General features: G+C 42.1%; 42 protein-coding genes and 3 pseudogenes (1 of these 45 running past the window's edge). 25 read left to right on the top strand and 20 right to left on the bottom strand.

All coding sequences use genetic code 11. The features are described 5' to 3' along the window. Positions 1–57 precede the first annotated feature (57 nt). The gene (locus CDG79_RS00005) at positions 58–951 is read left to right on the top strand and encodes a LysM peptidoglycan-binding domain-containing M23 family metallopeptidase (protein ID WP_094339579.1); all 894 of its coding nucleotides are present in this window, start codon (positions 58–60) and stop codon (positions 949–951) included. 95 nt (positions 952–1,046) lie between these two features. Here CDG79_RS00005 and CDG79_RS00010 read toward each other — a convergent pair whose 3' ends face one another. Both CDG79_RS00010 and CDG79_RS00020 read right to left on the bottom strand, forming a co-directional pair. After that, on the bottom strand, positions 1,047–2,084 hold the full coding sequence (locus CDG79_RS00010; protein WP_094339580.1) for an isochorismatase: 1,038 nt from the start codon (positions 2,082–2,084) through the stop codon (positions 1,047–1,049). A 341-nt stretch (positions 2,085–2,425) separates the two neighbouring features. Continuing rightward, on the bottom strand, positions 2,426–2,635 hold the full coding sequence (locus CDG79_RS00020; protein WP_094339581.1) for a hypothetical protein: 210 nt from the start codon (positions 2,633–2,635) through the stop codon (positions 2,426–2,428). 214 nt (positions 2,636–2,849) lie between these two features. Between CDG79_RS00020 and CDG79_RS00025 the strand changes: the two genes are divergently transcribed. Continuing rightward, on the top strand, positions 2,850–3,428 hold the full coding sequence (locus tag CDG79_RS00025; RefSeq protein WP_094339582.1) for an SMI1/KNR4 family protein: 579 nt from the start codon (positions 2,850–2,852) through the stop codon (positions 3,426–3,428). A 221-nt stretch (positions 3,429–3,649) separates the two neighbouring features. Here the strand turns inward: CDG79_RS00025 and CDG79_RS00030 are convergent, their stop codons facing one another. The 3 genes from CDG79_RS00030 to CDG79_RS42020 are packed head-to-tail and all read right to left on the bottom strand — an operon-like array spanning position 3,650 to position 4,320. After that, positions 3,650–3,910, bottom strand: coding sequence for a type II toxin-antitoxin system RelE family toxin (locus CDG79_RS00030; protein WP_094339583.1), 261 nt, complete (start codon positions 3,908–3,910; stop codon positions 3,650–3,652). Continuing rightward, entirely contained in the window at positions 3,907–4,104 is a 198-nt protein-coding gene (locus tag CDG79_RS00035) for a DUF2281 domain-containing protein (protein WP_094339584.1), read from the bottom strand. The genes CDG79_RS00030 and CDG79_RS00035 overlap by 4 nt, the downstream gene beginning before the upstream one ends. 42 nt (positions 4,105–4,146) lie before the next feature. Beyond that, positions 4,147–4,320 carry a hypothetical protein gene (locus CDG79_RS42020; RefSeq protein WP_189524834.1) on the bottom strand — a complete coding sequence of 58 codons (174 nt, stop codon included), beginning with the start codon at positions 4,318–4,320 and terminating at the stop codon, positions 4,147–4,149. A 45-nt stretch (positions 4,321–4,365) separates the two neighbouring features. On the opposite strand from CDG79_RS42020, the gene CDG79_RS00040 reads away from it, so the two are divergent. Both CDG79_RS00040 and CDG79_RS00045 read left to right on the top strand, forming a co-directional pair. Then, the gene (locus CDG79_RS00040) at positions 4,366–4,611 is read left to right on the top strand and encodes an AbrB/MazE/SpoVT family DNA-binding domain-containing protein (protein ID WP_094339585.1); all 246 of its coding nucleotides are present in this window, start codon (positions 4,366–4,368) and stop codon (positions 4,609–4,611) included. Then, a complete protein-coding gene (locus tag CDG79_RS00045) occupies positions 4,598–4,987 on the top strand; it encodes a PIN domain-containing protein (RefSeq protein WP_094339586.1) in 390 nt (129 codons plus the stop codon). Before CDG79_RS00040 ends, CDG79_RS00045 begins: the two co-directional genes overlap by 14 nt. 204 nt (positions 4,988–5,191) lie before the next feature. On the opposite strand, the gene CDG79_RS00050 is transcribed toward CDG79_RS00045, so the two are convergent. Continuing rightward, entirely contained in the window at positions 5,192–8,581 is a 3,390-nt protein-coding gene (locus tag CDG79_RS00050; RefSeq protein ID WP_094339587.1) for an FG-GAP-like repeat-containing protein, read from the bottom strand. 852 nt (positions 8,582–9,433) lie between these two features. Here CDG79_RS00050 and ispG point away from each other — a divergent pair. Both ispG and ctpC read left to right on the top strand, forming a co-directional pair. Then, positions 9,434–10,660, top strand: coding sequence for a (E)-4-hydroxy-3-methylbut-2-enyl-diphosphate synthase (gene ispG, locus CDG79_RS00055; protein WP_094339588.1), 1,227 nt, complete (start codon positions 9,434–9,436; stop codon positions 10,658–10,660). A gap of 250 nt (positions 10,661–10,910) precedes the next feature. Beyond that, positions 10,911–12,194, top strand: a complete 1,284-nt coding sequence (gene ctpC, locus CDG79_RS00060) for a carboxyl-terminal processing protease CtpC (protein WP_094339589.1) — start codon at positions 10,911–10,913, stop codon at positions 12,192–12,194. A gap of 57 nt (positions 12,195–12,251) precedes the next feature. Here ctpC and CDG79_RS00065 read toward each other — a convergent pair whose 3' ends face one another. Next, a complete protein-coding gene (locus tag CDG79_RS00065; protein WP_094339590.1) occupies positions 12,252–12,446 on the bottom strand; it encodes a DDE transposase family protein in 195 nt (64 codons plus the stop codon). Between the two features lie 319 nt (positions 12,447–12,765). On the opposite strand from CDG79_RS00065, the gene CDG79_RS00070 reads away from it, so the two are divergent. After that, entirely contained in the window at positions 12,766–13,605 is an 840-nt protein-coding gene (locus tag CDG79_RS00070) for a DNA/RNA non-specific endonuclease (RefSeq protein WP_094339591.1), read from the top strand. A gap of 80 nt (positions 13,606–13,685) precedes the next feature. On the opposite strand, the gene CDG79_RS00075 is transcribed toward CDG79_RS00070, so the two are convergent. The 3 genes from CDG79_RS00075 to glyA all read right to left on the bottom strand — a co-directional run bounded on the left by CDG79_RS00075 (position 13,686) and on the right by glyA (position 17,174). After that, complete coding sequence (locus tag CDG79_RS00075; RefSeq protein ID WP_189524835.1) at positions 13,686–14,078, bottom strand: nuclease A inhibitor family protein; 393 nt, start codon at positions 14,076–14,078, stop codon at positions 13,686–13,688. Between the two features lie 379 nt (positions 14,079–14,457). After that, positions 14,458–15,708, bottom strand: coding sequence for a competence/damage-inducible protein A (locus CDG79_RS00080; RefSeq protein ID WP_094339593.1), 1,251 nt, complete (start codon positions 15,706–15,708; stop codon positions 14,458–14,460). A gap of 182 nt (positions 15,709–15,890) precedes the next feature. After that, complete coding sequence (glyA, locus tag CDG79_RS00085) at positions 15,891–17,174, bottom strand: serine hydroxymethyltransferase (protein WP_094339594.1); 1,284 nt, start codon at positions 17,172–17,174, stop codon at positions 15,891–15,893. Positions 17,175–17,519: 345 nt separating this feature from the next. Between glyA and CDG79_RS00090 the strand changes: the two genes are divergently transcribed. Beyond that, on the top strand, positions 17,520–18,266 hold the full coding sequence (locus CDG79_RS00090; RefSeq protein WP_094339595.1) for a hypothetical protein: 747 nt from the start codon (positions 17,520–17,522) through the stop codon (positions 18,264–18,266). 9 nt (positions 18,267–18,275) lie between these two features. Then, complete coding sequence (locus tag CDG79_RS00095; RefSeq protein WP_094339596.1) at positions 18,276–18,893, top strand: DUF4231 domain-containing protein; 618 nt, start codon at positions 18,276–18,278, stop codon at positions 18,891–18,893. Positions 18,894–18,996: 103 nt separating this feature from the next. On the opposite strand, the gene CDG79_RS00100 is transcribed toward CDG79_RS00095, so the two are convergent. Beyond that, complete coding sequence (locus CDG79_RS00100; protein WP_094339737.1) at positions 18,997–21,777, bottom strand: M16 family metallopeptidase; 2,781 nt, start codon at positions 21,775–21,777, stop codon at positions 18,997–18,999. Positions 21,778–22,421: 644 nt separating this feature from the next. Between CDG79_RS00100 and CDG79_RS00105 the strand changes: the two genes are divergently transcribed. The 3 genes from CDG79_RS00105 (at position 22,422) to CDG79_RS00115 (ending at position 23,800) form a co-directional block, all read left to right on the top strand. After that, complete coding sequence (locus tag CDG79_RS00105) at positions 22,422–22,904, top strand: hypothetical protein (RefSeq protein ID WP_223277959.1); 483 nt, start codon at positions 22,422–22,424, stop codon at positions 22,902–22,904. Positions 22,905–23,007: 103 nt separating this feature from the next. Then, positions 23,008–23,475 (top strand): VOC family protein, encoded by a 468-nt coding sequence (locus CDG79_RS00110; protein WP_094339597.1) that lies wholly within the window; start codon positions 23,008–23,010, stop codon positions 23,473–23,475. A gap of 28 nt (positions 23,476–23,503) precedes the next feature. Beyond that, positions 23,504–23,800, top strand: a complete 297-nt coding sequence (locus CDG79_RS00115) for a hypothetical protein (RefSeq protein WP_094339598.1) — start codon at positions 23,504–23,506, stop codon at positions 23,798–23,800. Positions 23,801–24,206: 406 nt separating this feature from the next. On the opposite strand, the gene CDG79_RS40595 is transcribed toward CDG79_RS00115, so the two are convergent. Both CDG79_RS40595 and CDG79_RS00120 read right to left on the bottom strand, forming a co-directional pair. Further along, positions 24,207–24,365 (bottom strand): hypothetical protein, encoded by a 159-nt coding sequence (locus CDG79_RS40595; RefSeq protein ID WP_317616563.1) that lies wholly within the window; start codon positions 24,363–24,365, stop codon positions 24,207–24,209. A gap of 28 nt (positions 24,366–24,393) precedes the next feature. Beyond that, positions 24,394–25,176 carry a class I SAM-dependent methyltransferase gene (locus CDG79_RS00120; RefSeq protein ID WP_094339599.1) on the bottom strand — a complete coding sequence of 261 codons (783 nt, stop codon included), beginning with the start codon at positions 25,174–25,176 and terminating at the stop codon, positions 24,394–24,396. 156 nt (positions 25,177–25,332) lie between these two features. Here CDG79_RS00120 and CDG79_RS00125 point away from each other — a divergent pair, with 156 nt between their 5' ends. The 6 genes from CDG79_RS00125 (at position 25,333) to fabD (ending at position 33,231) form a co-directional block, all read left to right on the top strand. Then, on the top strand, positions 25,333–27,594 hold the full coding sequence (locus tag CDG79_RS00125; protein ID WP_094339600.1) for a cation:proton antiporter domain-containing protein: 2,262 nt from the start codon (positions 25,333–25,335) through the stop codon (positions 27,592–27,594). Between the two features lie 208 nt (positions 27,595–27,802). Further along, positions 27,803–28,072, top strand: coding sequence for a DUF3146 family protein (locus tag CDG79_RS00130; RefSeq protein WP_372726526.1), 270 nt, complete (start codon positions 27,803–27,805; stop codon positions 28,070–28,072). Between the two features lie 223 nt (positions 28,073–28,295). Further along, positions 28,296–29,777, top strand: a complete 1,482-nt coding sequence (locus CDG79_RS00135) for a leucyl aminopeptidase (protein WP_094339601.1) — start codon at positions 28,296–28,298, stop codon at positions 29,775–29,777. Between the two features lie 307 nt (positions 29,778–30,084). Next, complete coding sequence (plsX, locus tag CDG79_RS00140; RefSeq protein WP_094339602.1) at positions 30,085–31,107, top strand: phosphate acyltransferase PlsX; 1,023 nt, start codon at positions 30,085–30,087, stop codon at positions 31,105–31,107. 133 nt (positions 31,108–31,240) lie between these two features. Then, entirely contained in the window at positions 31,241–32,233 is a 993-nt protein-coding gene (locus tag CDG79_RS00145; protein WP_094339603.1) for a beta-ketoacyl-ACP synthase 3, read from the top strand. 116 nt (positions 32,234–32,349) lie between these two features. Continuing rightward, entirely contained in the window at positions 32,350–33,231 is an 882-nt protein-coding gene (gene fabD / locus CDG79_RS00150) for an ACP S-malonyltransferase (RefSeq protein ID WP_094339604.1), read from the top strand. Between the two features lie 5 nt (positions 33,232–33,236). On the opposite strand, the gene CDG79_RS40600 is transcribed toward fabD, so the two are convergent. The 5 genes from CDG79_RS40600 to CDG79_RS00170 form a co-directional block, all read right to left on the bottom strand. Continuing rightward, the gene (locus CDG79_RS40600; RefSeq protein ID WP_189524836.1) at positions 33,237–33,407 is read right to left on the bottom strand and encodes an ATP-binding protein; all 171 of its coding nucleotides are present in this window, start codon (positions 33,405–33,407) and stop codon (positions 33,237–33,239) included. Between the two features lie 269 nt (positions 33,408–33,676). After that, positions 33,677–35,512 (bottom strand): ATP-binding protein, encoded by a 1,836-nt coding sequence (locus CDG79_RS00155; protein ID WP_094339605.1) that lies wholly within the window; start codon positions 35,510–35,512, stop codon positions 33,677–33,679. A 120-nt stretch (positions 35,513–35,632) separates the two neighbouring features. Next, positions 35,633–35,947 (bottom strand): hypothetical protein, encoded by a 315-nt coding sequence (locus tag CDG79_RS00160; RefSeq protein ID WP_143855383.1) that lies wholly within the window; start codon positions 35,945–35,947, stop codon positions 35,633–35,635. Positions 35,948–36,004: 57 nt separating this feature from the next. Further along, the gene (locus CDG79_RS00165; protein ID WP_094339607.1) at positions 36,005–41,854 is read right to left on the bottom strand and encodes an AAA family ATPase; all 5,850 of its coding nucleotides are present in this window, start codon (positions 41,852–41,854) and stop codon (positions 36,005–36,007) included. Positions 41,855–41,931: 77 nt separating this feature from the next. After that, entirely contained in the window at positions 41,932–47,292 is a 5,361-nt protein-coding gene (locus CDG79_RS00170; RefSeq protein WP_094339608.1) for a trifunctional serine/threonine-protein kinase/ATP-binding protein/sensor histidine kinase, read from the bottom strand. 134 nt (positions 47,293–47,426) lie between these two features. Here CDG79_RS00170 and CDG79_RS00175 point away from each other — a divergent pair, with 134 nt between their 5' ends. The 6 genes and pseudogenes from CDG79_RS00175 (at position 47,427) to CDG79_RS00200 (ending at position 53,001) form a co-directional block, all read left to right on the top strand. Beyond that, entirely contained in the window at positions 47,427–48,065 is a 639-nt protein-coding gene (locus tag CDG79_RS00175; protein ID WP_094339609.1) for a lysophospholipid acyltransferase family protein, read from the top strand. A gap of 279 nt (positions 48,066–48,344) precedes the next feature. Further along, positions 48,345–49,085, top strand: a pseudogene (locus CDG79_RS00180) (AI-2E family transporter); the annotation flags it as partial. Positions 49,086–49,213: 128 nt separating this feature from the next. After that, a pseudogene (locus CDG79_RS00185) lies at positions 49,214–49,510 on the top strand (AI-2E family transporter); the annotation flags it as partial. A 77-nt stretch (positions 49,511–49,587) separates the two neighbouring features. Further along, positions 49,588–49,884, top strand: coding sequence for a DUF2288 domain-containing protein (locus tag CDG79_RS00190; protein WP_094339610.1), 297 nt, complete (start codon positions 49,588–49,590; stop codon positions 49,882–49,884). Positions 49,885–50,070: 186 nt separating this feature from the next. After that, entirely contained in the window at positions 50,071–52,530 is a 2,460-nt protein-coding gene (locus CDG79_RS00195) for an endonuclease MutS2 (protein ID WP_094339611.1), read from the top strand. 261 nt (positions 52,531–52,791) lie between these two features. Further along, a pseudogene (locus CDG79_RS00200) lies at positions 52,792–53,001 on the top strand (type II toxin-antitoxin system HicA family toxin). Here the strand turns inward: CDG79_RS00200 and CDG79_RS00205 are convergent. Together CDG79_RS00205 and CDG79_RS00210 are read right to left on the bottom strand one after the other, a co-directional pair. Further along, positions 52,998–53,720, bottom strand: coding sequence for a hypothetical protein (locus CDG79_RS00205; RefSeq protein ID WP_094339612.1), 723 nt, complete (start codon positions 53,718–53,720; stop codon positions 52,998–53,000). The pseudogene CDG79_RS00200 and the gene CDG79_RS00205 sit on opposite strands and share 4 nt — an antisense overlap. 149 nt (positions 53,721–53,869) lie before the next feature. Beyond that, positions 53,870–54,592: a Uma2 family endonuclease gene (locus tag CDG79_RS00210; RefSeq protein ID WP_094339613.1), complete on the bottom strand. Its 723-nt coding sequence runs from the start codon at positions 54,590–54,592 to the stop codon at positions 53,870–53,872. Positions 54,593–55,087: 495 nt separating this feature from the next. Between CDG79_RS00210 and CDG79_RS00215 the strand changes: the two genes are divergently transcribed. Then, positions 55,088–57,671, top strand: partial view of an ATP-binding protein gene (locus tag CDG79_RS00215; RefSeq protein WP_094339614.1) — the 5' portion only. 17 nt of this gene lie beyond the right edge of the window; only the first 2,584 of its 2,601 coding nucleotides appear in the window; it begins with the start codon at positions 55,088–55,090; the stop codon falls past the right edge of the window.

The raw sequence follows: 57,671 nt of genomic DNA on the forward strand, positions 1-57,671 counted from the left end.
CCACTTCTCGCACTCTCCATCTAAAATCTAAAGTTAATGCGCTATTGACTTGTATACATGACTTTACCCTTTCGTCAACTTTTTCTCTGTAGCTTAGTTAGCGCCTTGGGCCTAGTAAGCATACTGCCAAACTTGAACAGTGCTAATGCTGCTGTAGGTGGTTGCCCGATTCCAGCCCTATCTCGCTTCCAACGCCATAAAGTTGTCCGTGGCGAAACTTTGGAGAGTATAGCGCAGCGCTACAATCTCATTCCTACAACTATTATTGGCATGAATCCAGCTTTGCAGAACGGTGCAATCGCAGCCGTTGGTAGTGTGCTTCAAATTTCTCCCTACAATGGGATTGTAGTTGAAGTACCTCGTGGTGAAACTTGGCGACAAGTGGCAGCACAATACAAAGTTCGTGCTGATAGCCTTTTTGAGGTGAATGGCTGCCAACAAAACCCCAGAATTGTGTTTGTTCCGGGGGTAAATTGGTCGCCCAATGGTGTTATAACTAAAGCCCCTTTACTCAATGATGCCAGTACGCCAAACCGTGCATCTCTGTCTGGATATCCTTTAGCACAAGTAGCAACTCTGGGATTAGCTTACGGGTGGCAAATTAATCCTGCGACAGGTGAAGTTTTCTTCCATAGCGGTGTTGACTTATTAGCACCAGTTGGTAGCAATGTGTTAGCGATCGCACCTGGAACCGTAGCCTTTGCCAGCGATCAAGGTTCTTATGGCAAGTTGGTCATTATTAACCACAGTGGCGGACTCCAAAGCCGCTACGCCCAGCTTGACAGTATCAAAGTTACTGTCGGTCAACAAGTGAAAAAAGGAGACTTACTAGGAACAGTAGGCACTAGTGGAAAACCAACATCCACTCAACCGCATCTCCATTTTGAAGTGCGTTCTAGCTCATCTCTGGGTTGGGTAGCAGAAGATCCAAAGGGTTATTTGAAGAAATGAGGTTTGTTTTGAAACGCAGAGGAACGCAAAGGTTTCGCAGAGGAACGCAAAGGAAATCTCTGTGTTCCTCTGCGAAACCTTTGCGATCCTTTGCGTTAAATAAAGGATGCTATATTTTCGCTAGATTTTACGATGTGCATTCCTGCCTCTGCAAACCTTGCAAATGCTGCATCTGCCTGTTCTGTGTAGTCCACAACACCGGGGACAACAACGGGGGAAGTGGAATCTTCTAGCAGATAGATTTTTTTGGCAAGGGTAGCATCTACCTGTTTAATTTCTGTTAATAAATCGTCAATTGTCCAAGCGACGCAGTGACTTTTAGCTTGACCACCAATAATTACTGCATCATATTCTAAAAGTTGTTTAATTAGGCGCGTGTTCTTTTGAGCAAGTGGACGTTGTTCAAAATCTTCTAACACTTCTGGACGTAAGATGGAATAGTTTTCTGTTAAAGGATTTTCGCCTTTAATTTCAAATTGCGTCTGACTCTGACGCGCAATCCCGTGGAAAAATATCGCTTCCTCAACCGATGAAACTAAAGCATGGCCGATACCACCCAACATAGAATGATAAGGCCAAACAGTGAGGGGATATTTACCGTCTTGACTAAGTTGCTTAATGTAATGGTAAGCGTGTTTTTCTAATAATTCATAATCCCCATTCGTAACACTGTCAGCAACTGCTGGGTTGACTTTCCAAATACCTTGTTGAATATCTGCTGGTGTGATGCTAGTCGCTGCTGGAGTTGGATGTTCCCCCGCAGCATTCACCCAAAAGATCGGATGGAAAATTTGCGTTGCTGTGTGGGTGTCCAGTGTGGGTACAATTTTTGTAATTACTCCCAAGTTACGATAAATAAACTCACATAACCTGACGTTATCATCCACCGCCGCATTACCGGATTTTCCACCTACAAATAATTCAAATCCGGGGATGCAGAATGTGTTCTGGACATCAATTAATAGTAAGCAAATGCTGGTTTGATCTACAGATGCAGGTTTGATATCGTGTTGTTTTGCCCAGATTTCAGCTTCGGCGGCACGTTCTTGGTAAGGTAGGCGCGAAACTTCGCCGACCTTATCGGGGTTAAAGTGCGGGGGAATGGGGAGTTGGGTTGTTATTTGGGTGTTCATCTAAAATCTGTACTTATTTTCTAATTATTAAGCTTGCCTTAGTCAAAAATAATGCTGAATTTAGTAAACGTCATCGTGGGAACCTAAACTTAGCAACAAAATTTCTTCCTCTTCTGATTCAGGATTTGTAACAAATTTAAATAAAATCCGATTCCGATAATCAATTGAACATGAGTATCTACCCAATGAATCACTTTTTAGCTTGTGACCACGTAAACTGACTTGAAATGGATCTTCAGCTATTTATTGTAATACTTGTTCAATTTGAGAACGTAACTCAGGATTTTTCTTGACTACACGCTTAAAAGCACGAACAAAAGTTGGACTCCAAACCAAATTTTTCACTCGTCTAACTCCGCCATCAAATCTGCAACAGAACCACGCCGGACATTACCTTGAGCATAATCACTCTCTGCTTGCGCGACTTCTTTTAATAAGTCATCCCGTCGCTGTTGTTTAAGGCGCTTTTGGATAATATCTACAAGAATAGCCTGAGCTTCTGGATCTAATGCTTCTGCTGCTTTCTGGAATGTAGATGTTTTTTCTAGCATGAGCGTCAAAGAATTTGGTGATAAGTCTAATTTAGCTAGTGCTAGGAGCGATCGCTCCTCATTTTCGTTCCTTAATAGTATATTTGTATTATGAAAACATAAATTTAGCGATCGCTCTCATCCAAACTTCGCAACATCGCCAACCATCGATCTAAGCACTCATCTGTAAACCAACCATAAGGCAAAATATTTTTAATCCGAGGCAGCTACAAGTATGCAGGAAATTTGGACAAGAATAGAATTCTGGCTCAAAGCTAATACTCCACAAGTTCTTGATACATTGAACCCTGGAGCATCAGAGAACCAGATAAAGGCAGTAGAAGACGCTCTGCTGATACAGTTTCCTGATGATGTCAAGAGTTCTTACCGTATCCATAATGGACAATCAGGCTACGATTATGGGCTGATTAATGGACGAGAATTTCTATCTCTTGAACGTATTCAAGATGAATGGCAAGTTTGGAAGGAACTTCTAGATGGAGGTAATTTCGATGATTGTGAAAGTCAGTCAGAACCAGGAATAGGGATTTGTACAGATTGGTGGAGTCCGTTATGGATACCACTAACCTATGCCGGTGCTGGCGATCATGATTGTCTAGACTTAGCTCCTGCTAAAGGTGGCAAGGTTGGACAAATTATTCAGATGTGGCACGATGACGGCAAGAGAAAACTCGTCGCTTCAAGTTTTCAGAACTGGCTAGAGGAATATGCCACTGGTTTAGAATCTGGTCAATATGTTTTCTCGCATAAATACGGAGATATAGTCAAAGCGGATAGTATCTGGTGTCTGTAAATCTAGGAGCAACGCAACTTAGTCTGGTTAAAGCGATCGCACTCTGGGTAGTTACAAAAGCGATCGCTCTCTACCATTCACAATAAAAAAGCGATCGCACTCTGGGTAGTTACAAAGGCGATGCCTGTGGCGGGCTGCGCCAACGCACTTGCATAATGTATGAGAATGCGAAAGCGGTAAGGCGTTTTTGCACATTTGGGATGCTCTCGATTTTTAGTTGTTCACAATCTATAAACATCACTACGATGCTTTACTTTGACCACCGTGACTAATAAGAAACCATCTTGTATTTCGTAAATAATTCGATATTTTCCCAATCTGACTCTATATAAATTATCAGAACCTTCTAATTTTTTCACACCATCATGACGAGGCTCAAAAGCAAGTTGTTCCAATTTAGCAACCACTTTTTGTTGAACATCATAGGGTAATTTTTTTATCTGTCTTTTTGCAGCCGGAGCAATTTCTACTTCGTAACTCACAAACCTAATTCCCTTTTGAGTTCACCCAAAGAAATCGTACCAACCTCTTCTGCTTCTTTTAATGCAGCTTTTGCATCTTCTAAATCTTCTTTATCTTCTTTGGCTTTCAAAAAAAGTAAAAAGTCCAGAACCTCGCATACAATTTCTTCTGGTACATTTTCTATCTCTTCAATTATTTTCTGTTTGGCATTCATAAATTCCGCTTTATGCTGGTTGACTCTATTATAAGATGATGGTTATTGAAGTCTTGCTAACTCAAGTAAGAAATTGCGATCGCACTGTGAGTAGTGAGAAAGGCTTACGCAGTTGATCGTGTATGAGAATGGGAAAGCGATCGCACTCTGGGTAGTTACAAAGGCGATCGCTCTTTCATCCACAACCTCAAAAAAGCGTAGACGCTTGATTGACAATCGACTGTATAATTAAGTAAGGAGTAAATGTAAGGATTTTGAGTAATGGCTAGTGCAACCATCACAACAAAAGGACAAGTAACTATCCCTAAAGAAATTAGAGATTACCTCAATTTAGACACAGGTAGCAAGGTTGATTTTGTGATTGATGAAAATGGGATAGTTACACTTATTCCCTTGAATATCCCTGTTCAAAGCTTATCAGGGAGCTTATATCGTCTAGGGATGAAAAGCGCAACTTTAGAGGAAATGGAAACAGCAATTAGAGAAGGTTCAAGTGATTGGAGTTGATACGAATATTTTAGTGCGCTACCTGACAAAAGATGATGAGCAACAATGGGAGCAAGCTGTTGAGATTATCGAAGGGGGAGAGCCGTGTTTTGTTGCGAATATAGTTCTGTGTGAATTAGTTTGGGTTTTGCGCGGTAAGCCTTATGAATTTAGTAGGCTAGAAATCAGTAAGACTATAGAGATGATGTTGCAATGTGCAGTTTTTGAGTTAGAAAATCCCTCTGTAGTTTATCAAGCATTGCAGCGTTTTAAGCAGGGAAGCGCAGATTTTTCTGACTATTTGATTGGGGCGATCGCTCAACAATCTGGTTGTACGACAACAGCAACATTTGACAGAAAGTTGAGAGCCGACAAAGGATTTAATTTGTTGGAGTGATAACAAAGCGATCGCTCTCTATCATTCACAATAAAAAAGCGATCGTACTCTGGGTAGTCACAAAGGCAACAAGAGAAAAGCGATCGCACTCTGGGTAGTTACAAAGGCGATCGCTCTCTACCATTCACAATAGGAAAGCCAAATCTTGAATCAAGAGAAAAGCTATCACATTTATTTTTCAGTTGTGATTGCCCAACAAAATGTTTAAGCGGCGAAAACACCTAACCACTGACTAACTGCATTTGCAACATTGCGCGTATATGAAGAACGATAGCCTGCATCTCCTGCGTTGTATATCCCTGCGGCACTTTCATAATCTCCTCTCTCAATATAAGAAATCATGTCGGTCATTTTGTAAAAGGCTGCCTTGGCAATCAAAGAATTTCTTGGGTCGAACATATACTCAGGATGTCCTACAAAGTCGATTCCTGTTAATTTTGATATCTGACTGTAGTTTCCAGGAGTTGTAATTTGAGCTAGCCCTTTACCTGACCAAGAAGTTCCAGCATACCTATCTGTTGTATTTTCAGCTTGAGGATTCCAACTGGATTCAAAACAAATAGTTGAAGCAGCGTATGCTAATGCTTTGACACTCGTAATCCCTTGACTTGCGAATGCTTCAATTAATGTTGGAATATAAGGACTTGCTGCGTTGCTCCAAGTTGATGGAATTACACTGGCGTTATACTTGATCGAGTTGTTAGAGCCAGTCGTTAAGCTGTCTTTTTGATCACCGTCAATAATATGTAGCAACACACATTTTCCATTGGGGGCGACTGAACTCCCAACCCCCATCCGCCAATCACAAATTCCATCTGTGGTATTGCTTCCAACTTTTCCATTACCTAGATATAGTGCAACGTGATCCATACTTGGTCCGCCATCCCATGAGTAGGCAATAACGTCTCCTACCTGAATGTCATTGATTGAGCTAACTTCTCTAGCCAAATGCTGCCCTACTAGATAATTTTTGAGTTCGTCTGCCCCAATATGGATTGTAGGTAATTCATGACCTTGAATTAAGCACTGTGAAACAAAATTAGCGCAGTTTCCACCCACATTGGAAAAATCTTTGTAGGCGGGATTTCTCCCATTTGCCCACTTGCGTGCATAGTCTGCTGCTGCTTGGCGATCATAGGAACCAGATGATGACTGCTGAACCTTTTCCCAAGACAGGTCAAGATTAGCACCTTGGTCAACATCGAAGTAGTGGAAGTGAAGGTCATAGCGCCCAGCATCCAATTTTACTTTATACTCAGCGAACCCATTGTAAGATTCCTGCCATTGTTTTTCTGGAGTAATCCAAGTCCATTGACCGTTGTCTTGGCGTTTTGCCAAAATTTGGAAACCATCATCACCCTTAACGCGGAAGGTGTACTCACCACCATCAAAATTAGCAGTAGTATATGAGCGAAGTACAAAATAATCGGATGGTAATTGAGTACCATTCTTTAGTGAACCATTTCCGATATCGAACTTAATCCCTTGCTTGCCATCACTTCGGATATTAGAACCGAGATTGATTTGCCCAACAGCATTATGGTTAGACATACCTCCTTCCCAGAAATCAGCAGGCGGCTTTCCTAGTCCAGATTTCCAACGAAAAACTGTTGTACTCCACTCAATACTACTATTGCTAGTCTCTTGAGGTTTTGGCAAACCTTTCATCAACCATTCATCGGTGTTACCATCCTTATTTCGCCAGAGGATATCTGCCGCTCCATCATTGTTAAAATCACCGATTCCGCTAAACTGCCAACCCAATGCTGGCTCAACTGCCTGAGACCATGACTGAGATGCTACCTTCAGCCCGTCCATTTGCCAAATTGCAGTTTGACCAAAATTGTCTTGCCAGAAAATATCAGCCTTACCATCGCCGTTAAAATCACCAACCCCTTTCACTTGCCATCCCAAGAGTGGATCAACAAACTGGGTTGTACCTTGTCGCTCTGGGGAGACTTTGAACCCATCATCCATGAACCAAATGGTATTGTTACCTACCTGGTCTCGCCATAAGACATCAGCTTTACCATCACCATTAAAGTCACCAACACCCTTAATCTCATAGCCCGATTTGGGGTCAACAAATTGGGTAAAACCCTGTTTGGCAATTTTTAGCCCATCCATCAACCAAACAGCATTGTTACCCTGATTGTCTCGCCATAAGACATCATCTTTACCATCCCCATTAAAGTCCCCAATCCCCTTGACTTCAAAGCCAGATTTGGGGTCAATGGACTGTGAATATGCTTGGTTGGCAATTTTCAGACCATCCATCAACCAAATTGCTGTTTTTCCCTGGCTATCTTTCCATAGAACGTCAGCCTTACCATCACCATTGAAGTCACCAATTCCTTGTACCTGGAATCCAGATTTAGGATCAACAGACTGTGAATATGCTTGGTTAAGAATTTTTAGCCCATCCATCAACCAAATTGCTGTTTTTCCCTGGCTATCTTTCCACAGAATGTCAGCCTTACCATCCCCGTTGAAGTCACCAACTCCTTGTACCTGTAATCCAGATTTAGGGTCAACAATCTGAGACACTACACCCTGCGCTGCAATACTACTAGAGTCGCTTCTTAGTTTATCGTTGTCTGCGATGTTGACTGTGGCAGTTTTAACCGTACCCAAGTTGTAATTTGTAGCAGTTGCCAAGGTGAGAATAACTGTCTCATTTCCCTCAAATTCTCCATCATCAATGGGATTAATATTAATTAATGCTGTGGAAGAGCCAGCCGCAAAGGATACACTATTGGTTAATTTGTTGTAATCTGTACCATTAATTGCTGTCCCCCCCATTGTGTAATTCACTGTCAGTGCTGAAGCAATACTTCCTGTGCGTGTCAGGGTAAATTGACCGGGGTTTGTAGGTTGTCCAGCTAAAGTTTCTCCAGCATTTGCATCTGTGGCGCTGATGGTAATTGTGGGTACTGGGCTTGACTGTTCAACTCCCAATTTTTGTCCATTAACAACAATGGTTGCTGAATCATCTTCAGCACGAATCCTAGTAATCTGATCTGCGCTTAGTTGATCACCTAAAATCAAATCCGCTAACATCTCACCTTCATCGCCGGGGGAGTCAACAGGACTAGCGTAAACATCTAGGAAGTGTCCTGACTCTTCAACGAGAACTTTGCCTATAGCAGTTGGGTTAGCTGAATTCTGCGTCAGAAAAGCACTGTTAAGGTAGATTGTGTTGTTACTTTTGGCGTATGCACCGAAAGCACCATTCATCTGAGTATTAGAGAGAAATTGTACATCTGGCAAGACACCATAGTTTCCACTCAAGATATCAGCACCTAATGCTTCTGCTTTGTTAACATTAAAGGCTTCTCCAAAGGCAATGTGAGCATTAGCAGCAAAGTTACTCTTAAAAATACTCCCAGCAGCATAAACTATGGCTAGGGTTGGGTTAGTTTGGTTCTGCCATGCGTGGATGAGAGTCTCACCTGCCAAGCTCAAAAGTTTCTGTGAACCAAATCCTTTCCCATCGGGTTGTAAAGAATTTAGCGAATTATTATCTAGAGAGCTTGATGCATTATTCAATTGGGCGAGAGAGGAATCGATGCGAAGTTCAGGATTGTCAAACATAGTTAAATTGGTTCCAAATATTGAAAGTAAACATAATCTCTCTCTGAAAAAGTAACTAGTCCTGGATGTAAAGATGTTGCGTTTGGAAGATGTTTTAAATGCTTTACACAAAAATCATATTGGTTTAAATTCCAATACAAGCAAAGTAATATCGTGCCTATTACTTATAAATTAAACGCCTTGTCCACTTACTAAAAAGTGAACTAACTACAGAATCAAAAAGTATTAATTAAAATTTAATTGCCCATTCATGGACTTATCTAGATAAGTCCATGAATGGGCAATCACATACTTCATACTGAGCGCCTTCATCTGGTTTGAGCATGATTCAGCAGAGCTTAATATGCAATTCAATTTGCTTAAATACTGATTAAATACATCATGACAACTTAGGTTTGACCGCAGCTATAGCATGATTACCTAAATTTTCATGAATTTAATGTGAGTTCCAGGAGGTTGAAAAAGTACAAAATGATGATAAAGCTGAAATTAGATGAAAAATATACAAAAAACCGCTTCGGGAATATCAAAAAGTAAATCCAAATTGCTCGATATATTCTACGAACTCTTGGGACACCAATCTAAGTCCTAAAGGAAGCCATCACCTCATCTTGACGCTGCATATCATATCTGACTGTTGAATGAATAACAGGTATTGACCGTTGGTTCATAAAATCATTGGCATTGCTGATAATATGTATAACTCAGCGATCGCTCTTTATCTGTTGTCCTGTGTTATTGTCTGATTTTTTTCTATCTAATCACCCAAAGAGCCACCACCTGTGGCAATCTGGGAAACAGAGATTTATTAAATCTGATATTTGAGCTACAGCAAATTTACCTAATCAGGTTATGCAAACTCTGCCCACAGTAAACACTTCAAGCATCACACCCAGTCAAGCCACCTTTGATACAACTATCAAGCGGCGTAAAACCCGTCCTGTAAAGGTAGGAAATGTCACCATTGGCGGTGGCTATCCCGTTGTAGTGCAGTCAATGATTAACGAAGACACCCTTGATATTGATGGTTCCGTGGCTGGTATTCGTCGTCTGCACGAAATTGGCTGCGAAATTGTCCGCGTCACAGTGCCGAGTATGGCTCATGCTAAAGCTTTAGCAGAAATTAAACAAAAATTAATAAAAACTTACCAAGACGTGCCAGTTGTGGCTGATGTCCATCATAATGGGCTAAAAATCGCCCTGGAAGTCTCCAAGCACATCGAAAAAGTGCGGATTAATCCAGGGTTGTATGTCTTTGAAAAGCCCAACGTCAATCGAACCGAGTATACTAAATCAGAATTTGACGAAATTGGCGAAAAAATCCGCGAAACTCTAGAACCTCTAGTAGTTTCTTTGCGAGATCAAGGTAAATCAATGCGAATTGGGGTAAATCACGGTTCCCTCGCCGAGAGGATGCTATTTACCTACGGTGACACCCCAGAAGGCATGGTGGAATCTGCCATAGAATTCATTCGCATCTGTGAATCCTTGGATTTCCGCAACTTGGTAATTTCGATGAAAGCTTCACGAGTACCTGTGATGCTAGCCGCCTATCGCCTTATCGCCAAGCGAATGGATGAACTAGGTATGGATTATCCGCTACATTTAGGCGTTACCGAAGCCGGTGATGGCGAATACGGGCGAATTAAATCTACGGCTGGTATTGCTACCTTACTTGCTGATGGCATTGGCGATACAATTCGCGTCTCACTAACAGAAGCACCAGAAAAAGAGATTCCCGTCTGCTACAGCATTCTTCAAGCTTTGGGATTGCGAAAAACGATGGTGGAATACGTCGCTTGTCCTTCTTGTGGACGCACTTTGTTTAACCTAGAAGAAGTGCTGCACAAAGTCCGGGAAGCCACTAAACATCTAACTGGGTTGGACATCGCAGTTATGGGTTGTATTGTCAACGGCCCCGGTGAAATGGCAGATGCCGACTATGGTTATGTTGGCAAAACACCTGGTTACATTTCCTTGTATCGTGGTCGAGAAGAAATTAAAAAAGTCCCAGAAGACAGAGGTGTGGAGGAATTAATTAACCTCATTAAGGCAGATGAACGCTGGGTAGAACCTTAAGGGGAGCAGGGGGCAGGGAGAGAAAGAATAACTAAATTAATACCCAATCCCCATTACCCCTTATCCCTAGAGGGGGCCCCACCTTCCCCAATCCCCAATTCTTAAAACTTTTGTGTTGATTAACAACTAATGTCGCCAGATTGTCAAGTATTTTGTTTAAATTAAGAATGCATACTCGGTCTGTACAGTAGTAGCCTGTGTTAGATTGAGCATACTGACTATATATTTTCCCTCTGACGCAGCTGTCATTATGGTGATTACAAAAAGTAGGCTTGTTTTGGGTGCTACGGCAGTGACACTCTCCACGATCGCAGTTACTAGCCTTGGCATTCACTCGCGAGGTCAGGCTTTATTTAAAGCAAGTCCCAAAGAATTAGTAGATGAAGTTTGGCAAATTGTTCAACGCCAATATGTAGACGGTACTTTTAATCAGGTAGATTGGCAGGCTGTTCGTAAGGAGTATTTAAGCAAGTCTTACAGTAATCAGCAGGAAGCATATAAGTCCATTCGGGAAATGCTGAAAAAGCTACAAGATCCATACACCCGATTTATGGATCCAGAGGAATTTAAGAGTATGCAAGTGGATACCTCTGGAGAACTTACAGGGATCGGGATCACGATTAGTCAGGATGAAAAAACCAAGCAACTGGTTGTAATTGCGCCAATCGAAGATACACCAGCATTTAAAGCTGGTGTTTTGGCAAAAGATGTCATCCTCAAAATCAACGACAAAAGTACCAAGGGGATGGATACGAATCAAGCAGTATCCCTAATTCGAGGTGAAGCAGGAACGCAAGTCAGCCTAACAATTCAGCGCGACGGTCAGACGAAAGAATTTAATATCAAACGGGCGCGGATTGAAATTCATCCAGTTAAATATTCCCAAAAGTCAACTCCAGCAGGTAATCTTGGCTACATTCGCTTGAACCAGTTCAGCGCTAATGCTGGTAAAGAAATGCAAATTGCTATCAAGGATTTAGAAAGTAAAAAGGTAGCTGGATATATTCTGGATCTCCGTGGTAATCCGGGTGGCTTACTGTTCTCCAGTGTAGATATTGCCCGAATGTGGATAAATAAAGGTAAGATTGTTTCTACCGTTGAACGCCAAGGAGAGGCAGAAAAAGAAGAGGCAAATGGACGCGCCTTGACGAATAAACCTTTGGTGGTGCTGGTAGATAAAGGTTCAGCCAGTGCGAGCGAAATCCTTTCAGGGGCTTTGAAGGATAACAAGCGTGCTACTTTGGTTGGAACTCAAACCTTTGGTAAGGGACTAGTACAATCGGTACGTCCCTTGGAAGATGGCTCAGGATTGGCGGTAACAATTGCTCATTACTATACCCCCAACGGTACAGATATTAATCATAAAGGTATTAATCCAGATGTGAAGGTAGAGTTGACCAAAGAGCAGATGCAGGAATTATGGCTGCATGGGCGCGACAAACTCGCTACCCTAGCAGACCCACAATTCGCTAAAGCAGTGGAAGTAATAGGTAAAAAGATTGCTGCTAACGGCACAGCCACAGCAGAAAAATGAAAAGTTAAGAATAAATGTAGGAGTAGAGACACGATTAATCGCGTCTCTACTCCTACCTTAAACTGGTTGGCACTTTCCAGCCCTAATAAGTCCGACACGCCGAGCGATCGCTTCTCCTTCTGAAGTAAAAGGCCCCCACTGTTCTATACTTTCTAGAATCTCTAGATTATCGTCCGCAACTTTATCGCTGGGGACGATTTTGCAATTACCAGCAGAATGTTTGACAATATACCAAGTTTGTGATTCATTCATGCTTGAAATAAAAAATTTGTTTTTTACAGTAAAAATTTTACGACATAGAGAAAAGATTTTTGCACCTAGGCGATCGCACCAAAGTTAATTGCTAAGGTAAGTTGGATAAGATGTTTGAATCTTGGTGTAGAGATGTAAAATTTCAAGCCATCGCGCATCAAAAAAGTAGATTTTTGATTCGTAACTCTTGCTAAATAAAGATTTCTGGTATTCTGTCACAACAGACTTACATTAAAAAATCTTTATTTTTGTATCACTGAATGCTTGATATTGAAACGAAGAACTTGGACACTGCTTTTGTAATCAAAAGTACAAAAACGTGAAAAAAACCAAGATTTTCAAGTTTCTACTGCCATTTGTGACGGTGGTTTTATTTATAATTGGGCTGGCACAGATTGTACCAGCCCAGTCATCAGTAAGCGTTCACCTAACTCTTGGCAACCCTAGCAATGCTGGAACTTCTAGCCAAAATAACTATTTGTTGGTAAAACCACAATATGTAATTGGTTACAACTGCGGAATCGGTAGACCAAATTGGGTGTCTTGGCAGTTGAATAGTAGTTGGTTAGGTAGTACACCAAGACAAGATACTTTTCGGGCTGATACAACACTTCCTTCTGGGTGTTATCAAGTTCAATCTACCGATTTTAGTGGAAGTGGGTTCGATCGCGGTCACATGACACCTAGTGCCGATCGGACTAATAGTGTTACAAATAATTCTGCCACCTTTTTAATGAGCAATATGATTGCTCAAGCCCCAGATAACAATCAGGGAATTTGGGCAAACCTAGAGGATTATGCCAGAACTTTAGTAGGACAGGGTAAAGAACTCTATATCATTTCCGGTGGATATGGAATGGGCGGTACTGGTTCTAATGGAACGTTCTATACAATAGCTAATGGAAAGGTTCAAGTGCCTAACAGAACCTGGAAAATTATTGTTGTATTAGATACTCCAGGTTCTGGTCTTGCTGGAGTGACAACCAGCACGAGAGTCATTGCTGTCAATATTCCCAACACCCAAGGGGTACGAACAGCGAATTGGAGAAACTATCGGGTTAGCGTTGACTCATTAGAATCCCTAACTGGATACAATTTTCTCTCACAAGTTTCAACATCTATTCAGTCTGTAATAGAAGCACGAGTCGATAATTTATAAGTTGGATAATTTAAAAAATGAGAAAGCCTAGTGGCATAGATGACTAGGCTTTTATTTTCAATAAATTCTCAATGCGCTTACTAGGTTTCAACCAGTTTTGTTACTACTCCAGCTAAGTCACCGTCTTTAGTTTCTCCTATGATATAAGCGTCAATATTTATTTGTCCAACACGATAAACGCTGATGTTACTAAGATTATCTTTAAGCGTTTGGACAAGTGTTTGAAATTTTTTAACATCTTTTTTCTGTAATTCATTGTGCCACTCTTGCTCAAATGCACAATTACGAAAGAGATAATCTAAGTCTACTACTTCTACTGGCAAGTCTTGAGAGCCTGTTAGCTGTAATATCTTCTCCTGTGTTGCAGGTGCAGCACCTTCCCACTGAACAACCTCGAAAGGGTAATCCGACTCGCTCATCATTAACAAGCCAGTACTAGCTTCCTTCAGTTTTTCGCCAATCTCACCGCTCATAGTCATCAGTTTCTAGCAACGCTCATACTGTATCATTCAGCCAGTAGCAAAGTGGGAAGCCGAAAGAGAGATAGGAATCCGGTTTGATTTCTGAAAAGATACGTAGGCGAGCAAGTCGTGTGGGTGGGTTTCCCGACTTGAGGGGTAGCGACTGTGCGTAGCGTCACTGGCGTTGTGTTATCAACAGCGTAACGCACTAAATCCTTGAGAATGGTGCGTTACGAACTTCGTTCTAACACACCCTACAATACTTGTAAGTCCTGAATCTTTTCAGGCAGAGATCGTTGAAGCAGGAATCACGCGACTTTGAGTCGTGTGAGGTTCAATCGCATAGTTATGCTCTCTTGTCATACAATCGTATGACAAGCTAACATATATCCTACCTCGTCAACAACTTCCGGCGCAGATTATCCAACGCTGCATTCGCACTCACATGACGAATTAAAGCCCGACCTCGCACTGTACCAAATTGATACTCAAAACTTGTCACTTCATCCTTTGGCCCAGCTAAACCAACATAAACTAAACCCACCGGCTTGGTATCTGTTCCTCCAGTTGGGCCAGCAATACCAGTGATACTCAATCCCCAAGTTGTTCCAAGGCGCGTTTTTACCCCAATTGCCATTTGCTCTGCGACGATCGCACTTACCGCCCCAAATTTATCTAAATCTTCCTGGTTAACCCCCAGCAGTCCAACCTTCACCGAATTGTCATAAGAAATTACTCCACCCCAAAAGTAATCAGAACTTCCAGAAATCTCAGTCAACATTTGCCCTAAACCGCCACCAGTGCAAGATTCTGCCACTGAAAGCGTTTCTTTTGATGCCCGCAACAACTGACCGACTACGGAAGCAGGAGTATCATTATTAACGCCGTAAAAATCTAGTCCGGCAATTTCTTTAAGTTGTTTCTCAATGGGCGCAATTAGTTCTTCTGCGGCTGCTTCTGAAGTTGCTTTAGCAGAAACTCGCAATCTTACTTCCCCCTTACCTGCATAAGGGGCTACTGTGGGATTTGGTAACTTCAAATAGGAAGCAACTTTTTCCGCCAAAGCAGATTCACCAATCCCCCAAAACTTTAAACTCCGGCTGTAAATAATGTCTTTACCCCAACCTTGACTTTTAAGAAATGGGACGGCTGTTTCTTCCCACATCGGGTACATTTCACTGGGAACACCAGGAAAGGTAAAAATCGTGATTTCAGGACGGGGTTGCCAAATGATACCGGGTGCTGTTCCAGTGGGGTTGGGGAGAATTTCTGCACCTTGGGGAATCAAAGCCTGTTTGCGGTTACTTGGTGACATAACCCGATCGCGTTGGGCGAATTTCTGGGTTATGTCTTCGATGATGTCAGAACGTTCTACCAAGGGAACTTTAAAAAAATCGGCGATGGTTTCGCAGGTGAGGTCATCTGGTGTCGGGCCGAGTCCACCAGTGAAAATAAGAATTTGCGCTCTAGAAATAGCAATTTCTATAACTTGCTTCAACCGTTCTGGATTATCTCCAACCACTGTTTGATAGTAGTGGGGAATACCTAGCTGCGCTAATTGTTGCGCCAAAAATTGAGCATTGCCGTTGAGGATATCTCCTAACAGCAGTTCAGTACCAACACAAATAATTTCTGCACTCATTGGAAGGAATAATTAAAAGTTAGGAGTTAGGAGTTGGGAGTTAGAAGTTAGGAGTTCAAAACTTAAAATTCATCACTCTTAACTCCTAATTATCATCTCAGGCTAAGGCTAGTAGAAGTTAGGAATTAAAAATTTAAAACTCATCACTCCTAACTCATCATTCTTAACTCCTAACTATCATGTCAGGCTAGCGCGGGTACAGGAATTTCCAGGTGAGGATATAGGGGGAAGCGATCGCACAATGCTGCTACCCGTTGCCGACAATCTTGGGTTACTACGTCGGAATCTGGAGAAAGCAGGCGATCGCTAATAATATTTGCAATCTCGGTAAATTCTGCTACTCCCAAGCCCCGCGTGGTCATTGCTGGCGAACCTAACCTCAAACCACTGGTAACAAATGGTGATTGCGGATCGAAGGGAATAGTATTTTTGTTAGCAGTAATATTCACAGTACTGACTAGCCGATCCGCTTGCTTGCCAGTTAGATTGACAGAACGTAAATCCACGAGGATTAAATGGTTATCAGTGCCATTTGACACTAATTTTAAACCCCGATTTTGTAGTTGTTCTGCCAAAGCACGAGCGTTTTCAATCACTTGGGCAGAATAGGTTTTAAACTCAGGCTTTAGGGCTTCTCCAAAAGCCACTGCTTTGCCAGCAATGACGTGTTCCAATGGCCCGCCCTGACTGCCAGGAAAAACTGATTTATCTAGCTTTTTACCTAGTTCTGCGTCGCTGGTCAAAATTAAACCACCTCTAGGGCCGCGGAGAGTCTTATGGGTAGTTGTTGTGACTACATGACAATGAGGAATGGGATCGGGATGAAGACCACTAGCAACTAAACCAGCGATATGAGCAATATCGGCAAGTAAGTAAGCGCCGATTTCATCCGCAATACTACGGAACTTTTCAAAATCAATTATCCGGGGATAAGCTGAATAACCACAAATTAAGAGCTTAGGACGCTCCCTCAGCGCCAGCTCTCGAATTCGATCGTAGTCAAGTTGTTCTGTTTGTTGACTAACACCGTAGTGGCTAACTTGAAACCACTTACCTGAGAAATTTACAGGTGAACCGTGGGTGAGGTGTCCACCATGAGACAAATCCATCCCCATAATTTTGTCCCCTGGTTGCAGTAACGACAGGAACACGGCAAAATTGGCTTGTGCGCCAGAATGGGGTTGGACATTCGCATGAGCAGCACCAAATATCTGTTTGGCGCGATCGATCGCTAGTTGCTCGATTTTGTCGATAAACTCACAACCGCCATAGTAGCGTTTACCAGGTAATCCCTCGGCATATTTATTTGTTAATACTGTACCTTGAGCCGCCAGTACCGCCGCAGAGGTAAAGTTTTCACTAGCAATCAACTCTAAGTGATCTCGCTGACGCTGTAGTTCGTCGTTGATTAACTCCGCGATCGCTGGATCGGTGGAGGAAAGAAAGTCTGAGTTAGTCTTAGTCACTTCAATTATCCTTATGGAAATTTGTACAACGGCTGATTTTGTTTAGGCGCAGCACCTAACAGTTCTACAGAGGCGATTAATCGTCTCCGTATTCTAGAGGTTTTTTTGTGCCAACTTATTTATTATTAGGCGCAAGCTTGATTAATGCATTAATTATAATAACGTTGCTTTTTGAAGCTGCGCTAAATAAAGCTGCTTGCGTAGGCGTAGCCCGTCGGAGACATCGCTCTTCTGTCGGATAAAAAGCTGAACGCTTCGGTAATTTACTGTGCGTAATACAACCCTTGCGGAACATGACTGCGAAGTTCTACCCTGGAAAACTTAACCAGTCAGGATTTTTGACAAATGAAAAATTGTTTGGAACTTACCTTTGACAGTGGACAAACAGCATTAGCGATTCGAGCCGATCGACAAGCCGAATTACCAGATGCACTTAAGCAAATAGGGCTTGGTGGTTCGCGTTCTGTTTTAGTAGTGGTGGGAGGTGCAAGTAACATCAGTGAAGCCGACCTTCTCCGCATTCAACGTTTATTTACGGAAGTTTTAGCCCCGATCGCCGAAAATTTGGGGGCTTATGTTGTGGATGGAGGTACGAATGTGGGAGTCATGCAACTAATGGGTGAGGCTCGTACCCAGATAGGTGGTAAGTTTGCTTTGATTGGTGTAGCACCCAAAAACAAAGTGGCTTTACCTAATCAAAAAGAACCTGCTGCTGATTTGACATTATTAGAGCCAAACCATACTCATTTTGTACTGGTTCCTGGCGATAATTGGGGCGACGAGTCTCCTTGGATATCTGACGTTGCAACTGTGCTAGCTAATAACGCACCTTCGCTGACTATACTTTTAAATGGTGGTGAGATTACCTTTGAGGATGCGTTTTCTAGCATTAATACTGGAAGGTTAGTTGTTGCGATCGCTGGTAGTGGTAGAACCGCAGATATCCTTGCAGATGCCTTGCGTGGAGAGGCTACTGATGAACGAGCCAAAAAGTTAGCTAAATCTGGTATATTACAATACGTCAACTTAATCGATATAGAGAAGGGAGTTGAAAATCTAGGCAAAATAATTAAAGATTTGCTTTCTAATTAGGAGTAAATAATGGCAAAAGAAAATAGTTATCAAGAATTTTTAAAGGCAGATTTTAACAAGTTATTTGAAGGGATGAACTTAGGCGATGGGCAAAGACATTTTTTGCGATCGCGCTGGTTAGACCAAGTACTCTGGATGGAAGGTAAGGCAATTTTATCGCGCGATCGCCATTATTTATTGCGGATAACAACTATTGTTGGTGGTGTAATTCTCCCGGCATTGGTCAGTCTAAACATTACCACTACTCAACCATTTAACGATAGAGTCAAGAATGTCATTATCTGGTCAACTTTTGGTTTGAGTCAAGTAGTTGCTATTAGTGCTGCCATTGAAGAGTTTTTTCATTATGGAGAACGTTGGCGACACTATCGCCGGACAGTTGAATCTTTGAAAACCCAAGGGTGGCAATTCTCGCAGTTAACAGGCCCTTATCGGAATTATACAACTCACGAACAGGCGTTTTATGTTTTTGCAGGTCATGTAGAAGATATTATTCAACGAGATGTGGAAATATATGCCACTCAAGTTGTGCAAGAAAAGAAAGAAGAACAACAAAGTCAGGAAAATTATATCTTGATGCAAAATACAAAGATAACTAATATGGAAGAAAAGAAAGAAGAAAAATAAAATTGGCAAAACAAGATATAGGAAGAGTCATTAAACTTTTAATTTTAGATTTTGGATTGAAGGAAAAATCCCAAATCCAAAATCTAAAAATTAGCTGAGGTAATTAACCACCCTTGGGTGCGGCATCTCCAGGCCCTGCGGTGACAATTACTAGATTTTCTGGCTTAATTAAATCCTCAATTACCTTTTGTATCTGAGCCATAGTGACTGCTTGAATCTGCTGGGGAAAGTCTCGGATTTCCGCTCGCGAAAGTCCCAAGACAGAATTATCCAAAATGATGCTTGATACATCACTGGGATTAGCTAAATCCACAGGGTAGCTATTAGTAATTGAGCGTTTTGCCGTATTCAATTCAGCTTCAGTTACTCCTTGCTCGCGCAACTGTTTAAGTAAACCGAGAGTACTGGCGATCGCTTTTTGGGTATCTCCAGGAGCAGTCTGCATCTGAATCAAGAACGGGCCGGGATTGATTCCGGCAGCAAAAGCACTATAGATACCGTAGGTTAGACCGAGGCGATCGCGCACTTCTGTACCCAAACGGCTCGATAAGGTATCACCACCCAAAATCTGATTCAGTATCACTGCTGCATAATAACGCGAGTCTTTCCGAGAAATGCCGTTGTAGCCGATGTAGGTAACTGCCTCTGCTTTACCAGGAATTACTTTGTTTAAACGTGTCGAAGTTTGTGGGAATGGCACGGATGATATTTTTAGCATAGGTGGCTTACCTGTGACTTGCCATTTGTCAAACGCCTGATTCAGTAAAGTTTTTACCTTAACTGGATCGAAGTCTCCAACTATTGCGATCGTCGTGCCATCTGGTCGGTAGTGTGTCTGGTAGAAGCCAAGCAAATCATCACGAGTAATGCTCTTTAAGCTATCGAAGGTGGGAAAGCTATGGAATGGATGATTTTCAGGGTAAATTGCCTGCTGGAATACTTGTCTTCCCAGTCCTCTGGGGTCATCTAGCTGGACTTTGAGACTTGTCAGTGCCCGTTGGCGACTCAGTTCTAACTGTTCGGCAGGGAAAGTGGCATTTTGTAACACATCTGCCAGAGTTTGAATCAATATCGGCAGGTTCGCAGAAAGTCCCTCAGCGCTAACGTTAACTCCCTCGCGGCTGGTACTGAAGTTCAAACCGGCTCCCCGATCTTCTAAGGTTTTTGCTAGGGTAAGAGCATTTTTAGTCTTTGTCCCATTCATCAAGTTAGCCGCAGTCAGATTCGCTAATCCAGCTTTTTGATTGCCGTCAAATTCAGTACCAGCGTTAATTTGTCCACTTAGGTTAATGGTGGGGAGGCTGCGATCGCCTAACAACAGAACCCGCAAACCATTATTTAAGGTAAACTCTTCTGGTAGTGATTGTTTGGCCGAATCTGTAGTTGATGTGGCAGGTGGAAGATATTTAGCCAGTTCTGCCGGATCTACAGGTTTACCGGGACTGAAATTTTCCACCGTGCGCCCAGAACCACCAGTAGAAGTCCCTGGTTTCCCATCTGGTTGAGTTGGCTCAAAGAAGCCGATGGTTTGTTTAGCCGGATTTAGATAAGTTTTGGCAACTTGCTGTACTTGGGCTGGGGTGACTTTAGCGATCGCAGCCAGATACTTTTCAATAAAACGATAATCACCTGCGATCGTTTGGTTATACGCCAGTTGGGTAGCTTGACTTGTGATATCTTGATTACCCAAGATATACGAGGCTTGCAGTTGCGTCTTCGCCCGGTTCAATTCTTCTGTGGTCACTGGCTGCTGTTGCAACTTTCCTAAAGACTCTTGAAGCACCTGGGCAATTTTACCTAACTCTTGACCCGGAGCCGCCGTAGCACTAATGTCATACCAACCTGGTTCAATGAGTTCGGCAGCACCACCACTTACTGAACTAGCGAGTCCAGATTCTACCAAAGCTTGATAAAGCCTAGAGCTACGTCCACCTGTGAGAATGGCATCCATCACATCAATTGCCGGCACATCAGGATGCTTGATATCTGGTAAAGGATACACAGCTTGCAGTAGTGCCGCACTTCCAGGTTGTTTCAAAACAATGGGTGCTTTTTTAGTAGTAGGGGCAACTGGAGAAGATGGAGCGACGTTTGCCCGTGTTCTCTTTTCTGCGTTTCCTCGTTTTGCCAACTTCCCATAAGTTTCTTTAACAACTTTGAGTACAGGTTCTGTAGCAAAATCTCCTGTAATTACCAATGTGGCATTGTCTGGGCTGTAATAGGTTTGGTAATAATTCCGCACCTGTTCCACCGTGAATTTTTCTACATCAGCTTTTGTGCCTCCCACAGATAAGCCATAAGCTCTGGTAGGAAAAGCATCTCGCATCACTGCCCGATCCAAACGGTAGCCTGGTGAATTTTCGTATCCCTGTAACTCAGAGATTACCACCCGCTTTTCACTCTTTAGTTGCTCAGTTCCAATTAAAGAGTTTTCCATCCGATCGGCTTCCAGTGTCAACAATGCTTCGAGTCTGTCTCGTTGCACTGTGCCAAAATAAGCTGTTTCGTCATAACTTGTAAAAGCATTAAACTGGCTACCCAAGGCACTAAACAACCTGCCAAACTGCACTGGACGGTCAGTTGTACCCTTGAACATCAGATGTTCTAGCTGGTGAGAAAGGCCATTTTCTCCCTTAACCTCGTTACGCGAACCAACTTTATACCAAACTTGCACGCTGACCACTGGAGCGGTATGGACTTCTTTGGTTAGCACTGTTAAGCCGTTGTCCAATACCGTTTTTTGTACCCCTTGGGTGAATGAGACAACAGATGCAGGTGCGATCGCTGTCGGTGTTGCAGCATTGGTGAAATTGCCCGAAAACGGCACAAGACTTAGGAGCAGACTGAGAAAAAAACCTATAAATATATATGAGCGGAGCTTCATAAGCAATGCCAAATGCAAATTTCTAATTTTGAAGAAGAATCCAGAATCAATTAGTAGGGGACTCGCTATCCCAGTGCTATCCGCCAGCCATACAGAATTCATTTTGACTCCTGAATTCTGTTTTGACAAAACAAAACCTTAGTAATAGCTTGTGGAAGTCAAAAGACTTAAATTCTCGCCTTTTTTACCATTTTTAATGGTAGCTTTATTTCCCTCATGCCGTAATAGTCGGTTTTCAAGTTTACCTATTTGCAATAAACTTACTAGCACTAGCTGGAGCAATGGTATAAAAATGTCTTAATTCTGTACTGTACCACTTATTTCATATTTTCAAGATAGATGTAACTTTACGCACTGTTACGAATTTTGGTAAGGGACTTCTAATTAAAAAAATATCCAATTTTGTAGGGTGCGTTAGCGACAGCGTAACGCACCGCCAGATATCTCGGTGCGTTACGGCTTTCGCCTAACACACCCTACTGTATATTTTATTTTTTGGAAGTCCCTAACTATATTAATAACCATTGCAATGTGTTCCATTTGACAAGTATTTTGGAATATCTACCTCTACGATTGGTTTGACTCCTAATTGTCATCCCATTAGGACAGGCATCTCCATCAAACTAGTAATAACTTTTTGAGATATGCAAACAAGAAACTTAATTGCATCATTCACATTAGGTATAGCTTTAGTAGCAATACCTGTATTAAAATCTCATGCCTTAGAAGAAAAAACACCGAACTTGTATAATTTAATAGGGTATAATTTCAAAGGCGATAAAGTCAGTATTAATTACTCAACATCAAGTATTACTGGTAAGCCTCTTTTCAGCTATCAAGATCGGAAACAGACATTAAACTTTCAGGGAGATGAGATCCGTAGTGTCGAAACGGAAATTGGTACGCAAGTGACTGTGACTATTAAAAAGACTGTAGATACTGGCTCCACCACATTTAGCTTGCTTATACCCCATATAAACCTGGGATATAGCAACGAAGTAAAAATTGTAACTGACGGAATCACAACATTAAATCGGTTTTCTACGATTCCTCAATTCAACCAAGGGCAGAAACAAATTTATACAATAATCCATCTCAAGGGGACAGCCCAAGCTGTTGCGTTTTAAAGTCTAAAGAATAATCAAATGGCATGATAGATTTTTATTAGGAATAGTAAACTTTAAATCCAAAGTTCAGCTTCTATCTAAAGTATTGAGATTTTGTTCTAACATGCTATCTAGAACCCAATCTGTGAACAGTGTCCTTGCGCCAGGAAATCTGCGTAAAGTACATCATATTGCCCTTAATGTCCAGGATATGCAAGCTTCCCGCTACTTCTATGGTGGAATCTTGGGTTTGCACGAACTCACAGGCGACGAAGTACCCGCAACCCTAGTGGAACTTGTTGCATCAGGGAAAGTAGCCAACTTCATCACCCCAGATGGGATGATACTGGATTTATTTGGGGAACCAGAATTATCACCACCAGATCCCAATCCAGAGAAGACATTCACCAGAGCCTACCATCTGGCTTTTGATATCGATCCGCAGTTATTCGATCGCGCGGTGGCAGTGATCGGGGAAAATAAAATAGCGATCGCATACGGCCCAGTTACGCGTCCTACTGGTAGAGGAGTGTATTTTTACGATCCAGATGGCTTTATGATTGAAATTCGTTGCGATCCAGAAGCTAGTTAACTTAGGAGTAATAACAAAAATTTCTACTATGACTGCAAAACTCACACAAATATTTAAAGTAATTGAAGACGCGATCGCAAAACCCCCAATTCCACACGAACCATACAAGCAATCATTGAAAGCCTGGGCGATGTATTGTTTGCGAGAAAAAGGTTTTATAGTCGTTTATGCTCAAAATGCCGACTTTGCTATTGAAAGAAAGCGCGAAGAAAAGCTATATTTTAAAGTTTCAAATAGCCCCGATGATTTAGATAATTCTCTTAGCTGGATTGTTTGGGATAGTATAACCAAAAACGCCAGTCTCATTTCCCAAAAAATCGACTGATGTCAGTAATCCATTATTGACTGCAACTTTTTCAAGAATTCTTATGGTCGAATTAAGTAGGCAGGCACAAATAAATATAACTATGTAACGAAAAGTAAAAGCGGTGAAAACCTTGTGATTGCTTCACTCCACTTCGTTGCGTTCGCAATGACATAAGCTGATAATCTTGTAATTTGCACATTGTGATTTATTCAAATCATCGTAGTGCGGGCATCCTGCCCGCGTCGAGGGTGCAGATTAAATGCAGAACAGCTTAGTTATAAATTTTCTCACCCACCTACTTAAGCTTTAGATAGTTTATATTCATCGATACGTTTTTTCGTTGCTTCTTAATCTTGGTTGTGAACAAGAGTAATTTAGACGTGTTTGGCATAATTTTATTTGTCATGTATTTGTGCAACTATCTTCATTCACCAGATAATTGCTGCACAAATATTTGATGTTCTGGCGAATTTAATCCCAACTGCAACACAGTCAATACTTGCTGCATATTCCCAGCAAGTAAATCTGACATTGACAACCACAAACCAGGAAATACTTGACTTTTGATTATGGCTTGGGACATATTTTTCTTGTGATGTACCGTCCAAGCCTCATCTTGTCAAAACATCGCTAGAATCAGGTTTCTCAAATATCATTAAATGCTGTCGAGGTAATAAGTTTTTAGTTTCGCGCCAAACCAAACCAACAGCTTGCATTTCTTTACGGACTTGCTTTTGAGTCATTTTGTGCAAACCTTTAATCATAATAAAAGGATTTTCACCCCGGTACTCAACCAGCACTACCTTACCACCAGGTTTCAGTGCTTTCACAATTCCTTGCATCACTTCTTGCGGATACTCAAGTTCATGGTAAGCATCTACCATCAAAGCCAAATCGACACTTTCACATGGTAAGTTGGGGTTACTAAGGGTTGCCAAAACAGGATCGACATTGGTGATATTTTTCTCTTTTTTAAACAACTCAATTATTTCCAACATTTCTGGCTGAACATCCACAGCCAAAACCTTTCCATCTGTTAATAACGGGGCGATGCGAAAGCTTAAATAACCTGTACCAGCACCAATATCTGCCACTACATTGTTAGATTGAAGGTTAAGGAGGCTAACTATTTTACTTGGCTGTTCCTCCACCTCTCGGCTTTGTCGTTCTAGCCAGCCAGCGCCTGTGTATCCCATAACTTTAGCGATTTCCCGTCCCATGTAATATTTGCCGATACCATCTGGACTATGGATAAGACGCTGTTCGTAAACTGCGTAGGCGTAGCCTGTCGTAGACATCGCACCAGTCGCGGCTTGTGCTGTCAGGGTTGGATTCAGCAGCCAGCAACTCAGCATCACAACAAAAGTTACTATAAAGTGGAGAAAATTTGACATTTGGTTATGACTGATCTGGATAGCTATAAACAGCAACTAAGAGAATTTTAAGGATAATGACAGTTTAATCTCATAGGCCGATGTGGAAGTAAACATTTTCAGGATTTACTTGAACAGCCTCTTTAAAAATTTCTAATCCAAGCTTTGGACGCTTATATGCAAAACCTGTCCCTAATGTTAGTGCCTGTACTCGCTGCACAGAAAGTAGCAGGTGACGGTTTAATTAAACCTCTCGGTCATCATGAGTTGCTGTTGGTGCTGGTGCAACTGTCACTATTGCTTCTGGTAGCGCGGGGATTAGGTGAGTTGATGCGGCGGATTAACCTCCCACCTGTCGTTGGGGAATTACTGGCGGGTGTGTTGCTGGGCCCTTCTCTATTTGGTTTACTCCTTCCAGATTTACAGGCGCTGATTTTTCCCAAAAGTCAAGAACAGTCTAATTTACTTTCGGTGATTTCTTGGTTAGGAGTGTTATTTTTGCTGATTGTAACTGGCTTGGAGACGGATCTCAAGCTGATTCTTCGTAAGGGTAAAACGGCTCTGCTGATTTCACTCGGCGGAATTATTGTTCCGTTTATCACCGGATTTGGACTGGGCTGGCTATTGCCAGATAGTTTTTTAGCCGACCCAGAAAAGCGACTGGTATTCAGTTTATTTATTGCCACAGCAATGAGTATTTCGGCAGTACCAGTGATTGCTAAAGTGCTGATGGACTTAAACCTGATTCGCCGTGACATTGGTCAAGTTACCTTAGCGGCTGGGATGACTGACGACACCATTGGCTGGATTTTACTTTCTGTGGTTTCAGGTCTAGCTAGTAGCGGCAAGTTTGACTTTGGGACAATTTTCCACTCCGTAAGTGCAGCTATATTGTTTTTAGCGATCGCTTTCACAATTGGGCGTACCATCGTAGACCAGATTTTGCGGTGGGTTGATGACTGTGTTGGCGGTATCTCCGCTAGTATATCGGCTGTACTAATTCTTTCGCTCTCGGCAGCAGCACTTACCCACGCATTAGGTTTAGAAGCAGCATTAGGTGCTTTTGTGCTGGGAATTCTAGCTGGTCAATCTCGCCGCTTTAGCAATGAAGCTGGACACATGCTAGAAGTCTTCACAGCAGCCTTTCTAGCACCAATTTTCTTTGCTTCAGCTGGCTTGAAAGTTAATCTACTAACTTTGTTAGTCCCTCAAACGCTGCTATTTGGCTTGATTGTTCTTGTTGTTGCCTGTGTTGGCAAATTTATAGGTGCTTACATTGGTTCTCGCGTCGGCGGCTTGAGTCATTGGGAAGGTTTAGCGATGGGTTCGGGGATGAATGCTCGCGGGGCGATGGAAATTGTCGTTGCTACCATTGGTTTATCCTTGGGAGTGCTGAATCCCCAGATGTACTCAATTATTGTGATGGTGGCGATCGTCACTTCCCTAATGGCTCCACCCCTTTTGCGCTGGTCTTTGTCGAACGTGGTGATGAGTGAAGAAGAAGCTCAACGTTTGGAACAAGAAGAGCAGGATAGCCGCAGCTTTATCAAACAGATCCAACGTGTCTTAATACCTACTAGCGGTGGCCCCAACATCCAACTCGCAGCGCAACTAGTGGGCTACATGGCTCACCAAAACTCGATAGAAGTGACATCTCTATATGCCCTAAGTGATAAGCAACCTCAAAGCAAAGCTCGCCGGACGGCAACCCAAGTTAAAGATACCGCCGCCGAGGAAGCTCTGGCTTCTGTTGCTGAGGAAATGCAGCTACCTGCTGATACAACTCTGCAAACAAAAACGGAGTCTGGGCGTAGTAAAGCAGAAGTAATTCTGAATGAAGCAAGCAAAAACTATGACTTGATCGTATTGGGAGCTTCTGAACAGATGCGCCCTCAGAAAAAATTGTTCAATTTGCTTGTAGATCGGGTAGTACAAGAAGCGCCATGTGCAACGATGGTAGTAAAGTCGCATCTACCCCAACCCAAAGGCGAGATATGCAAAATTGCTCAACAAAAGCTGACAAAGATTCTAGTGCCAACGGTAGGAACAGAATATAGCAAAAACGCTGTAGAGATGGCAAGTACGATCGCTGCTCAGACAGGAGCATTAGTAATGATCGTAAACGTAATTAATTTGCCACAGGTTGAGTATATTCTTTACGAGCAGCGATCGCTAGCTCCAGCAAAGGAAATCGCTCGCGATTTGCTCGAACAGCAAGCAGCAATTGGCCGCAATCTGGATGCTGATGTTAAAACCTATATTCTTCAAGGAAACAGCCCAGAAAAGGAAATTCTCAAGTTTGCCCAAGCCGAAAAAGTCGATCTAATTATTTTAGGGAGTAATATCCGAATGGTTACGGGTCGCGTTTTCTTCGGTCACAGAGTGGATGTAATTCTAAGTAAAGCCCATTGCCCAGTAGCGGTAATTACTGCGCCATAATCGTTCTCAGCTTAGATACATTTTAAGAAAATACATTCTTAGCACATCAGCTTACTACTGGCACACTTGCCATTCTGGCTTCTGACTCTTGAGTTCTTCTAGCTCAACTACAAATACTCATTTTGTCAGTTTGTCTATTTAAGCTATGTTTGGTAAATAAAATAAGAAGCCTACACAAACGGCTACTATTCTACACTTGATATAAAGCATTGTGAGTGCTAAAAGACGACTGCCAGAAACCATTGCCCATGTCAGAATCACCCGCCAATCCTGGCAACACGGCTTCCTTGAGGGTGAAGTGAGTGCAGGTGAGTTTGAGTGGCATTTCCAGTGGCATTTTCGCCGAGGAGAACTTGCCGTCAAGCCTTCCCAAGGCCGCGCTTTAATCAAAGAACCCCTTGGTCGATTTTTGGAGCAACAAGATTATCAGCTAGAGCCTGGAGGAGATTATGCTTTTACTATTCGGGCGGAACTCTAGAAATTATGAGTTATGAGTTAGGAGTTGTAAAGATATTAATTCCTAACTCACGCCTAATGTGAATTAGAAAAAAAGGCAACAGAAGTAAGAAGATGAAAGTTACCAGCTTTTCAACTCAGACTTCCTCCATGATTAGTATGGACAATTCCCAATTCTCCTCATCCTGAAACAATAATTTTGAGCAATACTGGTACAGGAAGGAATATTTACACAAAATCCCAAAATGACAATTCAACCTAGTGACAAGCCTTTGCTAGAGTGGGCAGGCGATAGTTTGGCAATTGGATTATTTGAAGATGCAGTCGAGTTAACTGGAGAACTGGCAACTTTAGATCAAAAGTTTTCCGGGGTATTAAAAGAACTGATTGCAGAAGAAGAATTTAAAGGTAAAGCCAACACTACAATCTTCACCCGTGTAAATGCTGGTAGCCCAGTGCGGAAATTGATTGTAGTAGGTTTAGGTAAACCAGATGCACTAAAACTAGATACTCTGCGACGCGCTGCTGCTGCTGTAGCTAGGGTAGGAAAAAAGCAAAAAAGCAAAATTCTGGGATTTAGTTTTCCATTATGGAATAACGATCCAGCGGCCAGTGCCCAAGCGATCGCAGAAGGTGTGGAATTAGCACTTTACCAAGATATTCGCTTTAAATCAGAACCAGAAGAGAAAGGATCGCAAATAGAAAGCGTAGATTTACTAGGTTTCGGTGGACAAGAAGCCGCCATTGCCCGCGCCAATCAAATCGTTTCTGGGGTAAATTTGGCACGGCAGTTAGTAGCAGCACCAGCCAACGCAGTCACACCAATTACTTTGGCAGAAACTGCTCAAGCGATCGCAAAGGAGTACGGTTTACAAGTAAAAATTCTAGAAAAAGAAGACTGTGAAAAGTTGGGTATGGGTGCTTTTTTGGGAGTATCGCAAGGTTCCGAGTTGCCACCTAAATTCATTCACCTGACTTACAAACCAGAAGGTACACCGAAAAAGAAACTAGCAATTATTGGTAAAGGTGTAACCTTCGATTCCGGCGGACTCAATATTAAAGGTGCTGGTAGTGGCATCGAAACCATGAAAATGGATATGGGTGGCGCAGCTGCTACCTTGGGCGCGGCAAAAGCAATTGCTCAAATTAAGCCAGATGTTGAAGTTCACTTTATCTCGGCGGTAGCAGAAAACATGATTAGCGGTCACGCCATGCACCCTGGAGATATTCTCACAGCATCAAACGGCAAAACAATCGAAGTGAACAACACCGACGCTGAAGGACGTTTAACCTTAGCAGATGCCTTGGTTTATGCCGACAAATTAGGGTTGGATGCGATCGTGGATTTAGCTACCCTAACCGGTGCTAATGTCATTGCTTTGGGTGAAGATATTGCTGGTTTGTACACTCCCGATGATGGTGTAGCTTCCCAAATCGAGAAAGCTGCCCAAACTTCAGGGGAAAAGATTTGGCGGATGCCAATGGAAGAAAAATATTTTGAAGGGCTAAAGTCTGGCATCGCGGACATGAAAAATACAGGGCCGCGTCCAGGTGGTGCTATTACTGCTGCACTTTTCCTGAAACAATTCGTCAAAGAGACACCTTGGGCCCATATAGATATTGCTGGCCCCGTGTGGACAGATAAAGAAAATGGCTACAACAGCGCAGGGGCAACCGGCTACGGCGTTCGGACACTAGTTAGCTGGGTTTTGGAGATTGGGGAGTAGGGATTAGGGGCTGGGTATTGGGTACTGGGTATTGGGGACTGGGTATTGGGGACTAGTCTTACTAGGAAGACTAGAAGGTTTCTTCACCATGCCCATTACCTAATCCCCAGTCCCCAGTCCCCATTACCCCTTATCCCCAGAGGGGGCCCCACCTTCCCCAATGCCCAATACCCAAATTCGTGCTATCTTGAGCTTGCCAGTAAAAATTGTTGCAATAGTAACAGAAATAATTTGGCAGTCAGAAAGTTAAGCTTTTTCGGGCTTTGCCATCTGGTAAAATTTATAAGGTTTCTAAAAGCTCTGAGCAATGGGATCGACTCGCGTACGGATCGCAATTGACGCAATGGGAGGGGATCACGCACCCGGTGAAATCGTTGCTGGCGCACTGCGAGCAAAGGAAGAATTGGGTGTAGATATATTACTAGTTGGTGATCCCCAACAAATAGAAGCTGCCTTCCCGCCAAAAACGAATCTAGGGCAGATAGAGATCGTGACTGCTGAAGAAGCGATCGCAATGGATGAAGAGCCTTTAAATGCAGTAAGACGCAAACGCAAGGCTTCTATTAATGTGGCGATGGATTTAGTCAAGCACCAAAAAGCAGATGCGGTATTTTCTGCAGGTCACTCTGGGGCAGCTATGGCATCAGCTTTGCTCCGCTTAGGACGATTGCCGGGAATTGACCGTCCAGCAATCGGGACTGTTTTTCCAACAATTGTTGCTGGCAAACCTGTGTTAGTCCTTGATGTCGGCGCAAATGTAGATTGCCGTCCGAAGTTTTTAGAGCAGTTTGCCGTCATGGGTTCGGCTTACAGTCAATATGTCTTAGGTACAACCGAACCGAAAGTGGGTTTGTTGAATATCGGTGAAGAAGACTCCAAGGGCAATGATGCAGCCGTCCGCGCCCACCAACTACTCCGCGAAAATTCTCAAATTAATTTTATTGGCAATGCCGAAGGGCGTGATGTGCTTTCGGGTCACTTTGATGTTATTGTCTGCGATGGCTTCGTGGGCAATGTACTATTGAAATTTGCCGAAGCCGTTGGAGAAGTAATTCTGCAAATTCTGCGGGAAGAATTACCCCAAGGATTGCATGGTCAAATTGGTTCAGCAATTTTAAAACCAAATCTGAAGCGAGTTAAGCAACGGATGGATCATGCAGAACACGGCGGTGCTTTGCTGTTAGGCGTGGCAGGAGTTTGTTTTATCGGTCACGGTAGCTCACAAGCACCTTCAATTTTTAATGCAATTCGCATGGCCAAAGAAGCTGTTGACAACCAGGTGCTACAACGAATTCAGTCCCAATATATCCTAGAGCGCGAGAGCGGTTAGTCATTAGTCATTAGTCATTAGTCATTGGTCATTTGGAAAGGACAAAGGACAACTGACACAGGACAACTGACACAGGACAAATGACAAAGGACAACTGACAAAGGACAAAAGCTGATAGCTTGGGAGATTAGGAGTGCAAAACTTAGGCGTAGCAATTACCGGAAGTGGCTCGGCAGTACCCGCAACTTCCTTACACAATGAGACATTGACTGAACTAGTTGAAACATCAGACGAGTGGATTGCAACGAGAACGGGAATTCGTCAACGACGATTAGCCACACCATCTGAGTCCCTAAGTGGACTCGCTACTGCCGCCAGCATTCAGGCGATCGCAGCTTCAGGAATTAGACCAGAAGACCTAGACCTAATTCTGCTAGCGACTTCCACCCCTGACGATTTGTTTGGTAGTGCTTGTAAAGTCCAGGCGCAATTAGGAGCCACCAACGCAGTAGCCTTTGACTTGACAGCAGCCTGCTCTGGCTTTGTGTTTGGTCTAGTTACAGCAGCCCAGTACATTAGAACAGGTGTTTATAAAAACGTCCTGTTGATCGGGGCAGATATCCTCTCTCGCTGGGTGGATTGGGAAGATCGGCGCACTTGTGTATTATTCGGCGATGGTGCAGGGGCAGTAGTATTGCAGGCTAACAAAAGCGATCGCTTATTAGGATTTGCCCTTAAAAGTGATGGCACTCAGAATCATCACCTCAACCTTGCTTATACAGGCGCTTCCCAAGAATTGCTCCCCGGTGTAAATATTACTAAAGGCACTTATCAACCTATTACTATGAACGGCAAAGAAGTCTATCGCTTTGCTGTGCAAAAAGTGCCAGAAATTATTGATAAAGCCTTATTTCAAGCTAACCTGAGCGTTGACCAAATAGATTGGCTAGTCTTACATCAAGCTAATCAGCGCATTATCGATGCCGTTGCCCAACGCCTGAATGTCCCAGAACATAAAGTTATAAGTAATCTCGCTCAGTATGGTAATACCTCAGCTGCTTCCATTCCCTTAGCTTTGGATGAAGCAGTACGACAAGGTAAAATTAAACCCAATGACATCATTGCTACATCCGGTTTTGGTGCCGGTCTTACCTGGGGTGCGGCAATTTTTCAATGGGGAAGATAAATATTTTGTCCTTTGTCATTTGTCATTTGTCCTTTTTTAATGACCAATGACCAATGACCACTGACCACTGACCACTGACTAATGACTAATGACTAATGACTAATGACTAATGACTAATGACTAAAACTGCATGGGTGTTTCCCGGACAAGGTTCTCAAGCATTGGGAATGGGAATAGATTTATTAGATATACCATCCGCTAAAGACAAATTTGCCCAAGCCGAGGAAGTTTTGGGCTGGTCTGTAACCGAAATCTGTCAAAACGAAGAAGCAAAGTTATCACAGACGCTATACACTCAGCCAATTCTTTATGTGGTAGAAAGCATTCTTGCCGATCTTCTTCGAGAACGAGGACACCAACCAGATTTAGTTGCTGGCCACAGTTTGGGAGAATATTCTGCCCTTTATGTAGCGGGTGTCTTTGAGTGGTCGGCTGGTTTATATCTAGTAAAGCGTCGTGCAGAACTCATGGATAATGCCGTCGGTGGCATGATGGCGGCTTTGATGAATTTTGACCGCGAACAGTTGGAAAAAGTCATTGCCGAAACCCCTGATGTAGTACTAGCAAATGATAATAGTTCGGCTCAGGTGGTAATTTCAGGCACGACTGAGGCTGTGCAAGCAGTGATGACTCAAGTGAAATCCAAGCGTGCTATTCCTTTAAAAGTTTCTGGAGCATTTCACTCACATTTAATCGCACCTGCGGCTGCCCAATTCCAGGACATTTTAGAATCTGTGGAATTTCAGCCAGCTACTGTACCAGTGTTATCTAATGTCGAACCAATTCCATCTATTGATGCCGAGATTTTAAAGGAACGTTTAAACAAACAAATGACTGGTTCTGTAAGATGGCGAGAAATTTCTCTGCAATTACCAGCCAACGGTATCCAGCGAGTAATAGAAATTGGCCCTGGCAAAGTTTTAACTGGCTTGATTAAACGTAGTAGTCCTGACTTAATATTAGAAAATATCCAAAGTGCTGCTAATTTACCTGTTTAATTTTTTTATAAATTTATTTCAATAAAAAATTCTGTATCCTCACCCAGAACTGAGTTAAAACTCAATTTGCCTGGATGGGTTTCTTCGACAATTTGACGAGCGATCGCTAGTCCTAAAGCCGTACCTTTACCAACTGCTTTAGGAGTATATAAATGGTCGAATATATGGGTTTTCACTTGGTTTCGTTATCTACCCTGAGGTTGTGCGATCGCTCACCTGAGCTTATCATTGCGAACGCGAACAGCGCCTCGTAGAGAGGAGGAACGACGAACGCAAGTGCGTGTCGCAGACAAGCAATCGCATAAACTACGAGATTATGCGATTACTTCGTTCCGCTATCGCTGCACTCGTAATGACAATTTTATTGTGTCTAAAAAGCTTAAATCTAATTACCGCGAATAAAAGACTTACTTTAGAAACACTTCCTACAAACGCGAAGCAATCATCAAATTATGAAATTAGCTTTTATTGGTAGGGTGACGACAAATTCTGTACCCTTTCCTAGTGTGGAATTACAATGAAGTTTACCTTGATGTAGTTCAGTCACAATTTGATAGCTAATAGTTAAACCTAATCCAGATCCTTTACCCACATCCTTAGTTGTGAAAAAGGGATCGAATAACCTTTTGAGAACTGTATCTGTAATTCCAAGACCATTATCCGTGATGGAAATCACGATTTCCATCACGGATAAGCTAGTCTGAATCCAAATTGTGTTGGGATGGGAAGTAACTTCTGTAGGCAGGTGCTGCTGATTTGCATCTTCTAAGGCATCAATCGCATTAGATAAAATATTCATAAATACCTGATTGAGTTGTCCTGGATAGCAGATCGCTGGAGGCAAATTACCATAGTTTTTTATCACTTCTATTGCTGGACGCTGTGGTTGCTCTTTCAGACGATGCTGCAAAATTAATAAAGTACTATCAATGCCTTCATGAATATCAACCGCCTTAAATTCAGCTTCATCTAAACGGGAGAAATTGCGGAGCGATCGCACAATTTCCCGAATGCGATTAGTGCCAATTTTCATCGAAGACAGCATCTTAGGTAAATCATCTCGAATAAATTCTAGATCCAACTCTTTAGCCTCAGCTTGAATTTCAGCCACTGGATTGGGATAGTGAGACTGATACAGTTGGATAAATTTCAATAAATCTTGGGCGTAATTTTCTATATGGGTTAGGTTGCCGTGAATGAAGTTAACAGGATTATTAATCTCATGTGCCACACCTGCCACCAATTGCCCCAAGGCTGACATTTTTTCACTTTGGATCATCTGGGTTTGAGTCCGACGCAGTTCTTCAAGTGTTTTTTGTAACGTTGTTGTCCGCTCCTCAACCCGTAGCTCTAACGCATTATTTACCTGTTCTAATTGAATGAAAGAAGTCTTTAACTGACTTGCCATGCTGTTGAAAGAACTGGCCAGTCCTCCCAATTCATCCTGTCGTGTGGTATCGAGAGCGATCGCAAAGTCACCGTCAGCAAGCTGGTTACTAGCTGCGGTTAATTGCTGGAGGGGTCTAGCGATTTGTTGGTGCAACACCGACAAGAGCAACAACACTTCAACCAGCAGCGCCACTGCACCAGAAATTAAAATAAACTGAGCCATATCCCATGCTTCCCCCGATAACAGTGATTTCGGATAGACTGTGACAAAATACCAATCTGGGCCTTGTAAGCGAGTCACTGCTAAGTATTCACGGTCTTGGCTATTTTCCAGGACGTGGGTTTTTGGTTGAGCGTTTGTCACTAGCTGAAAAATGCGGTTGAGATGAGGATCGTTGATTGTATCGATTTTTAATTGACCTTGAGCTTGTTGAATTTGGGCAGTCCGGTCGGGATGGACAATTAAACGACCATCTGAGCGAAAAATTAGATTGTAAGTACCCGGTAATTGATCCTGGATTGTATGCTCCATCAAATCGGTTAAGACCACATCATGTCCTACAACGCCCAGGAAGCGATCGCCCTCATAGACAGGTACACTTGCCGAAATCATCCAGACTTTAACACTGAGATCGAGATAAACACCTGTCCACTTCGTCGATCGAGACGGGTTATGCTGAGGATCGGCAATATAAAAAAATTCCTCTTTCGGCATATAGAAATCAGGCGGTGTCTCCAACAAGATCGGCACACCTTTCCAATAGGTTGTCGTTGCATTTTCTCGTCTCACGAAATAAGTATCAACAAACTGATTAGACCAAGCAGATCCGTAGGCACTAATCAGCGTATTAGCAGTTAGTAATTGCTGCTTTAGTTCTTTAGTAATTTGCACATTTTGACCAATGAACGAGCCGGCATATCGAGTAGAATCAAAGTCTTTGCGCGGTCGATTTTGGGGAAAATTGCGTTTAGTACCATCGTTCCACGAAAAATATTGCCGCTCAAATTCAGCCTAGAAATCATTAGGGGGTTGCTTGAATTCTTGCAAAAGGCGATCGCGCAGCAAAGTGAGGTTATCCTGTGCGAGTTTAAAGATGCTGCTTTCATACTGTCCTCGGGCGCTGATGTACTTTTCTAGCTGGACTTGAGTCTGGGCTTCTAAGCGGGACATGACATGGATATAGCTCACCCCAGCAGAGACGAGTACCACTACTGTTACTCGCAATGCCATATTTATTAGTGTTTTGTAGGTAAGTGAGGTAGGGCGATTCTTAACGAAACGGACATACCACTGTTTCTGAAGGGTTTGTCTAAATTGGGTAAGCATGGAGTCACAGAGATTAGTGTTTAGGCTGAATATTTCCAGAAAGTTCGCGTGGATATGCTAAATCGGTAGCTGGATTGCAAATTCAGTACCTTCGCCTGGTTTAGAATCTACCTCGATTGCTCCTCCATGTTTCTCTGTGACAATTTGACGCGCGATCGCCAACCCTAATCCCGTACCTTTCCCTACAGCTTTTGTCGTAAATAAGTGGTCAAAAATCTTTTGTTTCACTTCTTCATTCATTCCCTTGCCATTATCAGCAATAGAAATTTTCACGCCTTGATTTTCCAGGGAGGTTTTAATTGTAATTCGGTTAGGATTAGACTTAATCTCATCAAAACTCAGCCCAGTATTTGACTCTTCTAGGGCATCAATAGCATTGGCAAGAATATTCATAAATACCTGATTTAATTGCCCCGGAAAGCATTCTATTTTGGGCAATTTTCCATATTCGCTTATAACTTCAATTGCTGGGCGTAGTTCGTTTTCTTTAAGGCGATGTTTAAGAATTAAAATTGTACTTTCGATACCTTCGTGGATATTAAATGCAACTTTGTAATCTTTGTCACCACGGGAAAAAGTTCTTAAACTAGTGCTGATATTTTTGAGGCGATCGCACGCCATCACCATTGAATCAATAATTTTTGGTAAGTCTTCTAAGGTATAATTTAAGTCTATTTCTTCAGCATGAGCGATAATTTGTTCGCCAGGATTTGGGAGACTTAACTGATATAGTTTTAAGTGTTCAACAATATCAGCAATGCTGGGTTTACTTTGTTTGAGACTAGCAGAAATAAAGCCCAAAGGATTATTCATTTCATGCGCTACCCCAGCAACTAAATTACCCAATGCAGACATTTTCTCACTTTGAATAATTTTTAATTGTGCTTGTTGTAAATCTTCTAAGGCTATTCCGAGTGCTTGAGATTTTCCTGTTACCACTGCTTCAGCTTGTTTGCGATCGCTAATATTAATAGTTGTCCCAACTACGCGATAAACTTTGCCCGTCTCATCTTTTAATGGATTGAGTGTGGTTAACCACCAAATTTTCTGGTCATTAAATGTTAGACATTCTTCATAGGTGACGGGTATTCCGGTTTGGAAACAATGCAGATATTTTTGCTCGACTGCTGCACCTTCATCAGAACCGATTACTTCTTGCGGAGTTTTACCCAGCACTTGGGAAGCCGAGATACCAACCGCTAATTCGCACGATTTACTCCATCCTGTGTACTCATACCTACCATTATCCCGGATATCAGTTACAAAGATAAGACAGCCGACACCTTCGTAAATACTACTGAGGAACTTTCCTCGCTCCTGGAGATGATTATATAATTGGGCATTTTCCAAAGAAATCGCCGCTTGAGTGCAGAGGAGATTTAAAACAGAAAGGCGATCGCTAGTAAATACTCCTTGAGTCAGTTGATTTTCTAGGTAAACAATCCCCACCAAATGCCCTTGATTAATAATCGGGGTACATAACACACTCTGGGGTTGTGAGGAGTGCATATATTCCCCAATTACCCCAGGAATATCTGTTTGACAATTGTCTATAACAACTGTTTGCTTGGTATTTTTGACGTAATGGATAATATTTACAGGAATATCTTGACAGTTGTCTAGTAATTGCGATTTTAGGATAGTTTGTATTTCCTCATCCTCAATAAAGGTAATTGCTCGTACTTGCCAAGTATCATCTTGGGGAAGAATTAGTGCAGATTTTTTCGCGCCAGAGTTTTCTAAAATAATGCGGTTGAGGTTAGTAATGAGTTGATTTAATTCTAGAGAACTGGAAAGAGCTTGAGCCGCTTTGAGAACTGAGGTAAAATCTAGAGCATCGGAAATACTGGTGCTACCAGCGCTAGAAGTGGGAGTGGAAGAAGAAGTTCTACGAAAAGCAATAGTTTCTGAAGGGTTGAGATTGATTCCTTGCTGTTGCAGAATGGGTTGCAGTAGCTGAGGATAGCGTTTTTCTAAATCTTCCACTTTGGCTTTTGCACCCCAGTGAGCGTAACAGTAATATGCTTGCTGCATATATACTTGAGCAACTTTTTCTTTGCCCCAGTCTAGGTAAAATTTGGCTGCTAGCTCGTTGCTAATGGCTTCTTCTTGGATGTAACCGTTTTCTTTGGCGAGGGAGATGGCGCGATCGTAATGTTCAAGTGCTTCTGCTTTATTGCCCAACACTCGTTGTTTTTCAGCCTCAATTAAATGCCATTTATGCAGATAATTCATGGGCGCGTTTTGTGCCGATTGATGCACAATACTTTGATGAGTGACCACAACAGTAAGCATTTCGGCTTGCTGCAATTCTGACTGGTTGAGAATAAGTGACAAGTGCGTTAGTGCGGCATAAAAATGGAAAATGGGAATAAAAACCAATCCCGATACTGCCGTCAAATAGGACTTCACTTGGGTGATGTAGTCGAGGCCAGCGCGATCGTTGCCAAAGTAGTAGGCAAGCATCAGTTTGTAGATGTAGGCAATGGCAATAGGCGTGAGATCGTTATCCTGTCGGTGCTTCGGCAGCATTAATGTTTCATTGTAGGCAATGCCAATTAAGCAATCTGGTTGGCTCACCGTTTCCCTCAAATGCTGCACCACTTGCCCCGTTATGTTCAAATGAATATGCGCCGAATCTTGTTTCATCTGAGTTAGGGCACTATTGTAAGCAGCCAATTCGGATGCCAAAATGTTTAGGTCTACACCTGCGAAAAGCGAACTATTCATGGAAGCTACTATGTTGTAGCCAGCGTTGAGAAAATCGCCTGTTTCCACGCCAGCTATGTAGCCATCTTTGAGCATCGGTATCGCTGCTCTTAGTGCTTCCTGGCGATGTTGGATGAAAGCCCCAAACAGGTTGAGAGTGAATGACTTTCTTGTTTGATCGTTCAATTGTTCCAGCAGCGAGAGGGCTAATTTACCAAACTCATAGCCTGTTTCAACTTCGCCGTAAAATGCACATAGCACCATTCCATGAATCGCATATCCGACCATTGAGATGGGTGCATTCCCAAACTGGAGTGATAGCTTCACCATCGTTGCCCCTAAGAGGGGCAGTAACCCCGGCATTCCTTGGATCGCTGGTGGAAACAAGATTCCTAATAGTTGCATTGCGGCTTGGGCGGTGCGATCGCTCATGGTGGGTAAATTAACTAAGGCAGACAGATCGTTGCCGCTTTGAAGGCTTGCAATATCTTGTAGAACTTTGGCGACTTGAGCTTCATCGGTTGCATTCGGGAGATCCACTCCTAATTGACTCAGTGCTTCTCTTCCCACAGCGATCGCTTTTAACATTTGGCTGCGAGCCGTTTGTACCGTGATTTGAATTTCGTAAATTTTCACTTTGTCGAAAATTGTCTGCGCCTGCTGCAATACCAAGGCTGCTAGCTGTTCCATCCCTTCAAAGTCACCATTCAAATAGGCAACTTCCACAGCTGCAACATACAGATTCAAAGTCAATTCATACCGATCTTGCCAGCAGTTTGTCTCAAGTAGCTTAATTCCCGTTTGTAAATAAACCCTCGCGGCTGCGTAAGCTGTAGAGTTTCTCGCCTTCACTCCCGCTTGCAAATTCAGTTTAGCTAATGCAAGGCGATCGCTTGATTGAGTAATTAACTCTTGCCCTAAATTTAAATGCCCAACAATATCAAACAGTTTTTCCTCTTGTTGTATTTGAGAGGAATTTTGTAGAAGTAATTCGCCAATTTTGAGATGAGTTGCTTGTTTTTGACGATGGGGGATTAGAGAATAGGCAGCTTGTTGCACTCTATCATGTAAAAATGTATACTTAGCTAATTTTTTATTGGTATTTTCATTTGACAGCGCCCATTTATCCCAATCTTCTCCCTGATAAAACTTATAAATATCACTAATAGGTAAAATCAACCCTTCTTGCAAAGATTTCCATAAATTAGCAGCCGTTTCAATTTCTGATTGTTCTGAAACAATCGCCAAAGTTGCTAAATCAAATTGATTGCCAATACAAGCAGCCAATTGCAACAAATATTGAGTTGATTGAGGCAAATTTCGCAATTGAAATGCCATGAAATGAACAACATTATCTGTAATTGCTTGCTGATTTATTTGCGTCAGATCGCATTGCCAATTTCCCGTAGTTTTCCCTTGAGAAGGGAAGGTTGGAGGGATGAATTTAATGAACCCATCTTGATGTAATGCCTTAAGAAACTGGATAGCAAAAAACGGATTGCCTTCAGTCTTTTGAGATATCAGTAGAGAAATAGGTAATGCCGAACTTTCTCCACATTTAAGTGTGTTAGCCACTAATTGATTCACTTGGACTTGACTTAGCGGCGCTAAAGTAATCGTATTAATAATGGCTTGTGTTTTTTGGATATCATTCAAAGCCAAGATTAGCGGATGTGTTGGGTTGATTTCGTTATCACGATAAGCACCAATTAAAAAGAGATAACCTGTATCAGCCATCAATAACTGCATTAACATCAGTGATGCCGAATCAGCCCATTGCAAGTCATCTAAAAACATCACTAATGGATGCGCCTCAGTAGCAAAGACTTGGGTAAACTTTTGAAATAATAAATTAAATCGATTTCGTGCCGCAGTTCCTGATAATTCTGTAGTAGGTGGTTGTTGACCAATAATTCTTTCTAATTCGGGGATGACTTCTATAATTACTTGTCCATTATCACCGACAGCCTCTAAAATTTTGGTTTTAAATTGCTGGATCTGAGTATCGCTTTCTGTTAATAATTGTGCCATTAAATCCCGGAATGCTTGCACAAATGCCGAGAAGGGAATATTTCGCTGAAATTGGTCATATTTGCCTTTGATAAAATAACCGCGTTGCCGAACAATAGGTTTATGAACTTCGTTCACCACCGCAGTTTTACCAATACCTGAAAAACCAGCTACCAGCATTATTTCAGTTGCACCAAGACTAACTCTTTCAAATGCTTGAAGTAGGGTTGATACTTCGGTTCCTCGTCCATAAAGTTTATCGGGAATAATAAAGCGATCGCACACATCCCTTTGGGCAATTTTAAAGTTCTCAATCTTACCAGTTTCTTGAAGTTGAGTTAAACAATTTTCTAAATCAAATTTAATTCCTAATGCATTTTGATAGCGGTCTTCAGGATTTTTAGCCATTAATTTGCTGACAAGATCGCAAAGAACTTGGGGAATCTCTCTTTTCTTTCCCCCTTTCCCCATTTCCCTTAAATTGGGTGCTGCTTTAGCAATATGACAATGCACTAACTCCATCACATCATTTGATTGAAAGGGTAACTCTCCTGTAAGTAATTCATAGAAAGTTATACCCAAAGAATAGAAGTCAGTGCGGTAATCAATCCCGCGATTCATTCTTCCTGTTTGTTCAGGAGAAATATAACTAAGTGTCCCTTGTAACATATTAGGACTGATGAGTGTTTGAGTTTCTCGTGGTAGGAGGGATGCAATACTAAAGTCAATTAATTTAACTTGTTTGGTTTCTGGATTAATTAAAATATTCGCGGGTTTAATATCTTTATGAATAATGCAATCGCGGTAGAGTATATCTAAGGTGTTGCAAAGTGCGATCGCTATCTGTAAAAACTCTTCTAGAGACGCGATATATCGCGTCTGGTCAGCAGCAAAATAATCTTTGAGAGAAATCCCCCCAAAGTCTTCCATCACCAAGACATAGCCATTTTGATCCGGTTGGAGGCTATAGGTTTGGATAATTAAGGGTGAGTTAAGATTTTTGGCAATGGTGTATTGATTGCGAAACTGCAAGAGTTCGCTAAAACTGGGATATGGATTTTTCAGCAGTTTAATCACTACGGGTAATGAGTCAGCTTCTCGATACCCTCGATAAACTAAGGTTCTAGAACCGTTGTAGAGTTCTTCACCGATCCGATATCCGGGAATACTGACAATAGTGTGAAGCATACTACTAAATCTTTAAGACTTTCAGATTTAGTATTCCCAGATACCTGAATTCTTTTACCAAAAAGAGCCAAAAATAATTATACCGGAATTTCAATTACAAATTCTGTACCCTGACCCAGAACTGAGTTAAAGCTCAATTTTCCGCCGTGAGTTTCTTCAACTATTTGCCGAGCGATCGCTAATCCTAATCCCGTCCCTATTCCGACAGCTTTCGTAGTAAATAAATGGTCAAAAATCTTTTGTTTTATTTCTTCGTTCATTCCCTTACCATTATCCATAATGGCAATTTTTACGCTTTTATTTTCTACCGATGTTTGAATTGTAATTCGGTTAGGATTGGTTTTAATTTTCTCAAAACTGCGTCCCTGATTAGATTCATCCAAGGCATCAATAGCATTAGCCAAAATATTCATAAATACCTGATTTAGTTGCCCAGGAAAGCATTCTACGGGAGGTAAATTACCATAGTTGGTGACAACTTCAATGGCTGGACGAGTCTCCGAAGCCTTGAGGCGATGGCGTAAAATCAAGATGGTGCTATCAATCCCTTCGTGGAGGTTGAAGGTTTGTTTTTGGTCGCTATCGGCACGCGAAAAAGTACGAAGACTCTTGCTAATAGACTTGATGCGATCGCCACCATCTTTCATGGCTCTGATTAACTTGGGTAAATCATCTCGTAAATATTCCAGGTCGATTGTCTCTAATTCCTCTTCAATCTCAGTCCCAGGTTGGGGGAATTTATCGTTGTAGAGGTCAATCAACCCAAATAGGTCATTGATGGAATTTTGGACAGCATCAACATTGCCAATAATACAGCCAACGGGATTGTTGATTTCGTGCGCTACCCCAGCGACTAAGTTACCTAGCGCCGACATTTTTTCACTTTGGACAATTTTTAACTGGGCTTGTTGCAGGTTGGCAAGGGTCTGCTGGACTTGATTGTAAAGTCGGGCATTTTCTAGAGAAATCGCCACTTGGGTGCAGAGAAAGTCGAGAATAATGATGCGATCGCTGGTAAACACACCACTGGTTAAGCGATTCTTGAGATACAAAATACCAACCAAATGTCCTTGATTGAGAATCGGTAAACACAGCACACTTTTCGGCTGCTGTAGTCTCAAATAATCCTCAATTACGGGTAAATCGGTTTCTAAATCGTCAATCACCACGACTTCGTGAGTGTTTTTGACATATTGAATCAGTTTGACAGGGAGATTGGGGTTGTTTTCCAGGGGTTCGGAGTACAGTTCAGTGGCGCTGGGTGTGGCGATCGCCCGCACTTCCCAAACTTCATTCTCATTGGGTAAGATTAACGCACAGCGATCGCCACCCGAATTTTGCAGAATAATTTGGGTAAGTTGGTGGAGCAGATCCTCTAACTGAATCACCCGCGAAAGTGCTTGGGAGGCTTTAAGAATGGCAGCAAAATCGAGGGTTGTATTGATGCTGGAACTGCTAGAACTTTTGCGGGTGTTGGAGTGAAGTGAATAGGCGCGAGATGCGAGCGTGGTTAGTGTGCTTAACATTGTCTCCGAGGGATCGGACTGCTGCAAAATCGGGCAAAGCAATGAGGGATAACGAGTTTCTAAATCATCAGTTTTGGCTTTAGCTCCCCAACGGCAATAGCAGTAATAAGCTTCCTGCATATAGCTGGCGGCGACTTTCTCTTTACCCCAGTCAAGATAGAATTTAGCTGCTAGTTCGTTAGCTAAGGCTTCTTCTTGGATATATTCGTTGGCTTTGGCTCCAGATATGGCGCGATCGTAGTGTTCGATCGTTTCCTTGTAATCTCCCAGAACTCGGCAAATTTCAGCTTTGACGAGATGAAATTTGTGAATAATATTCATTGGGGCATGATTAGCCCAGACTTGCAATTGATTTTGATTCTCCTCGACTTGATTGAGATATAGCGAGCGTTGTGCTGGTTCTAATGTTTGGGCAAGTCCTAATAATGCCAGCGAGAAATAAAAGTTATGAACTGTGGTATAGATTTTACCAGTTACAAAGCCAATGTAAGTCTTCGCTTTGTTTGCATTCTCAATGGCTTTCGCGTAATTACCTTTGAAGTAGTAAAGTTTACATTTGGCAAAGTAAGCAGCAAACAAAACTATATTTTGTTGCTTCTCTTTCAAGTACTGAAATGTATCTTCCTCATTGAAATTTTCAAGACTAATCAGTACATCTCCATCAGAGAAATCTTTTAGGTTTAATCCTATTTGTTGCCAAATTGCAATTTCATTATGTACATGCTCAATGTTGCGGCTGAGATTTTTATATTTTTTGTATATCTCATCGACATCATCAAGAAATGCACCTGTTAGAAAATAATAAATGCAGTAATCTTTCAAGCCGTACAGGGCATATTCTACATCCCCAGTGTCTAATCCGCTTTGAACGGACTCTAGCAAACCATCAATGGTTGCGGAAACTGGCTCTTTCCAGGCACATACATGTGCATAGAAGAGTTGATATACCTTACTTTTCAGGAAATGAGCATTGTATTTCTCAAGGATTTTGAGCGAAAGCTGACCAAATTTGTAACCCAATTCAATATTACCCATAAACCCACAGAGTAAGACACCATACAAACCGTAGCCAAAGGCCGCAATCGGTGAATTACCATGCTGATTGCATAGTTTGAGCATGGTAAGGGTTACTGGCAACATTAATTCGGGTTGGGTGGTATAGGCAGCAGGACAGACCGCAACTAGAATTTCCATTCCTTTGAGCTTTGCGGGATCGCTCATCTCCGGTAAGTTCAATAGTTGATCAAAATCAACATTGGTAAGAGGTTCGTATTCTAATTTAATGCCTAATAGGTTTATGGCAACTAAGGCTACATCGATTGCTATCTGAGGTTCTCCACAGACAATATTCATTCGCATCTTTAGCTCGTAGGCTGCACATCGATCGACTAAGTTATCCGTTTCATCAAGAATTGTTTCAATTAAATGAGATGCTGATTCAAAATGGCCTGAAATAGTTTCAGCTTCTGCTCTTTGTAGAAACAATTCCAGTGATAGCTGATACTGCTTCTTCCAAAAATCTGTAGCTAATAAATCAATACCAGTAGCAAAGTAGTTAGAGGCAGCTTCATAAGCAGTAGAGTTTCTTGCTTTATTTCCTGCGGTCAAATTTAATTGTGCAAGTTCTTCACGTTTCGAGGGATTAACAATGAATGAACTACCGATATTAAGATGGCCAACAATTTCAAAAAGCTGCTGTTCTTGATCTGCCTGTGAGAGATTCTCTAGGAACAAGTTTCCAATAAGATGATGAGTAAACTGTTTCCGATCGTTAGGAATGAGAGAATAGGCCGCTTGCTGGACGCGATCGTGGAGGAACTTATAATTTAGGCTGACCTGCTGTGTGTTTTGGGTGGTATCCAGTTCGCCCACATAGAACTTATAAACTTCACTTTGGGGGAGGATTAGTCCTTCCTGTAAGGCTTTCCAGAGGGCAACGGCGGCATCAGATTCAGATTGTTCGGAAACGATCGCCAAAGTCTTCAAATCAAACTGTGCGCCAATACAAGCGGCTAATTTGAGAATATCTTGGGTATAATTCGGCAGTTTTTGTAACTGTGATGCCATAAATTCCACGACATCATCGGACATAGCAACAGTGCGAATCTTTGCCAGATCGCACTGCCAATGTCCCACGTTGAGATCAAACTGAATCAATCCATCTTGATACAATGCTTTAAGAAACTGGGTAGCAAAAAAGGGATTGCCTTTTGTTTTCAGGGCAATCAGTTCTGTCAAGGATTGAGCGGTTAAGATATTGCAGTTGAGGGTGTGAGCGACTAGCTGGTTTAAGCTCCCCTGACTGAGGGGACGTAAGGTAATGGTATTGATGGTGGCGTTAGCTTTGGCTACAGCATCTAAGGTCAACATTAAGGGATGCGCCGATGAAACTTCATTATCTCGGTAAGCCCCGATCGTTAATAAATAGAGACTTTCAGACTCATTCATCAAAAGCTGCATCAAGTTGAGTGATGCAGAATCAGCCCACTGTAAATCATCCAAAAACATCACTAAGGGATGTTCTTTTGTTGTGAAGACTTGAATAAATTTTTGGAACAGTAAATTAAATCTATTTTGTGCTGCCGTTCCTGATAATTCTGTAGCAGGTGGTTGCTTGCCAACGATCCATTCTAATTCGGGAATCACTTCAATAATTACTTGCCCATTGTCACCTAGAGCCTGAATAATCTGAGTTTTCCAGATGTGTAATTCGCGATCGCTTTCACTGAGCAACTGCCCCATTAAATCGCGGAAGGCTTGCACAAAAGCAGAGAAGGGAATATTGCGATTGAATTGGTCATATTTCCCTTTAATAAAATAACCGCGTTGCCGTACAATTGGTTTATGCACTTCGTTGACAACCGCAGTTTTCCCAATCCCCGAAAAACCAGCCACCAACATCATTTCTGTTGCGCCAAGGCTAACTCTTTCAAATGCTTGGAGTAGGGTTTCTACTTCGGCTCCTCTTCCATAAAGTTTATCTGGGATAATGAAGCGATCGCACACATCCCGTTGGGCAATTTTAAAGCTTTCAATCGAACCCGTTTCTTGGAGTTGAGTTAAACAATTTTCTAAATCAAATTTAATTCCTAATGCACTTTGATAGCGATCTTCAGCATTTTTAGCCATCAATTTCATCACAATCTCTGAAATCACCTCGGGAATCTCTTCTCTGTTCCCTGCTCCCTGTTCCCTGTTCCCCAATACCGCAGGTATTTTCGCAATATGACAATGTACCAACTCCATTGGATCGTTTGACTGGAACGGTAAAACTCCAGTGAGTAATTCGTAAAAAGTGACACCCAAAGAATAGAAGTCAGTGCGGTAATCAATCCCCCGATTCATTCTGCCAGTTTGTTCTGGAGAAATATAAGCAAGTGTCCCTTCTAATACATTGGGATTTATCAGTGTTTGAGTTTCCCTTGGCAATAAAGATGCAATACTAAAGTCAATTAATTTAACTTGTTTGGTTTCGGGATTAATTAAAATATTGGCGGGTTTGATGTCTTTATGAATAATCCGCTCCCGGTAGAGTATATCTAAGGTATTGCATAGTGCGATCGCTAGAACTAAAAAATCATATAGAGATGCGATATATTGCGTCTGGTCATGGGTGAAATATTTTTTTAGAGAAATCCCTCCAAAGTCTTCCATCACCAGTGCATAGCCATTTTGATAGGGTTCTAGGCTATAGGTTTGGATGATTAGAGGTGAGTTAAGATTTTTGGCAATGGTGTACTGATTGCGAAACTGTACCAGTTCAGTGAAACTCGGATAAGGATTCTTCAGCAGTTTAATGACTACAGGTTTTTGGTCAGCTTCTCGATACCCTCGATAAACTAGGGTTCGAGAACCATTGTATAATTCTTCACTAACGTGATATCCGGGAATAGTAACTAAAGTACTAACCATGCTGCTAAATGCTAAAGATTTCCAAATTTAGTATTCCCAGATAGGTAAAGCAATTCATTTCTACAGCTTTCTGACATTTGATCTGAGACTGGCGATCGCGTATGCTAAATTCAGTTTGATTTGCATTATCTTCTGTGGACAAAAACCGCGAACCGTTTATCAGTCTGGCACTTTACCACGCCTTTAAATGGTCAGTCGTCAGCCCCATACTTCACTCTTACTTTCGGGGCCAGATTTATGGTGCGGAAAATGTCCCCAAATCAGGGCCGCTAGTGGTAGTGAGTAATCACGCTAGTTACTTTGACCCGCCCATTGTCTCTAATTGTGTACGTCGTCCAGTGGCGTATATGGCGAAAGAAGAGTTATTTAATATCCCCGTTTTGGCGCAAGCGATTAAATTGTACGGTGCTTACCCGGTGAGTCGAGGAAATGCCGATCGCAATGCCATCCGTTCCGCTTTAGAATATCTCAATACAGGTTGGGCTGTTGGTGTTTTTTTAGAAGGTACTCGCACCCCAGATGGTCGAATTACAGACCCCAAAAGAGGCGCATTGTTACTGGCGGCGAAAGCAAAAGCCCCAATATTACCGGTAAGTGTCTGGGGTACTGAGAAGATTTTACAAAAAGGCTCATCCCGGCCTCGTGCAGTTCCCATAACCGTGAGAATTGGTAACTTGATTGATGCTCCCAGTTCCACTAATAAAGAAGAATTGGAAGGGTTGACACAAAAGTGTGCCACGGTAATTAACGAGATGCATGATTTAGGAAGATGAGTTAGACACGCTCAGATCCAGCAGTTTACAAGTAAATAAGGGATAAAATGCAGCACTATGAATCGGGTATAAATAGTTTCTAGCTCCTGCTTCCTACCTCCAAACCAGTAACCTTGTACTTCATACAAAAGAAAACTGCTGTATATGCTTTAGGGAGGTAGCGATCGCCTTTGAGTCTCTGTATGTTTAAGCTCAACCCGCTCTAGCAATAAAGTCAGACTTTCTGCTTAAATGCAAATGCTAGGCAAATATACCGTCAATTTCACCTTAAACAGCATTATGAGCGGCTTTGAAGCCAAGAATTTTTGGGAGCGATTAAACAATCTGGCGCTAGTCCGCTTTTTGCTTTTAGTTGCTTCTGGCTGGGCAATTGTAGAGCTTTTAGCTTACTTTGAAGCGGTCATTGTGATTTTTACATTTGCGGCAATTTTCGCTTTTTTACTCAGCTATCCTGTACAAGGGCTGCGGCGTTTTTTGCCCCACAATTTAGCAGTTGGTGTCGTATTTTTGCTCAGTATTGTGATTATAGGCGGTTTGATAATTACTGTGAGCTTAACAGTTTTATCTCAAGGACAACAATTAATTAATAGTATCACTGCCTTTTTAAATTCTTTAGTACCTTTATTAGAAGGACTAGAAGCATTTTTACGGGGGCGTAATTTACAGATAGATTTAAGTTTTATTGAAGAACAATTGCGGAATCAAGCTGTATCAACTCTTGTGACTAGTTTGGCTATTTTACAAGGGTTTATGACCAATTTTGTCACTTTTGTATTGATTGCCGTTGTGGCTTTCTTCATGCTATTAGATGGAGATAAATTGTGGAATTTTATTTTAAAAATAGTACCAAAACAACGTCGCAATAAATTTACAAGGATAATCAGACGGTCTTTCTTAGGATTTTTTAGAGGTCAGCTATTATTAAGTGCATTTCTTACTATTTCAACCTTCTTGGTTTTCTTCATATTAAAAGTACCTTTTGCTTTGATATTATCAAGAATAGTCGGAGTCGTTGATATTAGGTAACTCCAAAAAATAAATTATTCAATTTGTCTACTCAACTAGACTTCTTTCTTCCTTGTCTCCCTTGTCTCCCTTGTCCCCCTTGTCCCTCTGCGACGGAATATTTTTTTACTTGGAAATCCCTTATTCCTGGTATAGGAGCGACATTAGGAGTAAGCACAGTAACTCTGTTTGTCTTATCTCAAGGTGTTTGGTTAGCAGTGAAAGTATTGATAGCCTGTATTGTTCTCCAGCAGATACAAGACAATTTGATTGCGCCCCGAATTATGCAAGGTGCGCTGAATCTTAATCCTGTGGTAATATTTTTTGCTTTGCTAGTAGGCGCTAGAGTAGCAGGATTATTAGGTGTTTTTATATCTATTCCCATCGCTGGAGTAATTGTGTCTTTATTTGAAATTGATGAAATGAAATCTGAAGTTTAGTCATTTGTCATTTGTCAGGAACCGAGAACTAGTGAATAATGTAAAAATAGCCATCTACAAATAAACATTGGGAAGTAATGTCGGATTTAAGAGCGGAATTAACAGAAATTTTGGATGAGGCAGAGTGGGAGTGGCTAATTCCTCATGTACAACGAGATGCAGTAATTTTAGTGACACCGGAGTTAAATTTGGTGGATGTTGGAGTAGCGATCGCCAGTGATGATATTCCATCAGTGGAGCAGTGGATTGATGAGCAATTAATTACCAAACCCACGACAGTACAAGTGGGAGAATGGAATCTTGAGCGCAGTAAACGATTTAATACTCTCATCGTTCAGCCTTACGTTTTGGTGAAGGAAATAGTTGCTGCTTAAATTAGTTTCTGTATTGTTTTCGATGATACTTGATGTTGGCGTAGTTTCTAACGAAAGATAACTTGGTGTGCCAGTTATTACCACGCACTAACTGACTGATTTGACTAAAGCAAAATTTTCTCTTTTAAGATTTAGCCATCTGGGAGCTAGAATTGTTACGATAATTTCAGATTAGATGTTGAAACCTTGATCCAATCTGAAACCTTAGAATTATTAGAATGGCATCGCCTTTGCCAGCACCTTGCCACCTTCGCGGCAACTAAGCTGGGGGCGACAGCTGCGCGTCATCTGAAAATACCCAATTCTCAGACCCAAAGCGAACAGTTGTTAGAGCAAACCAAAGAAGTCTACCAACTGGAAAGTCGCCTGACTACGGGACTGTCATTTGAGGGAATTCAAGATATTGGCGATTCCTTAGAACGGGCGGAACGTAGCGGAGTTTTGTCTGGCGATGAACTGCTAGCGATCGCCACCACCCTCGCTGGCGCTAGAAGTTTGCGCCGTGTCATTGACAATCAGGAAGATTTGCCGATACTCACTGAGTTGGTTGCCGATTTGCGGACTTATCCAGAACTAGAACAAGAAATTCACCGATGTATTGATGAACGAGCCCAGGTAACTGACCGCGCGAGTCAAAAACTGGGAGAAATTCGTACGGATTTGCGGCGATTACGCACCCAAATTACCCAAAAGCTGCAAAATATCTTACAGGCAAAATCTGGGGCAGTTCAAGAACAGCTAATTACCCAACGGAGCGATCGCTTTGTCATTCCCGTAAAAGCACCGCAAAAAGATGCCATTCCCGGTATTGTTCACGATACCTCTACCAGTGGTGCAACGCTATACGTAGAACCGAATTCCGTAGTCCCTCTAGGCAACCAACTGCGGCAAATCATCCGCAGAGAGCAAGCCGAAGAAGAAGCGGTTCGCCGTATTTTGACCGAACAAATCGCCGCAGTCAAACCAGATTTAGAGAGATTGTTAGCGATCGCCACAACTTTAGATTTGGCAACCGCTAGATCGAGATATAGTTACTGGCTAGGAGCAAATCCCCCGCGATTTATTCAGCGTGAAGACAGTGAAACCATTACCTTGCGGAACTTACGGCATCCTCTGTTAGTGTGGCAACAACAGCACGAACAAGGGCAACCAGTAGTTCCTGTAGATTTGCTGATCGACCCGCTAATTCGGGTAGTAACAATTACCGGCCCAAATACTGGCGGTAAAACTGTAACCTTAAAAACTCTAGGGTTAGCAGCATTGATGGCTAAAGTGGGTTTATTTGTCCCCGCCCGCGAACCAGTGGAAATACCTTGGTTTGAGCAAGTACTGGCAGATATTGGCGATGAACAATCCTTACAGCAAAGTTTATCCACATTCTCTGGGCACATCCGTCGGATTAGTCGGATTTTAGAAGCATTAGGTGATGGGGAATTGGGACTGGGGACTGGGGACTTGGGACTTGGAACTGAGGAAAAGGAAATTCCTAATCCCCAATCCCCAATCCCCAATCCCCAATCCCTAGTCTTACTCGATGAAGTCGGCGCAGGAACCGATCCAGTGGAAGGTAGTGCCTTAGCGATCGCCTTGTTGCAATATCTCGCTAACCATGCCCAGCTAACCATCGCCACCACTCACTTCGGCGAACTAAAAGCCCTGAAATACGAAGATGAGCGGTTTGAAAATGCCTCTGTTGAATTTGACGAAAGTACTCTCTCGCCTACTTATCGTCTGCTGTGGGGCATCCCCGGACGTTCTAATGCCCTAACCATTGCCCTACGCTTGGGATTAAAACCAGAAGTGGTACAACAGGCAAAAACCCAAGTAGGAGAGGCCACAGATGAAGTTAACCAGGTCATTGCTGGGTTAGAAGCCCAACGCCGCCGCCAGGAAACCAAAGCAGCCGAAGCCCAAGTTTTGTTGCAGCAAACGGAACGTTTATACAAAGAAGTATCCGCAAAAGCCGCAGGTTTGGAAGAAAGGGAAAGCAGTTTGCGGGCTTCACAGGAAATAGCAGTCCAACAAGCGATCGCCCAAGCAAAAGGTGAAATTGCCCAAGTTATCCGCCGCTTGCAAAAAGGTACGCCTACAGCCCAAGAGGCCCAGCAAGCCACCAATGCTTTAAATCAGATTGGTCAGCAATATCAGCCAGCAACGCCAGCAAAACCAAAAGCTGGGTTTATGCCGAAAGTCGGCGATCGCATCCGCGTTCCTAAACTCGGACAGATAGCGGATGTGATCGCCGCCCCTAATGAAGATGGGGAATTAAGCGTTCGCTTTGGGCTAATGAAGATGACGGTGAAGTTGCAAGACGTAGAATCTCTAGATGGTCAAAAACCCGAACCAGTCGTTAAAGCCAAACCAGCCCCAGCACCAGTAACCCCACCACCGCAGAGTGTCCTAGAGATTCGGACTTCCCAAAATACCATCGATTTGCGTGGTAAACGGGTGGCTGATGCTGAATACATTTTAGATAAAGCCATCTCGGAAGCTACAGGCCCAGTCTGGATTATTCATGGTTACGGTACTGGTAAGCTGCGCCAAGGAGTTCACACCTTTTTGCAACAACATCCCAGAGTGAACAACTACGAAGCAGCAGAACAAGCAGATGGTGGTACTGGTGTTACCATCGCTCATATAAAATAAAGTGGTAATTAATATGAAGGCTGCTAGTTTGTGCCATTTGTGCATTAACGCACATTCCGCTACGAACATCTATTAGACATCTCCGAAAAAGAATTGTTTTGACGTAAAACTGCTACGTCTCTACAGGGGTTCTGGGTAACGCATATTTAATTTCTGGAGATGTCTATTAGAGATGCTGCAATATGCAATTCAAGGTTGGTTGCAAGTTGCTAGCGAACGAGAAGAACTTTCTCCTGAAAAAGAGTTGGTTGAAATATCGCTATGAAAGCGGTTTCAGGTAAAGCACTTTGTAAAATTTTGGAACGGCAAGGTTGGGAATTGAAACGGATTACTGGCAGTCATCACATTTACGCAAAATAAGGTTGCGATCTGATACTTTCCATTCCAGTTCATAGTAATGAAGATTTACCGATTGGAACTTTGAAAAGCATTATGAAAGATGCTGGACTTACCGAAGAAGATTTGGGCTAAATTGGATGGCTATTTGAGCAATTTGAGGTTAATTGTAACTTCAGATAATCAATAAAGTCCAGAATTTCTGTATCAGTGAGTTGTAGGCGCGATCGCTTGCCATATTTTTGCTGTAAATACTCCCTTCCCTGCTCTGGAGTCCAATTTAATTGGGCTAAATGTGTGTCACTTTGAGCTTTCAAAACTGCATTAATCTCTGATGCAGTTGTATTCGCAGATATTTGGATTGTCTCTTGATTTAAATTTTGAATTCTATTAATTTTTAAACTAACTTTTTGCCCTAAAGCTTGCCAAGCTAATTCCTTATGTCCATCCCAGCTAAAATCTACAGACCGATAAGTTACCGGATTATAAATTGTACAAAACACAATTGTTTTCTCTCCAGGACTGACTGCGATCGTAAGGGGTTGATGCAATTGTTCAGAAGTCAGGGCATCAAGTGCAAGCAACAAACTTTTAGAAAAATAAGATTCACTTCCTGAGCGGATAACATAAGGTTTGTCTGCCAGAATATGTAAATCAGTTTTTTCTGTTTCTCCATGTGAAGTTTCTACTTTTTTATTAACTTCTATCCCTGTAATTACTCCGGTCAAAGCTCTCTCATAAATTGGGATTTGTTTTGTATCGTCAGAGAGCATATACCAGCAGCGATCGGATTCTTTGCTGACAAAAACATATTGAGGTTTTGGAACTGATCCAAATCCTAATTTAACTTCCATATTTTGATGCCGGTTTTGGTAAATATATTTACTGAGCAACCAGCCTTCACGATTTGTATCGTCAAGCTATTAGTTACTTTATAGATATAATTCCCTAGCCAGCCAGCAAATTAACATTAAGGCAACGAAAATTCCGATATTTGGTGAATCTACGACAAAGTTTCTGGATCGACACCAAGCGCCTTCAACTTTTCCGCTAACATTTTCACTTTTTGTTCTGCTTGCACACGTCGCTGTTCTTCAAAAGCTGTGCGTTCTTCGGCTTCCCGGATGCGTTCTTCTGGTGTTAGCAATCTTTGCCCTTCCTCGTCATACCAGTACAGCCATTCCCGCACAATACCTTGATAAATTCCCCGTTCTCGCCCAATTCCTAAACCAATTTCTGGTAGCCAAACAGGATTTCCTGATATTAAGATATATTCCCCATCAACTAGGTGATACACCTCCAAAGGTGTGTTTTTGCGTCGAAGTGGACTATATACAACGTAGTACAAAATTTCTAGCTCTTTGGCATAGAATTTTTTCTTGGTGCTATATTCTTCCCGATATATTTGAGAAACAACTTCTATTGCTAAAATTGGTGGCTTCTTTTCTTCCCACAGCACATAACTTAGACGTAAGTCCTCATCAATGAAGCGTTTAACTCCTAAGCTGAGAAACCCATCAGGGACAACGGCTGGTTTGTCTGGGTGATAATAAATACCCATGTCAACACCAAAAAACCAATCCCAACGATCGCACCAAACTAAAGCCAGTGTGGTTTTCAACAAGCCAGGAATTAAATTTTGGACTTCATTATCCACAGGGGTATCATTTGAGTCGGGTAGCTCTTCGGAAGATGGCAAACAATGCAGTGGATTGTAGTTTAACATGAGCGGTTTTGCCAAATCTTATTTTAGATAGATTGTAAGTAATCTATGGATATGCGATCGCAGCGCCAGAATAAAGAACCATTTTTAGCGATGCCGATAGCGAACGCGAACAGCGTCTCATAGAGAAGCGTTAGCGAGTCTTATCGGTACGGCACGCTGGCGCGAACGAGCATCATAGCCCATCGTAGACATCGCTTTTTCTTCATTCTCAGTATTGATAAGTAATTGCAAGTGTACTTTTTGAATTAGGTAATTTTTCGGTACTGACTACGAGAGTGTCTAACCCACAATAGCAAAAAAGGGTGGAATATTGTTCAACTAGAACATTCCAGAAGTCGCAGAGTATTCAATTTCAAGGTGAATTTGGTAGCTGGGCTGATTACCTATACCTACCAGGAGAAAAAGTCTTTTCTCAACCTTGACTCCGAAAATATGGCGTAGCTGGAACTTAGCTGATTTTTAGCCCGATTTTTGAATCGTACTTAAGTATCAGATATGTCATTACAGATCCATTCACGAATTTTAATCAGACACTTTCTAACCATTTTTTTGCCATTATCAGCCTTCGTTGGGAGTGTTGTAGGGACTATTTATTACCAACAGGTACAAACTGAGAAAGTTGTATTAAAAACGAATGAACTTGGCAAGGTAGATTTACAAAAAAAAGTAATTAGCGGAGACTTTCACTCGACTGTTTCAGATTTGATTGTCATCTCTAAAGAAAACGAGCTACAGAAAATTTTAGAAGGAGTGGATGGAGAAAAACAGGCACTTTCCAGAGAATTATTATCGTTTTCTCAATATAAAAAACTTTACGACCAAATTCGCTTTTTGGATCGATCGGGTAAAGAAGTTGTCAGAGTCAACTTTAAAAAGGGTGAACCAGGGATTGTCCCCGAAGAAAAACTGCAAGTGCAAGCAAAGCGTTACTGGTTTAATGACACTTTGCGACTTAACCAAGGAGAAGTGTTTGTCTCTCCCCTTGACCTCAATATTGACCAAGGTAAGATTGAACAACCATTCAAACCAATGATCCGCTTTGGCACTCCTGTTTTTGATCGTCGTGGACAGAAACGAGGCATTGTAGTGTTAAATTATTTCGGCGCTAAACTGCTGGATAATTTTAATCAAGCTTTTGCTAACGTCCCTAGCCAGGGAATGCTGCTGAATGCAGATGGTTACTGGTTAAAAGGGGCAAAATCTGAGGATGAATGGGGATTTATGTTTCCCGATCGCAAAAACCGCACTTTTGGCAAAGTTTTTCCTCAAGCATGGCAGCAGATTTCTCAAAAAGAATCGGGACAATTCCTAACTGCTGAGGGAATGTTCACTTTCACTACAGTCTACCCGCTTCTGGAAGGGCAAAAATCTAGTACGGGAGCAGGGCAAGCTTTTGCACCGAGCCAAAATCAAACTGATACCAAATCCTATTATTGGAAAATTGTCTCATGGGTATCGCCAGAGATGTTGACGACTAAATCAAACCGATTTTTGAGTCAATTGCTACTCCTATATGCTGGTTTGGTAGGATTAATTGGCATTGGTTCTTGGCTACTAGCAAGAGCTAGTGTCAATCGTCAGATGGCCCAGCTAGAGTTAAGGCAGTCTGAAGCCCAGTTGCGAGAGCTAGTTGAGCGGGAAAAAATTCTTAAAACTCGTCTATCTAGTCAAATTCGCAACTCGCTGGATCTAAATACGATTTTGAGTACAGTCGTGGGTGAAGTTCGAGAACTGCTCCAGATCGATCGATGCCAGTTCCTTTGGTGTCATCAAGAAGATGAATCTACTAGTTTTGAACTGAGTCAGCAAGCCTGCGCTACCGACTTGCCGGAACCCTTGGGCTGTTCTCCTATCCAGAATGTGGAAGCACTGAGTGAGGCTGTTCTCCAAGGGAATTTACTTTGCTTTGATGACATTGCGACAGATCCCTGGCTTGATTTCAAGAATCGGAATTTACTGGTGACATTGGGTTTTAAGTCTCTACTGATAGTTTCAGTTCAAACTCAGTCGGGTCGTTTGGGTGTGATTGTCTGCGAACATAGTAGAGCGCTGCGTCCTTGGAGCGATGATGAAGTGGAACTGATTCAAGGTGTGGCTGACCAGTTAGCGATCGCCATTGACCAAGCCCAATTGTATAATCAAAGTCGCGCTGCTACTGCTGCTGCAACTACTCACGCAGAACAACTCAACCAAGTTTTGCACAACCTCAAACAGACTCAAGCTCAACTAATTCAGACCGAAAAAATGTCGAGTTTAGGTCAATTAGTGGCTGGGGTAGCTCACGAAATAAATAACCCAGTTAACTTTATCTACGGCAACTTGACCCATGTAAATGAATATACCCTGGGTTTGTTGGAACTTGTAGAACTCTATCAAAAGTCAAATGCTAATTCAACACCTGAAGTACAAGCTCATATAGAAGCTATCGACCTTGACTTTATGGCTGAGGATTTACCCAAAATTTTAGTTTCAATGAAAATGGGAGCTAATCGCATTCGGGAAATAGTTCTATCCTTGCGGAATTTTTCTCGACTTGACGAAGCGGATATGAAGCCTGTCAACATTCATGAAGGTATTGATAGCACACTACTAATTTTACAAAATCGCTTCAAACAAACGTCTGTAAATCCCGGAATTGAAATAGTAAAAGCTTATGGTGATATCCCTTTAGTAGATTGCTATGCCGGACAACTGAATCAGGTGTTTATGAATCTCATTAGTAATGCCATTGATGCCCTGGATAGTTATAACAGTCGGCGAACTCTTGAAGATATAGAAGCTAACCCCAGCCAGATTCTAATTCGTACTAATTTAGGCAATACGGATTGCATAACTGTGCAAATTGCAGATAATGGCCCTGGCATGACCGAAGTAGTTAAGCAACGATTATTTGACCCTTTCTTTACCACAAAACCCGCGGGTAAAGGCACAGGATTAGGACTGGCAATTAGCGCTCAGATTGTAATAGAAAAACACAACGGTGCTATTTGGTGTATTTCGGAACCAGGACAGGGAGCAGAATTTTGGGTTGAGATTCCGATTTCTCAAAGTAGTAAACTAGCTAGTACAAATGTTGCGA

It is taken from the genome of Nostoc sp. 'Peltigera membranacea cyanobiont' 232 (genome assembly GCF_002245985.1).
In the GTDB taxonomy this organism is placed as follows: Bacteria; Cyanobacteriota; Cyanobacteriia; order Cyanobacteriales; family Nostocaceae; genus Nostoc.

Excerpts from the sequence above, each read along its gene's own strand:
- CDG79_RS00100 (WP_094339737.1), bottom strand. The coding sequence starts at position 21,777 with ATGAAGCTCCGCTCATATATATTTATAGGTTTTTTTCTCAGTCTGCTC.
- CDG79_RS00125 (WP_094339600.1), top strand. The coding sequence starts at position 25,333 with ATGCAAAACCTGTCCCTAATGTTAGTGCCTGTACTCGCTGCACAGAAA.
- CDG79_RS00075 (WP_189524835.1), bottom strand. The coding sequence starts at position 14,078 with ATGAGCGGTGAGATTGGCGAAAAACTGAAGGAAGCTAGTACTGGCTTG.
- CDG79_RS00005 (WP_094339579.1), top strand. The coding sequence starts at position 58 with ATGACTTTACCCTTTCGTCAACTTTTTCTCTGTAGCTTAGTTAGCGCC.
- CDG79_RS00020 (WP_094339581.1), bottom strand. The coding sequence starts at position 2,635 with ATGCTAGAAAAAACATCTACATTCCAGAAAGCAGCAGAAGCATTAGAT.
- CDG79_RS40595 (WP_317616563.1), bottom strand. The coding sequence starts at position 24,365 with ATGTCCCAAGCCATAATCAAAAGTCAAGTATTTCCTGGTTTGTGGTTG.
- CDG79_RS00090 (WP_094339595.1), top strand. The coding sequence starts at position 17,520 with ATGAAAAATTGTTTGGAACTTACCTTTGACAGTGGACAAACAGCATTA.
- CDG79_RS00095 (WP_094339596.1), top strand. The coding sequence starts at position 18,276 with ATGGCAAAAGAAAATAGTTATCAAGAATTTTTAAAGGCAGATTTTAAC.
- CDG79_RS00205 (WP_094339612.1), bottom strand. The coding sequence starts at position 53,720 with ATGGAAGTTAAATTAGGATTTGGATCAGTTCCAAAACCTCAATATGTT.
- CDG79_RS00025 (WP_094339582.1), top strand. The coding sequence starts at position 2,850 with ATGCAGGAAATTTGGACAAGAATAGAATTCTGGCTCAAAGCTAATACT.
- plsX (WP_094339602.1), top strand. The coding sequence starts at position 30,085 with ATGGGATCGACTCGCGTACGGATCGCAATTGACGCAATGGGAGGGGAT.
- CDG79_RS00170 (WP_094339608.1), bottom strand. The coding sequence starts at position 47,292 with ATGGTTAGTACTTTAGTTACTATTCCCGGATATCACGTTAGTGAAGAA.
- CDG79_RS00050 (WP_094339587.1), bottom strand. The coding sequence starts at position 8,581 with ATGTTTGACAATCCTGAACTTCGCATCGATTCCTCTCTCGCCCAATTG.
- CDG79_RS00080 (WP_094339593.1), bottom strand. The coding sequence starts at position 15,708 with ATGAGTGCAGAAATTATTTGTGTTGGTACTGAACTGCTGTTAGGAGAT.
- CDG79_RS00190 (WP_094339610.1), top strand. The coding sequence starts at position 49,588 with ATGTCGGATTTAAGAGCGGAATTAACAGAAATTTTGGATGAGGCAGAG.
- CDG79_RS00065 (WP_094339590.1), bottom strand. The coding sequence starts at position 12,446 with ATGAATGAATCACAAACTTGGTATATTGTCAAACATTCTGCTGGTAAT.
- CDG79_RS00120 (WP_094339599.1), bottom strand. The coding sequence starts at position 25,176 with ATGTCAAATTTTCTCCACTTTATAGTAACTTTTGTTGTGATGCTGAGT.
- CDG79_RS00210 (WP_094339613.1), bottom strand. The coding sequence starts at position 54,592 with ATGTTAAACTACAATCCACTGCATTGTTTGCCATCTTCCGAAGAGCTA.
- ctpC (WP_094339589.1), top strand. The coding sequence starts at position 10,911 with ATGGTGATTACAAAAAGTAGGCTTGTTTTGGGTGCTACGGCAGTGACA.
- CDG79_RS00115 (WP_094339598.1), top strand. The coding sequence starts at position 23,504 with ATGACTGCAAAACTCACACAAATATTTAAAGTAATTGAAGACGCGATC.
- ispG (WP_094339588.1), top strand. The coding sequence starts at position 9,434 with ATGCAAACTCTGCCCACAGTAAACACTTCAAGCATCACACCCAGTCAA.
- CDG79_RS00165 (WP_094339607.1), bottom strand. The coding sequence starts at position 41,854 with ATGCTTCACACTATTGTCAGTATTCCCGGATATCGGATCGGTGAAGAA.
- fabD (WP_094339604.1), top strand. The coding sequence starts at position 32,350 with ATGACTAAAACTGCATGGGTGTTTCCCGGACAAGGTTCTCAAGCATTG.
- CDG79_RS00160 (WP_143855383.1), bottom strand. The coding sequence starts at position 35,947 with ATGCTTACCCAATTTAGACAAACCCTTCAGAAACAGTGGTATGTCCGT.
- CDG79_RS00010 (WP_094339580.1), bottom strand. The coding sequence starts at position 2,084 with ATGAACACCCAAATAACAACCCAACTCCCCATTCCCCCGCACTTTAAC.
- CDG79_RS00035 (WP_094339584.1), bottom strand. The coding sequence starts at position 4,104 with ATGAATGCCAAACAGAAAATAATTGAAGAGATAGAAAATGTACCAGAA.
- CDG79_RS00040 (WP_094339585.1), top strand. The coding sequence starts at position 4,366 with ATGGCTAGTGCAACCATCACAACAAAAGGACAAGTAACTATCCCTAAA.
- CDG79_RS00110 (WP_094339597.1), top strand. The coding sequence starts at position 23,008 with ATGCTATCTAGAACCCAATCTGTGAACAGTGTCCTTGCGCCAGGAAAT.
- CDG79_RS00105 (WP_223277959.1), top strand. The coding sequence starts at position 22,422 with ATGCAAACAAGAAACTTAATTGCATCATTCACATTAGGTATAGCTTTA.
- CDG79_RS00135 (WP_094339601.1), top strand. The coding sequence starts at position 28,296 with ATGACAATTCAACCTAGTGACAAGCCTTTGCTAGAGTGGGCAGGCGAT.